Consider the following 42,311-nt stretch of genomic DNA (forward strand, 5'->3'; position numbering starts at 1 on the left):
GGATCGATGCTGGTGGAAAAGAGACTCGCCGCCTGTGTCAATATATTTGAGAAGATGACCTCCATCTATCGTTGGGAAGGAAAGGTTCATAAAGAAGAGGAAACAGTCATCATTGCAAAAACAAGGACCGGATTAATCGATGAATTGACAGCGAAGGTCAGGGAACTTCACAGCTACACTGTTCCCTGTATAGTCAGTCTGCCTGTCGCTGGAGGTAATCCTGATTTCTTGAACTGGATTGAAAATGAAACGAAACCTTAATCCTATCTTTCACCAGTTATATAGATAGTCAGTTTATCACCGGGGCGGATGCTGGATGAGGAATTCAGCTGGTTCCATTTCTTGATATCTGCTTCTTTAACCTCATAAAGTTTTGATATCTTCCAGATCGTATCACCCTTTTTAACATTATATCTTAGCACGCGGGGTTTTTTGTTAATGGAGGTCATGCTTGCATATCTGGACTTATTTTTCTCAACGGCCATATCTGATTTTATGGTTGCATCCTCCAATTCCTCATCCTGCTGACTGTTTTTATGAGTTCTGAAATCCTTTGAAGCGAGGATCTTCTTTTCCTTTTGTTTCATGTAAATATCTTCTGGTATTATTAAAACAGTTCCCGGGGAAAGCTTGTCCTTTTTATCTATCCTGTTGAATACCAGAATCTTATCGGTTGTTGTGTCATGTTTTTTTGCAATCGAATAAAGGGTATCACCTTTCTGAACGGCATATGAAGCATATTGAACGGATAGATTTTTATCTGATTTCAATGATGATGCAACTAGTTCTCCGGTGCCTGCAGGCACCTTCAGTTTGTACTCTTTTGCGCGGGGGGGGGTGCATTTTCTTATAAGTTCCGGATTGAGAGAGGTAATAGCGGAAACAGGGCTGCCTGTTATGCCTGATATCTTTTCGAATGTAATGTATGAGTTGACTGTGACTGTATCATAGCATGCAGGTTCTGCGTCAATGGCCTGGGGGATATTGTATTTATCGCGGTTTCTGCCGATCTGTACTGCCGCGAGTATTTTAGGGACAAATGCAATTGTTTCGTATTTATATATCATGTCCGGTGAGATGTCCCAGAATGTTTTTACATCACTGTTTTTTTTCATTAGCCGGTCTATTGCCATTTCGCCGGCATTGTATGCGGCGCAGGCAAGCAGCCAGTCGCCGAACATTTTATAAAGCTCTTTGAGATATTTTGCTGCAGCCCTTGTTGATTTATCCAGGTCTCTCCTTTCATCGACCCAACGATCGATCTTAAGTCCGTAAAGCCTTGCCGTACCGGGTAGAAACTGCCAGTAACCGCAGGCTCCCGAAGGTGATAAGGCATTGGGATTACCGCCGCTTTCTACAAAAGCCAGGTATACAAGATCCTTTGGGATGCCCTGCTCCTCAAGGATAGCCTCCATCCTCGGACGCACCTTTTCAAACCGGTTGAGTTCGCCGATATAATAAGCCCTGTCTTTACCGAGAGCCTTATCAATATATTTTTTTGTTTCGATGTTATCCATACCAGGCAATCTGCAGGCTGAAACTTTTGTATCGGCGTTTTGTTTTTCTTCAGCGCCGTCACCAGTTGGTCCCTTATTTTGATTATCTATATATTTTTTATTTTCTGTTAATACCTGATTGGTTTCGGGTTCGATTTGGTTTGTTTCAGGCGGTATCTGTTTATTTTCTTCTATGATTGGCTTATTACCTTGAGGCTGGTTATGGTCCCCATGCCCGGTTATATCGGGAGGCGGGTATGTCTGCGGCATGTGTGAACATGATAAAAAGACAAATGCATAAAGCAGAAGCCATATTAAATTTCCCTTCAACTTCAGCATTTTAAAAGGTTACCTCCCTGATGAACAGTTTTACATAGGTTTTCATCATTTACAAAAAATAAATGAATCTTTCAAGCTTAATATTTCGTCTATATTTTGCTTAGAAAAGGCAAATATTGACGATAAAACAAAGAAAATATAGATTAATAACTGGAGGGTAAGGAAAAACATGAATCTGCCAGTAATCAGAAATAACAGTTCATCAGAACTTATAAGAAGATTTGAAATGTTCCCTGTTATCTCCAGAGAAGAGGAGTATTCTCTGGCTAAACGGCTGAGGGATTATAATGATGTTGAGGCGGCACAAAGTCTCATAACTTCGAATCTCAGAAACGTTGTAAGAATAGCAATGGATTATGAAGGATATGGACTGCCTATTGAAGATATTATCCAGGAAGGCACCATCGGTTTGATGATTGCCGTCAAGAAGTATGACCCTGATAAGGGTTACAGGCTTATGACCTATGCGGTGTGGTGGATAAAGGCCATGATACACGATTACATCCTTAAATTTTTCTCGCATGTGAGAATCGGTACGACAAAACTTCAAAAAAAGCTTTTCTATGGACTTAATAAGCTTACCAGAGAAGAACACCTCGAGGGTCAGAATATTGACAGTAGATCTCAGGCAATATCTGCAAAGCTTTCTGTCGATCAGAAGCAGATTGAGGATATAATTTCCAGACTGTCATCAAGGGATCAGTCTCTTGACAGTCCAATAGCTACAGACAGTGATACAAGCTTTCTGGATTTTCTGGCGGACACAAGGTCAAATCCTGAAGATAAGTTTATTGAAAAAGAGACAAGTGAAAATGTTAAAAAACATATAGAGACAGCACTTTCAATGCTGTCGGAAAGAGAAAAGGATATAGCCGTACACAGGCTGATGGTTGACAGGCCTGTTACTCTGGATGAATTGGGGAATAAATATAATATATCCAGGGAGCGTGTGCGGCAGATAGAAAATGCAGTAAGAATAAAGCTTAAAGATGCACTTAAAGGTAATATCGAATATATGACAATATGAAGGGGGAGAGAAATGCCTGTTTTTAAAAGACAATCTTTGAGGGACATTCTCTATCTCCAGGACAGAATGAATAAAATATTTGAAGACAGTATTAAACCTGCCACCCCCCAGACAAGCCCCCAGGAACTGGTCCCTCCCGTTGATATATATGAAAATGATAAGAGCGTGACAATAAAGGCGGAACTCCCCGGCCTGAACAGGGATGAGATCATCGTTGATATCAGCGGCAACACTTTATCTATCGGTGGCCGCAAGAACAAGGCCCACGATGACAGAATTGACAACTACCACGTGATTGAGAGACAGTACGGTTCATTCAAGAGGACTTTCAAACTGCCGGAAGGGGTAGATATGGATAAGATATCTGCCAATTTCGAATATGGCGTACTAGAAATCAACCTGCCGAAGGAAAAGGGTATCGCTGTCCGTAGAGTTCCTATTTCCAAGGATTGAATCTGAAGGTATAGATTTTCATTCCATCAGGATTCCCTGGGTTGATGCAATTTTCCGGTTGAAATCTTGTATCAAGTGATGGTTCATCTGATGCCATGTAATAAAATTTGCCATTGTCTTGAAGTATTTCCGCAGCAATCTTTACAAGAGAATCTTTCGGTGAAAATGCCCTGGATATAACTGCCGGAAATTTACCGACATGGCTTACAAGCGGATCTGCCTCAACAATTGCTGCATTTTTTAATCCCATGCAGGAGATGGAATGTCTCAAAAAGGTGCATTTTTTTTCTGAACGCTCAATTAAAATGACTTCCGAGCCAGGGTGCATAACCGCAAACGGAATTCCCGGGATGCCGGAACCGGTACCCAGATCTGCCAGAATGTCTTCGTTTACAGGTTCAATAAGCTTCAGGCAGTTGTCGATTTCCTTCTCAATGTTTTTCAAAACCTGCGGTCCAACGAGGTGAAGTGATTTGTTGAAACGTATGATCTCTCTTATCCAGATATTCAAAATGTCGTTCATCACTTGCCGATACAAAACCTGGAGAATATGTCATCCAGTACGTCCTGGTCCATCTCTTCACCCAGGATTGATTTTAAAGCCTTGATTGCCTCTTTGAGATCAGTTATCGCTGCATCCGGTGTAACAGTTAAGAGCCCATTTTTGAAAGCCTTTAATGCATCAAGTGCTTTTTTGACCAGTGCTCCATGTCTCTCAATGAAAAGACAGGGAATCCCTTGTGGAAACTGATTCCGCATTGTCGTCAGAAGTCTGTCGATTCCGATATTGTATTTTGCGGATACACATACCGATAAGATATCATCAGCCATCTCAATAGGTTTGCTGCAAAGATCCGATTTATTGAATACTGCTATTATATTATTCCGACTTGATAGCCATTGCCTGTCTTTTTCGGTAATACCTTTTACGGAGTCTATCACATACAGGACCATATCAGCGTTTTCCATTGCCTGTTTAGTCATTTCAATTCCTGCCGCTTCAGGCCCTTTTCCGGGTTCCCTTAATCCTGCAGTGTCAAGAAAGATAAAATCGAGGCCATTGAACTCAAGGTGCTCTTTGATAACATCCCTGGTAGTTCCTTCCTCCTCGTGAACTATTGCTCGGTCATAACCGAGTATTGCATTAAAAAGTGATGATTTGCCTGCATTCGGCAGTCCTGCTATTGCAGTCCGAATGCCTGAATATGCATACCCGCTCTCATCATAGCTGGATTTATATCCTTGAAGCATCAGTATTTTCTGTTCTATCCTCTGAAGAAAGCGGCTGGTATCAAGCTCTGATTCATCGAGTATGAAATCGGCTTCAAACTCTGAGTACAGCTGCTCAAGGTCATTCTTTATCGATTTTATGCCATCGGAGAGTTTGCCGCTCATCAGGCTTTTCGACATTTCAATTGCACAATAACTTTTTGCACCTATCAGGGCACTGATCGCTTCGGCCTGGGCAATATCCATCTTTCCGTTAAGATATGCCCTTGAGGTGAACTCTCCCCTGTCTGCCTCAACTGCAAGGCCTGTTGCAATTATGGTATCGATAACAGATTTAACCAGAAGAGGGTTCCCATGACAGCTTATTTCGGCCGTATCCTCTCCTGTATAAGATGACGGCCCGGGATGAAATACAGCCATAACAGTATCAACAAGTTTTGCATCGGGGTCTTTTATTCCGGCCTTTTTCTGAAAATGGGGTGGCCATTCATATATTCCGGTTATTAAACGCAATATTCGAAGTGTTTCCGGACCGGTGATTCTGATAATGCTTATGGCACCTGTACCTCTTGGTGTCGATTCTGCAAAAACGGTTAGGGGCTTTATCGTGGCTGTTTCCTCGTTTTGGGCTGGATAACCACCTTCTTGAAAACCCCTTCACCGATGCTTCTGGTGTTGAGGTCAGGTTCGCTCTTCAAGGTAAGGTGGATTATTCTGCGGTCATAGGGATTCATCATCTCAAGAGATACGGATTTGCCGGTTTTTCTCGCCTTTTGCCCCATCTTTATCGCCATTGATTTGAGTCGATCGATATGACGTTCCCTGTATTTTTCGGTGTCGATCGTTATGTGTATCATATCCTGACGGTCTTTATTCGCGATGCGGTTGATAATGAACTGCAATGCGTCAAGTGTCTGTCCATGCTTGCCTATCAGAAGCCCGCTGCCGTCGCCAGTGATCTCAAGCACGCCGTCGCTTCTGAGCTGAACCTCGGAATTTTCAATCTGCATTTTTGCAAGAATTTCCGTTAGAACGGTTTTCATTTCAATCAGAACCTGTTCAGGGACTTCTTTTGATGGTGACAGCAGCTCTTCACTTGATTGGGATTCAGGCATTTCAGGGGCGGCATCATCTATATCCACTGGTGAATCATTATCACGGGCAGTAGCCAGCCGCGCCTTTATTTTTGCATTTTTTCCGCCCATTCCCAAAAAGCCCTTTGAAGCCTCAACCAGAATCTGTATATCGAGATCTTCAAAGCTCACACGAAAAGCCCTCATGGCCTGGACGATTGCTTCATCAACTGATCTGCCTTCAAATTCCTTGTATTCCATTGTGGCAGTTTCCTCCTTTATTCAGTTACACGATTAATATAAACCTGCTGAATTATCGACAGGATATTGCTTATCAGCCAGTAAATGACAAGTCCCGAAGGGAATGTCAGGAACATGAATGTAAATATCAGCGGCATGAACATCATTATTTTCTGCTGCATGGCGTCCCCTGGTGTCGGGGTCATTTTCTGCTGAATGAACCAGCTTGCACCCATAAGAAGAGGAGTTATCAGATACGGGTCGGGCGCAGACAGGTCGGGAAGCCAGGTGCCAACAATATGAAAAGGTGTCTGCCTCAGTTCGATTGCAGACTGAAAAACTCTGTACAGTGCAAACAGTATCGGGATCTGAAGTAGAAGGGGAAGACAGCCTCCCATCGGATTGATTTTATGGTCTTTATACAGCTTCATCAGCTCCTGGTTCTGGCGCTGCCTGTCATCCTTGTATTTTTCCTGGATTTCCTTCATCAGGGGCTGAATTTTCTGAAGTCCTTTCATTGATTTGAAACTCTTCAGAGAAAGCGGATAAAGGATAAGCTTGATTATGAAAGTCAGGATAATGATTGTCCATCCATAGCTGCCGACATATCTGTTTATCCAGTTCATGCTGATAAGCATAGGTTTTGCAACAATGTCAAAGAATCCGAAACTGAGTGCAGTATTAAGTCCGTATTTTGAATATAATTTCAATGAATTATACTCCTTGGGACCAATGTACATGCCCAGATCCTGTTCTATGGTTTTTCCAGGCTGAACCTCATACTGCTGTGAATACGAACTGGCAATGTATGTATTGTCCAGTCTTGAAATGTTAACAGATGCTTCAGGTGCAGTTATGGGGACTATTACATTCAGGAAATAAGTATCCTCATAGCCGAACCATTTTATGTTGCCGGTAAACGGTCTGAACTGGCCTGGTTCTTTTATTTTGGATAGCTTGAATTCTTCGAGGTGTTTCCCGTTTAAGAGCGCGGGCCCGTTAAATGTTGTTTTCGATAACTGGCCATCCACAGGATATGAAACCTTTTGTACTACATTGATGCCCAATGACCTGGCCTTATCCGATGAGTTGATGATTGTGTTTTTATAACCGATAAAATATGTCCCGGGGTCTATGGTGAAGGTTTTCCTAAGGGTTATTCCATCTGAGATCCGGGTATCGAATGAAAGTGCGAATGCATCTTTGTCAATTGATATTGTACCGGTTTTACTTGCATTGAATATAAGGTTTTCATCACTTGCACCACCTGTTAAGAAAACGCCGGGCATAGGGGTATTTATTGCCTGAACAAGTTCGGACGATTTGACTTTGGAGGCCTCTTTATCGAACATTCTTTTAACAAGTTCGGTTATGCTTGGGTTCGGTTTCTGTGCAAATTCATTATACTTTTTAAGTTTCATGGAAATTAGTCTTGCGCCTTTTGTGCTCCATTTCGCTTCAAATAAGGGGGTATTCGTGACAATAAACTCCTCCTGTGCAGTATCCGGTGCAACAGGGGAAGCCTGTGCGACAGTTTCTGATTCAGGAATTAAGGGTGACGGATTTTCTTTGACGGGCAGTTCTTTTGTTGTTTGCGGTTTTACATTCTTAAGCCTTTGCGGTTTCAGCACGAAATAATCCCAGGCAAAAAGTATTGCAATCGATAACACTATGGCAATTACTGTCTTCTTGTCCATATCTTCAAGTCTCCATAATTAATGTCAGGCAGGATCATACCCGCCAGGGTGTAAAGGATGGCATTTCAATATCCTCAGGCCTGCTTTAAGCATGCCCCTGACTGCACCGTATTTGTTGATGGCATCGATGGCATATTGTGAGCATGTCGGATGAAACCTGCAGCTGGATGGGAAAAGAGGAGATATTGCCAGTCTGTAAAACTTGATAAGAGTAAGAAAGAATTTCTTCAGCATCATTTCTTCAGGACTTTTTCAATTTCCAGAGAAATCCCAGCCAGATTGTCAATTCGACCGGACCTTGCAATGAGAACATAATCTTTTCCCGGTGCAAACCAAGGCTTGTTCAGTCGGAAAGCTTCACGCAGCAATCGTTTGATTCTGTTTCTCCTTACTGCGTTACCTGTTTTTTTGCTTACCGTCAGACCTATGCGTGCAAGGTTCAATGAATTCGGTGCAACAAGAATAATGAGATTTTTCGTAATCAGCCGTTCAGTTTTATGTTCGTCTACCTTCTTGAACTCATGTCTTTTGGTAAGCCTTAATTCCTTGGGAAATCTCTCGTCTGACATCAAACGGCCAAACGCTTGCGTCCCTTGGCCCTCCTTCTGTTGATAACCAGTTTTCCGCCACTAGTGCGCATACGAACGAGAAATCCGTGAGTGCGTTTCCGCCTCGTGTTGTGTGGCTGATAAGTCCGCTTCATTGCTCACCTCGATTCTAAAATTAGGGGGATACTATTTGCATATACGATTCTTTCTTGTCAAGAAATAAAACTGGACGCCAAAACGATAGTTGTTAAGTTAGTATTTGTACTAGTATTAACTTGACAATGTTGCTGACATCACGTAAGTCTTGCGCCCATCTGATATGCGATACAAATATACCGGAAAAATGAACCTTAAAGGAAGCCCTGGTTTACCTTGAAGTGTTTGCCGAAAGAATCGTGTTTCAGAAATAATGAAAATCGGTACCATCTCAATTGCCTGGGCTGGTCACTGGAAGAAGAGGTATTTAATATGGCAAAAGGAACAGTGAAGTGGTTTAACGAGAAAAAAGGATTTGGTTTCATTACGGAAGAAAGCGGAACTGATGTGTTTGTGCATTTTTCAGCAATTAAAAGTGACGGGTTCAAAACACTCGAAGAAGGCGAAAGAGTAACTTTTGATGTATCAAACGGCCCCAAAGGTCCGCAGGCGTCAAACGTTTTAAAAGCCTAATAATAACAGCCTCATAAAATTCGGAATCAAGGGCGGCCAAAGCCGCCCTGTTTTGTCAATTTCAAGTTTTTTCCAGAAGTATTATACCTTCGCAGATGAACTCAACTGAAAATAAGTCTTAAAAATTAATTCAAATGCAACTTTTACGTGTTTTTACTATAATGAAGTCTCATTTTATTGTTAAGGAGATTGATTATGAAGAAGATGTTAGCATTTGTATTGCTGATTGTTGTTTTCATGAGTACAGCTGCTTATGCTCAGGTTACGGCAATCGAAATCAGGGGTGCGGGAAATGACAAGTTTACAGGTGCGGTGACTGGATATGAATATTCCTACGGGGTGAGCGATGTAATCGTAAGAATATTTGCCAATGAAACCGGTTCAAGCCGTAAAATTCAAGCCACTATTACTTTCCAATCCACTGAAAATTATACTCCCAATGTTGATATTCTTCATAACGCATTGGAAAATCCAAACAAGAATTTCATGGTTGAGCTCAACAGCCCCAATAACACTGTTTTCAATAATACGAAAATCATGTCCGTGGTAGTGGTCGGTAAGCTTCGGCCGGCAGGTACAATTACAATTAAACCTCAATAAGAAGCTGTAAATTTATTTCTAATGAAATCCGGGACTGCTTATAAGATTTATCTTATAGGAAATGCCCATCTGGACCCTGTCTGGCTCTGGAAAAAGCCGCAGGGTCTCGCCGAGGTGAAAGCGACATTTCTGTCCGTCCTCATGCGTATGAAGGAGTTCCCTGATTTCACCTTTACCTGCAGCAGCGCCCTATACTACAAATGGGTGGAAGAGAACGCCCCTGAGATTTTCGAAGAGATCAGACAAAGGGTCAGAGAAGGAAGGTGGAATATAGTCGGCGGCTGGTGGATACAGCCCGACTGCAATCTTCCATGCGGTGAGTCGTTCGTGCGGCACGGGCTTTATTCCCAGCGGTATTTCCTTGACAGGTTCGGTTTTGTTGCAAAGACCGGCTATAACGTGGATTCGTTCGGTCACAGCGGCATGCTGCCACAGATTTTATTAAAAAGCGGCATGCAGAACTATGTCTTCATGAGGCCTTCCCATGATGAAAAAGACCTGCCGGGGCCGCTCTTCTGGTGGGAGAGTCCGGACGGCAGCCGTGTGCTCACCTTCAGAATCCCGTTCTGCTACAACCAGGAATGGGGAGACCCCAATGATGCCGCTCCCACGGAAAAACAGAAGCTGATTGCCACAAGGTCGCTGACCTCTCAGCTAGGTTACGAACTCATGGGCTTTTTCGGCGTGGGAAATCACGGAGGAGGACCTACCATATCAAACCTCAAGATGATCGAGGCCCTTAAAGAGGAATGGGGAGAAGAATCCCTGATAATGAGTTCGCCCGATGCCTATTTTGTCGACATGAAGCTCAAGAAGATGGACATTCCTGTTGTCAGAGACGACCTTCAGCACCATGCAAGCGGCGCCTACTGCGCCCACTCAGCCGTGAAAAAGTTAAACAGGCTTGCTGAGAACAGGCTCATGGCGTCCGAAAAGCTCTCGGCCGCCGCCATGCTGCTTACCGGTGCGGCCTTTCCGAACTCCCGCTTCGAAAGGGCCTGGCAGCAGGTGCTGTTCAACCAGTTCCACGACATAATCACCGGCTGCTGCATAAAAGAGGCGTATGACGATGTCTTCAGCGCCTACGGCGAGGCATTGAACATCGCATCAGAGGAGATGAATTTCGCAGTGCAGAAGATATCCTGGTCAATAGATACCTCATGCGGCGAAGACATCCCTTTGAGCAAAGATACGGACTGGATACTATGGGAGCATGAAAACAGGGGAATCCCGCTTGTGGTTTTCAACACCCTCTCCTGGGAGATCGAGGCCCCCATTCAGGTGCATAGGCAGGTGAAGGCCGTCACCGATGATGCCGGTCGCGCCCTGATGATCCAGCATGTGCGCGCGCCTCAGATGAACCTCGACGATAAATTGGATACACTGTTCATAGGAAAGATACCGGCTATGGGCTACCGCGTTTTCACGATATACAGAAACCTTGAAATCCCGACAGCAGCAATCCCGGGGGCATTGAATGTTTCGGAGACCCATATTGAAAACGCATTCATAAGGCTCGATTTCGACCCGGTTTCCGGCAACATCGACAGGCTTTATGACAAGCGAACGGGTTCTGACATTCTTTCAGGCCCCGGTGCTGCACCTGTCGTGATCGATGAACATGATTCCGATACATGGGCGCATTTTATTTTCAGGTTCGATAAGGTGATGGGCCGCTTCGGCGACACAGAGATGAAAGTCCTGGAGACGGGCCCTCTGAGGGCGATATTGAGGGTGACCAACCGCTTTGAAAGGTCCGTCTTGCAGCAGGACTTCATACTTTATCACGACAGACCGGATATCAATGTCAGGGTCAGACTCGACTGGCAGGAAAGGCACAAAATGCTAAAGATCGAATTCCCGGTGAACATAAAGGGCGTCCATGCAACCTACGAGATACCGTACGGATTCATCGAGAGGCCTGCCGAAGGCCTGGAAGTGCCCGCCCTGCAGTGGGCCGATCTTTCCGGAACTCATTGTAAAAGCAGCATCGCCTGCGGACTGACTATCATTACCGATGCGAAATACAGCTTCAGCGCAAGCGTAAACACCCTGAGCATGAGTGCGGTAAGAAGCCCCATATACGCCGATCATTACGGTTATGCGGAAAGAGACGCTTTCTGTGAGTTCATGGACCAGGGCGTCCAGGAGTTCAATTATGCCATTATCCCGCATGAAGGCGCGTGGCAGCAGTCAGGCGCTACGAAAAAGGCCTGTGAACTCAATACCTCGCCTACCCAGATCATGGAGACATATCATAAAGGTCCACTCGGAAAGATGATGCAGGGCATCAACATATCAGCCGGAAACGTTATCGCTACAGTATTCAAGAGGGCTGAGGACGGCGGCGGATATATCCTGCGCTGTTACGAGACCGAAGGCACACCTGTGTCGGCGACCATCACGCTCGGTATATGCAACAGGGATTTTACCGCCGTGTTCGGGCCGTGCGAGATTAAAACATTCTTCATTCCTGACACACCAGAAGCGCCTGTATCAGAAACAAGCATGATAGAACTTGAGCTCTGAAGGCATCAGAGTATGCAAATTGAAATCTGGTCCAAAATATTCAGAAAAAGGGTTAAATGGAAATTTACTTCAATTCCTTTGTCAAATAATGGAAGTACAAAATTCCTGTAAATTATAATAATTTCTCCGACCGGGGATCATATCCTGTCAGCCGGTATCTAATGGCCGGCATAAAAATTTTCCCGGGATAAAACCTTCAACCCCTGTTGCATTATGCGCGGAATGGGGTAAAGCATATTATAATTTTTTGAAAAGTTTTTGCCGGAAGGAGATACGATGTCCGCCGAATCGTCTTTCAGAAAGAATGAGTTTTTTGCCATTATATTGCTTGCCGTAATCAACCTCTTGATTTTTGCTGACCAGAACCTTATGGCTCCGAACCTTACTCAAATCGCCAGGGACTTCGGCTTCAATGCGGTCGAGCGTGACGTGAAACTGGGCGGCCAGATATCGCTCGTGTTCTGGGTCCTGGGCGCCTTGGTAACGCTAGTGATCGGCTATTTCACGGACAGGGTATCCCGCAAGATGCTTTTCATCGCCGTTGTCCTGATAGGTTCCATACCATGCATACTGACTGGTTTCGCCCGCAGCTACGAGCAGCTCTTCTGGCTGAGGGCGTTTACAGGCATAGGCATTGGCGGTGCGATACCGATAACGTTTTCGCTGATCGGCGACTACTTTTCACACAAAAACAGGGCGACTGCGGCGGCATGGATTACGCTCGTACAGGGAATGGGTGTTGCCGTTGGCCAGCTCATAGCCGGATTCATCGGTTCCAAATACGGCTGGCGTCTGCCTTTTATTCTCGTGGCTGCCCCTAACATGATACTCGTTTTCATATTCTGGATTTTCGTCAAGGAACCGCCGAGGGGCATAGCCGAAGAGAGCCTTAAAGAGCTTATTGAAAAGGGCGCCGTATATACCGGAAAAATCAACCGCTCGCTTTACAAGAACATATTCAAGATAAAGACCAACCTGCTGGTGCTCATCCAGGGCATTCCCGGGTGCATACCCTGGGGGGTGTTCTTCATCTATTTGAACGATTTCTATGCACAGGATAAAGGTTTTTCGGTCGAGATGGCAACTCTCATCGTTATGGCAGGAGGGGCGGCCGTGCTCGCGGGCTCTTTCGTGGGCGGCCTTATCGGCAACAAGATCTACAACAAGAATCCCAGATACCTCCCGGTTTTCATAGGCTTTTCATGCATAGCAGGCGTCATACCTATGGCATTCCTGATAAACTACCCTTCACAGGCGGGCGTACATGATCCGAGCGTGATCGTGCCGCTCCTGCTCGCCGTAATAACAGGTTTCACCGTAATCCTTCCCGCACCGAACATGAAGGCCATCACCCTTAATGTAAATTCACCAGAAACAAGGGGGTCCATACTTTCGCTTTCGAACCTTACAGACTCGCTAGGCCAGGGATTCGGGCCTGCGGTAATCAGTCTTTTTATTGTTGCATTCGGAAGGACTATGGCATTCAATATCGCCAACTCGTTCTGGGTACTCTGCGGACTGCTTCAGCTGCTGATGGTTGTCACGTTTCCGAAAGACGAGCAGGCTCTAAAGATTATGATGGATAAAAAAGCACTGGAAATGAGGCATTGATTACAGCAAAGGAGCAGGCAGCGTGAAAATGTTCTTTCATGGAAAAAACATGACCGCCCTGAGATTCATCTTCATCCTGGCGGCGGTCAATTTTACATTTTATGGTATGGCATGGGGAACAGGGGTCATAACCTTTTCTCCGCCTCCGGATGAGGTTTATGCATCAGAGAACAAGGCTGTTGTTTCCAGAAATACCCCTGTTGCCATTGATACAGATATAAGAAATGCAACAATATATTATACTACAGACGGCACAATACCGACAGCAGCAGGCATCAAGTACACTTCCCCGATAGTCATAACATCGGATACTACCATAAGGGCAATGGCATTCTATAATGGGAAGGGGGTAAGCCCTCTTTCAACAATCAGCTATATTGTCTATTCATCTCCCTATGACATTTCGTTTATTATTTCAGATCCGTCATTGACAGCGGATTTTGTCGAAAGAGATGGCGCCCTCGAAACAAAACCTGCGAAGAAGGACTGGTATAAGAAAAGAGCTTTTTCAGTTAGAAACATGTACTGGGGACCAAAGGCTAAACAGTTTGCCGATATTAAAGTTCCGCAACATTCAGACAAGGAATGGCTGCGCAGGCGCATCATCGCCGTGGCAGCCAGATACATAAACGCACAGTACCAGTATCATTATCTTATCTGCTGGGACCCTCCCCAGTCGTGGCCCATGAACTCACTGCTTCCTGTCAGGCTTAGGCATCAGAGTCAGGGTACTGACAGTTCGAATTTCGTCTCATGGGTATATAATTACGGACTCGGCATAGAATTCACCGGCTATATCAAGAAACAGGCCAAGATGTCCTCGGTAATGATGCCTGACGGTTCCACCGCTAAAGTCAGGACAATAAAAGGCAGACTGTTCAAACCCGATTTTGATAAACTAACGGGAAGGCTTAAAATGGGAGATATGGTTTTTGTTAATACAGATAAGGATAAAGATACTGCAGACCATGTCGCCATCTGGATAGGCAAAGATCCGAAAACCGGAGAATGGCTTGTCATAGACAGTTATGATACAGTTTCCGATATGACGGATTCGGCCGGAAATCATATCCCGACAGGTGTGCAGATACGGGCATTCAGAAAGGACTCATTTTATTACAAGGGGTTCGTTTCTGCCTTGAGAATAATACCCGATTAAAACCAACATATTTTTTGGAGGCAATAATGGCTATATTTGATACATGGAGTGCAAAGGCCAGGGCGGAACATTGTAAACAGGCGGCTTCACTCAATTTCGATGCAATCATTATCGGCGGCGGTATCACCGGGGCTGGAGTTGCCAGGGAACTGGCATTGAGGGGAATGTCTTTCTGCATTCTTGACAAGAATGACTTCGCTTTTGGGACTTCATCCCGCTCATCCAAGCTGGCGCACGGGGGTATACGTTATCTGGGCAACAGGGAGTTCAAGCTGGTGCGCGAATCCACCACCGAAAGAAACTGGCTGAGAAATCATTTCCCGAATATGGTAAGGCCGCTTGGCTTTTATTTCAATTCGTTCGCAAAGGGCAAGGATAAGCCGGTGCATATTATCTACACAATGATTTTATACAGCGTCTTATCGGGATTCAGATCAAAGTTTAAAAATTACAGATTGCCGAAGATATATAATTCATGGCTGATGAAAAGGGCGGAACCCAATTTCACCCGGAACGAGGAGACTCTCGGCAAATTTCTCATATCCGGTTTTTATTATGACACGAATATTGATGATGCCAGGCTTACAATAGAAACGATTAAAGAGAGCCTTAATTACTCGAAAGGAAGATCCTGTGCCCTGAACTATTCTGAGGTTACCGGATTTTTAAAGGATGGCTCCGGAAAGGTCTGCGGCGTCAAGGTGCGTGATACGCTTGACGGACATGAGTATGAGGTGAAAGGCAAAATTGTTATCGCCTGCGGCGGCATCTGGACGGATGAAATTCTTAAGAATGAGGATTCCGGAACTTCCAGGATATATCCCACAAAAGGCGTACACGTTGTTGTCCCCAATGAAAGGATAGGCAACAGGAACGGCCTGGGGCTGCGCTCATTCGACGACAACCGGTTTTTCTTCGTATTGAGGAGAGGAAAGGTCTCGGTTATCGGCACAACGGATACCGACTATTTCAAGGAGTCGAAAAACCTTGATGAACCATGGTGCACGAAAGAGGACTGTGATTACCTTTTCAGGACTGTCAACAGGATGTTCCCGAAGGCAAACCTCACTTACAAGGATATAATAGGGACATATGCGGGCATAAGGCCACTGATCAAACAGGAAGGCGCGGCCAGCGAATCGGCTGTCTCAAGGGAACACGAGATATTTTTCTTGAAGAACGGGGTTGTTGCGATAGCGGGCGGCAAATTGACTACATTCAGACTGATGGCCGAAGAGCTTATCTTCAAACTCATCGAAAAAGGGTATATGAGCGCCTTTTCAGTCCCTGAACATTCAATCCCCGGTTTTTCAATGCAGCCCTTCGTTGTAGGCATGAAGAGGACCGATTTCAATAAAACGATAAAAAATAAAGCCCTTGCTGGAGTTTCATGGCCCGATCAGCTTGAATATCTGTATACGCAGTATGGCAGGCAGGCGATAGACATACTCGAGAAGATCAAATCAGACCCGGAGTCAGGGAAGTCCCTCCTTAAAGATTATCCGATATGCCGGGCCGAGATTGAATTCATCCTTGAATATGAGAACTGCCCGAGGCTCATTGACATCCTCTGCCGCAGAACGGAATCTCAATGGACGATATGGCATTACCTCCAGGCCGAGCTTGCAGAAAAGGTGGCGGAAATAGCGGCGGGATATTACGGCTGGGATGATGCCAGGAAGGAGACCGAAATCAGGCATTATAATGAATATATAAAAAAGACGATCTGGTTTTAGGTGTAAAACTCTGGTTCATTCGAAACGTTTATAATACCGTATATCTGCCAGTGCCAGCATTTCGCGGTCACCGCTGCTGTCCCCGTAGGCGTGGATGCATTCAAAGCTTTCAAGTGCGTATTTTTCCCGGATGCGTCTGGCCTTCTCCTCCTTGAAGCAGTTGCGCGTGGAAAGACCGATCTGGGCGCTTTCAAGGTCCAGTCCGGTGGCTATCAAGTCGAGCCCCAGGCCGGTGCACCAGTCTGACAAAAGGATTTCGAGCGAACCGGTGACTACCGCCACGGTGTGACCCTGAGACTTGTGCCATTTTATTCTATTAAGCGCTTCAGGCCGTATGATAGTTGGTACGACTTCACTTGCATAATGCCGGGCCTCTTCGACGAATGCTTCCTTTTCCCAGTCCCCGAAAAAATGTCTGATGACCGCCTGTTTGGCGTCATGATGCTGGATGCGTTTAAAGCTGTAGGCAATGGATATGGGAACCAGCCGGATGATGCCACCGAGTGCACGGCCCTTGCCACAAGCACGGAAGATGAAGTCCCATGTTGTGTCCCTGGTGGATATGGTGCCGTCGAAATCGAATAATGCCAGGTGCATGTTCGTCCCTCTCACACTTTCTATCTGCATTCATCGACATGAAAGCCATTTGCGTGCTGCACGTAGCCTCATGTCATTGTGCCGCCTCTTCTATAACTTTAATCAGTTCGGCGGGTCTGGCGTACTGGACCATATGGCCGGTGTTATCAAGCAGGATGAGTTTCGAACCGGAAACGGCCTTGTTAAGGAGGATGGCATCAGAAACCGGGACTTCCTGGTCGCTCTTGCCATGGACGATGAAGAGAGGCTTCCTTATGCTGCTGTAAAGGGGCGCCATCTTGACTACATCGGGTCCCATAGATACAACCTCCATTGACATGGTCTTTATGACTTTGGGCTGCAGGAATATCATGCACCTTATTTTGACATAATTGGCGGGCATGACATTTTCATTTGGATGGAAGGCCTTTTTTGCACCGTCCTCGACCATGCTGCATCCCGTGAACAATTTTGCAAGCCAGGCGCAGACCGGGCCGATCACAGGGGTCTTGAGTATCTTGAATATTGTCTCCGGCTCCTCGTTTGTGGTGACGGCGCTCACCGCGACAAACGCCTTTACATTTGAGGGATTTCGTTCAGCCATTGCGACAACCGTGCTGCCTCCGTAGGAATGGCCGACAACGACTGGGTTGTTGAGTTTGAGCTTCTCGATCAAGGCAAATGCCATGTCTGCATTCTGATTGAGATCATACTTCAATTTATTGGCGCTGCTGAAACCCTGGCCAGGCCTGTCATATACCGTTACGCGGAAATTTTTCGAGAGTTCCGGAATTACGGTTTCCCAGTCTTCGATGGAGCCGGGCAGGCCGTGGATAAGCAGGAGATCCGGCCCTGCCCCCGTCTGATAAACCCTTAACTGCTGTCCACCAACATTGACGAAGCCGCCCTTGAATCCGGCGGGTATCGTGTTTCCGGCAAAAGAGGGCAGTGCGGAAAGAAAAGCAACGCACAGGATAAAAAGAAGCCCGGATATTTTTCTCATAACCAACCTCCTTGCATGGAAATCTTTTAAAGATTATCCTAATCAGAAATAACAGATGTTTAAAGACTGTGCATGAAAAAAATGGGGATATTATGTGCGGAAGATTCGTCTTTACCGATCCTTCAAAAATAAAAAGGCTCATGCCCGATGCGGACATTGACCAGATAAGGATCGAATTCGCACCGAACTATAATATCGCACCATCCCAGAATATCCCTGCAATTCTCAACGACGGCTCGAATAAGGTGCGGCTTATAAGATGGGGCCTTGTCCCGTCATGGGCAAAGGACATCTCCATCGGATACAGGATGATCAACGCCCGCGCCGAGACGCTCACCGAAAAGCCATCATTCAAAAAGCTTATAAATGAGAGGCGCTGCCTCATATTTGCCGAAGGTTTTTATGAATGGAAAAAGAATGGAAAAGCAAAAGAGCCATATTTCATCCACATGAAGGATTCCCTTGCGTTCACCTTTGCAGGCCTCTGGGACATATGGGAAAGAGAAGGGAATGCCATCGTCTCCGGGACCATAATCACAACTGCGGCAAATTCACTTGTTGCAGACATACACGAGAGAATGCCTGTGATAATGCCTCCCGATTCCTATGATTTATGGCTTGGTCACGACAGAGTGGATGTCATGAATTTTCTTAAACCTTATCCAGCAGAAGAAATGGACGCCTATCCGGTTTCACCTCTCGTCAATTCGCCTCTGAACAACTCCGCTGATTGTATAAGAATTTCAGCTGAGTGATGCCTTGACATCATTTTATATGATGCTATGATGCCTTTATGAGAACTACAATAGTGATAGATGAGGATGTGCTTGACAGGGCAAGAGCTGTTGCAACAAGCAGGAAAAAACCCTTCAGGTCAATAATCAACGAGGCCATGAGAGAAGGGCTCAATTTAATCGAATCGAAGCAGAAGCAGAAACCTTATCGCATGAAACCCCGCAACATGGGTCAGAAATCCGGCATATCGATAGACAATGTCCAGGAATTGTTAAGCCGGATCGAAGGCGAAGACTTCAAGTGATTTTTGTTGACGCCAACATCCTGCTTTATGCCGAGAACTCGGGCAGTCCGCTTAACAGAAAAGCCCTTAAATGGTGGAGTTCTGCACTCTCAGGAAAAGAGCCGGTATGTCTGTGCTGGGAAGTTATCAATGCATTCATAAGAATCGGCACTAATCCAAGGGTTTTCAATAACCCCTTGTCAACCAGTGAAGCACTTGACAGGGTTTTGAGCTGGATAAACCAGCCATGCACCAGGATAATCCATCCGACGTCAAGGCATTGGGATATCTTCACAGACATGCTCATATCAGGGCAGGCGAGCGCAAATCTCGTATCTGACGCCCACCTTGCCGCACTTGCAATCGAACACAACTGCACGCTGTATTCAACGGATAAGGATTTCAAAAGATTTCCTAAAATTAAATATAAGAATCCATTGGAATAAACAGACGAACAAGTTGAAAAGATATCTTACAGAACTATTCAATCAAGCATAACCGCCGAATAATACAAGTTAGATGTCTTAATAAGCATCCACCACGAAGAGCACGTGGGTCACGAAGAAAAGCCTATAAGGATTTATAGAAGACCGCTTATACCTCTCAACATTTATTACCTTTGTGCTTCGTGTCCTTCGTGGTGAATATGATTTCTTGTAAAGATGTTCATACCTGTTGATTCCAGATGAACTATAAGGAATAGCACGATATATATGGTTGAGCGATGTTTGATTCAGGCAAATCGGAACTTATAGAACCTTGATCTCCAGGATTCTGCCCACATTAAATGTTCTGCGTTCCCTGCGTGTCTGGCAGAATGCATCGAGCCCGGTGAAGGAATGCCCTTTATATTCCATCTGCCTGACATCAAGGGGTTTCACTACCCTGCGGGACTTTTCATCCTTGGCCTTCAAATAGAGGATTTCAATCTGGTTGCTTCCGGAGATTGCGTTTTTAATTATGCGAAGCTTGTCATCATGGCTGAGCTTCTTTTCAGCAAGGGAGTACTGGTGCTGCGTCAGGAATTTAACAACCTCCCAGTCAAGAAGGATATGCTCCTTTTTTACAGGCTTCTTAAGCACTATGCCCTCGAGGCTCACGCACCTTGAAAGCGCGACATAGAGCTGGCCGTGTGCAAAAGTGCCGCGGCCCAGGTCTATTATCACCCTGCTGAAAGTCTTTCCCTGGCTTTTGTGGATGGTAACTGCGAACGCAGGTCTGAGCGGATACTGGGTAAAGGTTCCTACAACCTCGGAAGCGAGCTGGGAACCATCGATGAAAAACCTGTAAATGCTCCATGTATAAGGACTTATAAAGACATCTTCTCCCATATCAAGCCTGGCCTTGATAAGGATATTCCCGTCGTCATCCTTTGCCGTCCCGGTCATAACGCCTATCGTGCCGTTCACCCAGCGGCCTTGCTGGTCGTTGTTCAGCATCATGATCTGCGAGCCCTTTTTCAGCCTCAGCTCCTTTGTTGTGGGCATGTATTCATTACCGAAGTCGCCGTCTATTATGGCCCTGAATTTATGAATCTTTCCCGGAAGCTTGGCCATCTCGGTTTCGTTGATTTTATCCGCCATGTTGTTCGTGCTTGTAAGCTGGATGTAAAATTCATCTTTGGGCGCCTCGAAATCAGGCTTTAGCCTTTTATTTATTGCTGCCAGGTCTTCGTCAGTAACAGAACGGTTCCTTATGGCGTTAAGAAGCCTTATGAATTCATCGTCGTGCTGGCGGTAGACCTTTTCCAGCTCAATGAATTCCATGTCCATGGATTTAAAAGACCGGGCACAGAAAAAATAGGGGCTCTGATAGTGCAGTTTGAATATCTCTTTTTCAGTGGAAGAAACTACGGGGGGCAGCTGATAGAGGTCACCTATGAAAACCATCTGCACGCCGCCGAAAGGTTTTTTCTCATCCGGGCCGTTCAGTTTCATGAACTTTTCGATGCAGTCGAGCAGGTCAGCCCTGACCATGGATATCTCGTCGATTATAATGGTGTCGATTTTCTTGTAGATATTCCTTGAACTGACATTCTTAATTTTTTTTACCGATTTCTCAGTTACGTCGGGCCCGAAGCCGAAGAATGAATGTATGGTCTGGCCGCCTACATTTATTGCTGCAATACCGGTGGGTGCAAGCACGACATGCCTTTTGGCAGTAGTCCTCTGGAAATAATTGAGAAGGGTCGATTTGCCGGTGCCTGCCCTGCCTGTTATGAAAAGGCTTTGTTTCCTGTTCTCCATTAGCTCAATCGCCGCCCTGAACTGGGGATTGAAATCAAGACCTTTTTGTTCTGACTTTTCCGGTGTGGCTTCTTCCTCTTTTGCCATTATTGATGTTTGCCAAATGCGCTCGATATTGTCCAGTTTGTTTTCAGGTGCTATAAGGCGGTGCATATATTGCCAGGAGGTGATACATGCCCAGCCTTTTTAATGAACCCGTAAATGAAATAATCAGACGACGCTGCTCATGGAGGAGCTACACCGGTGATCCTGTAAAAGAAGACATCCTCGCGCAGCTTGATTCATTCATAAAGGGCCTTTCTTCCCCGCCGTCAGGTTCAAAGACCAGGTTTGAAATAATCACATCACCTGACAAAAAGGAAGGCATTAAAGGTACATACGGGGTTGTCAGGGGTGCCGTAACATTCATTGCAGGTGCGGTGAACGACAACCCAAGGGCTATGGAGGACTTCGGCTATCAGTTTGAAAAGATAATCCTTTTCGCGACATCTCTTAACCTTGGCACCTGCTGGCTGGGAGGCTCCTTCAAAAGGACTGTATTTGCCGAGAAAATAGCCCTTGAAGAGGGCGAGATCATACCAGCCGTATCGCCGGTAGGCTATACTGCAGGCAGACGCACTATTATAGATAATGCCTTCAGATTTATGGCAGGTTCAAAGAAACGTAAAACATTCAGCGAACTCTTTTTCATGAAATCTTTCGATGCTCCCTTGACGGAGGCCGCTGCCGGGAAATATGCAATTCCGCTCGAAATGGTCAGGCTCGGGCCTTCGGCCTCAAACAAGCAGCCCTGGCGGATGATAATAGACGGTGATGAGGTTCACCTCGTCCTCCAGAGGACTGAGAATTATGCAAAGATGCTGCCTATAGACATACAGAAGATCGATATGGGCATCGCGATGTGCCACTTTGAGTTAAGCGCGAAGGAATCAGGAATCGATGGACGATGGATAGAGGCGAATCCCGGCATCATGCTCCCCGAACTTTCCGAATACAGCGCAACCTGGGTAGCGGAGGGCTAGGTGGAGATAATCTACGGATTTAATCCAATAGAAGAGGCGCTCAGGGCGCAGAAAAGAAAATTCTTTGAAATACTTGTTGCACGCGAAGGCCATGATAAAATCTCATCGCTTGCCAGAGGCGTTTCTTTAAGCACTGTCACCCGTCATGAGCTTGACCGCATTACAGGTGTAAAGAACCACCAGGGAATAGCAGCCAGGGTATCCCCGTTCCGTTATGCAACCATTGAAGATGCGTCCGGACTCAATTTCGTTGTCCTTCTCGATTCGGTCGAAGACCCTCAGAACCTGGGCTCCATAATACGAACAGTTTATGCACTTGCAGGTGGGGCCGTCATAATTCCTGAAGACAGGGCCGCATCGGTCACACCGGCCGTGGTCAAGGCCTCGGCAGGTGCAGCTGAAAAGGCTGTCGTGGCAAAGGTCGTCAATCTCCGTAACGCAATAAAAGGGCTCAAGAAAAACGGCTTCTGGCTGATAGGCCTTGATGCCCATGCAAAAGAGCCCTTATCCGGAATTCCCGATTTTAAGAAGGTTGCAGTCGTGCTGGGAGGAGAAGATTCTGGCATCAGACCCGTCATAGCAGGAGAACTCGACTTTCTTGCTCATATCCCGATGAAAGGCCTGTTCAATTCCCTTAATGTCTCTCAGTCAACGGCTATAGCGGTTTACGAACTTGCGGTGAGGAGAGGCTAGGTCTTCTGAAGGTCCATTGAAACGACTTTCGTTACGCCGGGCACATCGAAAGTCACGCCGTAGATGATATCCGCCATCTCCATGGTGTTCTTGTTGTGCGTAACGATCAGGAACTGGGAGTCTTTTGAGAATGTACGTATAAGTCGGTTGATGCGCTCAATGTTCGCATCGTCAAGGGGAGCATCCACTTCATCCAGTATACAGAAAGGCGACGGCCTCACCTTGAAGAGGGCGAAGATGAACGATATGGCCGTAAGCGCTTTTTCTCCTTCAGACAGGAGGCTCATGACCTTGAGCTTCTTGAAGGGGGGGCAGGCGTAGATATCGACACCTGCATCCATGCCGCCTTCCTGAAGGACGATGTCGGCCTGGCCGCCTCCGAACATTGTGGTGAATATCTCCTGGAAATTCGCCCTGACCTTGGCGAATGTCGATGCAAATTCCTTCTGGCTTTCCCTCTCGATGCTGCTGATGAGTTCTCTCAAACGTTCGCTTGCAAGCATGAGGTCCTGATACTGTGCATGAAAATCGTCATATCTGGCCTGCGTCTCGTCATATGACTCTATTGAAGCGAAATTAATCTGCCCCAACACCTCAACCCTGCCCTGGAGTTTTGCAACCTCTTCCCTTGATGCCTCCATATCAAAATCTTCCGGTATAAGGGGCAGCGTCTCATCGCTGAATCTTCCCGTATAGCGTTCCATCATCATCCTTCCGGCGATTTCCTGCTCCTTTGCTTCGAGGACGAGCATGTTTCTCTTTTCTTCCAGCGAGGAAAGACCGGACTTGAGAGCCTGTTCGCGTTCGCTGATCTCTCCTGTCTCCTGGCAGAATTTCGTATATTCGGGCATGACATCTTCGAGTTCGAGCTCTTTTGTCCTGATGTCGGCCAGTGTGTTTATCACAACCTCCTCGGCATTTTCGAGCATGGATGTTATCTCTTTTTCCTTTATGGCGATTTCGGCAGCCCTCTGTCTGTCGGCTTCCATCTCCATCTGCCTTTTCCGGGACTGGAGAGTAAGCCCTTTTATCCTCTCGAGGGCTGAGGCCATATCCACCCGTAGCCTGCCGAGCTTATCCATTACTGTATTTTTTTCTTCCTGAACCCTGCCGAGTATGCTCCCGGCTTCAAGCTTTTTTTCTTCGAGCCGCTTGAGTTTTTCCTTTAGTTCGGCAAGCAGATTCTCCGCACTCTCTTTTTCCTCCCGGGCCGCTCTGATTTCGTCTTTTACGCCTGAAGTCATATCATCCCACGATTTTATGTCTTTAATAAAATCAAGGGTGCGGTTTTCATTAGTTTCTATTTTGTCAGACAGAGACTGCTTTGACATGATCTCGGACTGACGCTCTTTTTCGATATCGGACAGCTTCCCGCTCAGATTGATTATCTCCGCATTCAAAGCGGACAGCTGATCCCCTGAAGCGTATATGGTCTCCTTGTCTTTTTCCATTTCAATCTCAAGGTCGGCTTTAAGCTTGTTCTGTATCTCAATTTCGGCCCGGGCCTTTAACATTTCGGCATATTTGTCCTTTTCGGTATTGACCCTGATAACGCCGCTGGATTCAAGCACTATGCCGTCAGTGGTCAGGTAATCATGAGATCTGTGCCCCTTTTTCCAGAGCATGACTGCACTTTTGATATCCCTTACAATGTATAATCTGCGGGTAACCGCCTCGGCAATGACTTCAAAACCCTTACGGGGATTAATGAATTTTCTGAGGCTCCCGAGGACGGATTCATCCGCCGGCATTTCTCCGGCTTCTTCATTACCGATATAAGGTTTTGAGGGGATGAATCCGGGTGAAGATGTTGTACTGTTCCCCGAAACCAGAAATTCATCATGGTCTTCAATAATCATGTAATCAAGCATTTCTCCAAGGGCGCTTGCTGCATCCTCGAAACCCGCCTCGACCTTTATGGTATCGGCAACTCTCATCAGCTTTTTTCCGCCTGAATTGTCCGTTGCCTGTGGCGTAATTCCGGCAATTCGGCCAAGCATTTCTATCCTTGCATCCATTCCTGCATGAAGCTTTTCTTTTTCGGAAAGGGCCTTTCTTTTTTCTTCAATCTCATCCGAGATCAAATCTCTTTTTTTTGTTACTTTCAGTATTTCCTCATTGGCGGTCCTGATTTTATCTTCAAGTGCGTTAATCTTTACATCGTGCTTTAAGAGCATTTCTTTCTGCTCACTGATTACGGCTTTGAGTTCGATCAGATCCTCCCGCCTTTTGGATATTCCGGATGTCATGTCATTAAGACGCTGATCAAGATAGCTTATTCTCTGATCAACCAACCTTGAAACTCCCAGTTTCTCAAAAAGCTCAGAACGGCTTTTGTCATATTCCGAAGAAACAGCCGTCAGTTCGTCGGATAATTTTTCCTCCTTTTCCGTCAGTTGCTTGAGAGTGGATTCGATGGCCGCTTCTTCCAGTTGGAGCCTTGATTTTTCGTTTTCGGCAGTCTTTAATTCAATGGCCGATGCATCTGATTCAGCCATGGCGGTCTCTATTTTCGAGGAAAGTTGCAGAAGGGTTGACTGGATATCCTTCATACGCTCGGTCGATGCATCCCTTTCCGCTATGGAAAGCGCATGCCTCGCCTTCGCATCGCTGAGCGATTGATTAATTTCATCAATTCTTAGCTTCATCTTATTAAGCTTGTCTGAGTGTTTATTGAACAAGGCAGCTTCTTTTTCAGCAGCGGATCTTGAAGATTTGATCTCTTCATCGACCGAGTCCAGCTGGGCGCTGAGTTCCTGATGCTTATTAAGCACTTCTCTGATTTCACATGCCCAAAGAAGCCTTGTCAGCTCATTCATCCTGTCTTTCAGGGCCTGATATCTTCTGGCCTTTGTTGCCTGCGCCTTAAGGCTGTCCCTCTGTTTTGCAATCTCTGTAATGATATCCTTTATGCGCTCAAGATTGCCTGATGTCGTCTCAAGACGCCTTATCGCCTCGGCCCTTTTAACCCGGAACTTTCCGATTTCGGCGACCTCCTCGATCACATGTCTGATATCTTCAGGTTTGGCCAGTATCATGTCCTTGACCCTTCCCTGTTCGATTATTGCATAGCCCTGCCGGCCAAGGCCCGAATCGAGGAATAAGTCGGTGATGTCCTTCAGCCTGCACTTGAGGTTGTTAATCTCATAGATGCTTTCGCCGGACCTGAACAGTCTGCGTGAGATTGATATTGCATCGAAGCCGTCCATGGATGCGGGGAAAATTCCGCCGTCTTTTACGAACTCCAGTGTGACGCTGGCCATTGAAGAAGGGGGCACATCCCTTGTTCCCGAGAATATAACATCACCCATTGCTCCGGCGCGGAGAGCCCTGGCGGACTGTTCGCCAAGCGCCCACCTGATTGCATCAATAACATTGCTTTTCCCGCACCCGTTCGGTCCGGCTATACACGTAACCGCACCTGGAAACGTGAGCACCGTCTTTTTGCATAAGGACTTGAATCCTTTGATTTCGACCCTGGAAAGACGCACGAAATATCTTCTACCAGAGCATGGGTTTGAGGGCAAATCCAAATGTCTGTCAAATATATTACTATTATTTTCATTTATATTTGATTAAATGATTCCGATAATGTTAAATTATATCGAAATGAAACGGAGGGGCTATGATTGAAAAGCGTGCCAGCAGCAGGATTGACGTGAATTTAAGAGCCGTATTCCGCGAAGGCAAAAATGAAGCCTTCCGCACACAAATCACAAATATCAGTTCAGGCGGGCTGTTCATGAAGACACCTCAGTATCTGAAGATAGGGACGGATGTCACAGTCGATATAGACGCCGAGAACATCGGCCAAATAATATGGGTGTCCGGACATGTGGTCAGAATAGCAAAAACAGGCGTTGCAGTTGAAATTACCGATACGAATAAAACCAACTTCGAGATGTTTCTGGAAACGGAAAAACGTATGGCAGCTAGATTCAAATATTCAAAAAATATCAATTCAAAGAACAGGTTTCGCCTGACATGAAGGTCTGATTATCTTGAGCCCGCCAGATAATTAACTGCATTATCGAAAAGCAGCATGCCATCGGCCCTTTCTTTTATAATGCCGCGGGTCCAGTGCGGATGATTTGTATAGTGGGTGAATGCCTCTGGGTGAGGCATAAGTCCGAAAACGCGGCCGGATGCATCGCATATGCCGGCAATCCCGTTTACGCTCCCGTTGGGATTATGAGGGTACTCCATGGTTACATTACCTGATAAATCGGCATAGTAGAGACTGTCCAGATTTCCAGATGTGATTTCGTTCAGTGTGTCATCATTGTCTGTTATGAATTTGCCTTCCCCGTGGCGGACGGGAAGATCGAGAGTATCAAGACCTTTTGTGAATATGCACGGGCTTTTTTCATTGACCGCCATTTTCACCCACCTGTCTTCGAACCTTGCCGAATCATTGAAAGACAGAGACACCCTGCGCTTTCCGAACGGGTTGCCCGGGAGCAGCCCTGTCTTGACCAGTGCCTGGAAACCGTTGCACACGCCAAGAACTATACCGCCTCTTTCAATCAGGGTCATAATCTCATCGTACATGGTGCGGGATGTCCCTTTGATCAAGGCATGCCTTAATCTGACACTCTCGACCATTGCGCTTCCAAGGTCGTCTCCATCAAGGAATCCTCCAGGAAGGTTAAGGAAATCATAATCGGGAATGCGCACTCTTGCACTCAGAACATCGCTCAAATGCGCGATCTCGGCTTTGGCTCCGGCGAGTCTGCAGGCATGCGCCATTTCCATTTCGCAGTTTGTTCCTGATCCTGTAATTACGAGTGCTTTGATTGTTTTTGCCATGGCCCGCTAAAAATTGAGCGGCTCTTTCCATGCCGCCTTGAGTACGTCTATATCGCTGTCAACGATAATACCGCCTGAACCTTTGATTTTAAGCCTTTTGTCCGATGTTACACGGCCGATCCGTGATATATCGTCACCAAAGGCAGCCTCGACTGACTCGGAATTTTCAGGGCTGACCGTTATAATTATCCTGCTTGCAGTCTCGGAATAAAGAATCTGTGTATCAGTCAGGATTCCTTCAGTTTTAATACCGGAGATATCCGCCTCTATTCCAAGACCGCCGGCAAAGGCCTTTTCTGCAAGTGCAACGGCCAGTCCTCCGTCGGAGCAGTCGTGGGCGGAGACGATCAAGCCTTTTGTCATTGTCTCATGAAGCTTTTTGTATCTGCAAAGGGCGCTTGGCGCATCAACTCTGGGAACGGATGATCCGACGACACCAAATGAGGCCAGATACTCGCCTGCACCCAGTTCATTCTTTGTCTTTCCGAGCAGATAGATGATATCTCCCGGGTTTTTGACATCCATGGTCACAGCCTTGGTTACATCCTCGATCCTTCCTATGGCAGAAATCAGAAGAGTGGGAGGGATGGATATCTTAAGGGTTTCGTTTATATAATCGTTTTTCATGCTGTCCTTGCCCGAAACAAGAGGACAGGAAAAGGCTATCGTATAATCATAAAGCGCCCTGTTAGCCCTTACAAGCTGCGCGAGTTTGTATGTACCGTCCGGGTTTCTCGGACCCTGAACCGGGTCGCACCAGCAGAAATTGTCAAGCGCGGCCCAGTGATCGGGATCGCCGCCGGCGCAGACATAATTTCTGAGCGCTTCATCAAGGGCGTTTGCCGCCATATGATAGGTGTCAATATCCGAATATCTCGGACAAATCCCGTTCGATACCACTACGCCGTCCAAAACATCAAGAAGGGGTCTTATTACACCCGCATCGGAGGGGCCGTCGCAGGCCGCTCCGGTAAGAGGTTTAACGACCGAACCGCCCTGAACCTCGTGGTCATACTGCCTCACGACATATTCCTTGGAGCATATGTTAAGCCTGCCGAGCATTTCCCTGAGTTTTGCGTCGTGGTCCGACGGTTCTGGGATCGTGTCTTCCTGAATCTCCCGATCATCCCATATTGCCTTCAGGTCGAGCCTGGGAAGACCGTCATGCATGAAGTCCATATCGAGAAATGCCACAGTCCTGCCTTTGTATGTGCAATGGAAATAGCCCGAATCAGTAAACTCGCCGATTACTGTGGATTCCACGCCCATTTCCTCGGAAAGTGACAGAAACTCATCTACCTTCTCAGGCGGGACGGCAAGACTCATACGCTCCTGCGCTTCTGAAAGCAGTATCTCCCAGGGATTGAGGCCGGCATATTTGAGAAGAGGTTTGTCAAGTTCGATGAGACATCCGCCCGACATGCCTGACATCTCGCCGATTGACGAAGACAGTCCGCCAGCCCCGTTGTCGGTGATCGCCCTGTAGAGCCCCATATCCCGGGCACGGAGCAGAAAATCGGTCAGCTTCTTCTGCGTGATTGGATCGCCTATCTGTACTGCAGATGTTGGAGAGGCCTCATGGAGTTCTTCAGACGAAAACGTCGCACCGTGAATACCGTCTTTTCCGATCCGGCCTCCTGACATAATAATCTTGTCGCCCGGCAGTATCTCCTTTTCATGCGATGGTCTGCCTGTTACCGTTTTCGGCATTATGCCGGCAGTACCGCAATATACTAGAGGCTTGCCCAGGTAGCGGTTGTCGAATACCAGCGAACCGTTCACTGTGGGTATCCCGCTTTTGTTCCCCCCGTGTTCAACACCTTCACGCACGCCTTCAAAAATGCGCATCGGGTGGAGTATCTTGGGAGGGAGCTCCTTTGAATAGAAAGGCTCTGCAAAGCAGAAAACGTCAGTATTGAAAATAAGCTTCGCCCCAAGACCGGTCCCGAACGGGTCCCGGTTCACACCGACTATACCCGTAAGCGCTCCGCCGTATGGATCAAGAGCAGAGGGGGAATTGTGCGTTTCGACCTTATAAACCAGATGATAATCATCGGTAAAACGGATTACGCCCGCATTGTCCGTAAATATGCTTATACAGATATCATCCTTACCTTTTGACCTTCTGATTTCATCGGTTGAACCTTTTATATATGTCTTGAAAAGTGATGATATTCTCTCTTCTCTGCCGTTTTCTATGTACAGGATATCGGCATTGAATATCTTGTGTTTGCAGTGCTCGGACCATGTCTGTGCAAGGGCCTCTATTTCAACATCCGTTATCTTTTCCCCGAGGCCTGATGCGATCCTTTTTTTTATGACTTCCGGGTTCTTCATGTATGACTGGATCGCCTTCATCTCTTTGAGCGTAAGGGCCCAGGTCCTGTCCTGTGACAGCTTTATCAGGTCATTATCCGGTATATCGAGATCGATCTCATCAACTTTCGGGATATGCGTATCGACAACTTTGGGTATATAGGGTGCAATCCCTGATGCTTCAGAAGCATCAAAGACCCTGTAATTCTGAATAAGCGTATTTGCAAGGCACTCCGTTGCTATCTTCTCGGCGGTTCTGCGGTCAATGTCCGCTTTTATCAGAAAGCCTCTGGCGTAGAAAACAGGTATCTTTTTCCCGCTTATCAGTTCCAGCGCATACGCTGCACTGTGGCCGACATTGTCCGTGACGCCGGGTTTAAATCCTATCTCTATGTACCAATCGAAGTCATATTCGAGCGATTCGTCAAAGGCAACCTCCTGTATAACCGGATCACAGAAGGCCTCAATGCACCATTCTTTTTCAGCTTCACCTTCTATATTGTACAGGTCGAGGCATGTGATATGATTGATGGAAATGTCGGGCAGTGCATGGCCAATCTGTTTTTTTACCCTCTCACCACGGGCATCAAAGAGGTGAGGTTTAGGCCCGACCTCAACCCTGTGTGACACGGGTTAGCCTTTCTCTGTCGGGAATACCGTTGCGTGACCCTCAATGGTTTCCTGCAATGACTTGCATTTTACGCACAGGCTTGCAAACGGCATGGCCTTCAAACGGCCGACCGGGATGTCTTCCTCACAATTTTCGCATATGCCGTATTCCCCGTTCTCCAGTTTAAGAAGTGCCTGCTCGATCTGCTTTATCTTCTGTTTTTCCCTTGTATTAAGAAGCAGGTTGAATTCCCTTGACTGTTCAAGGTCGGCATCGTCAAAGATGTCACCGATTACCCTCTGTTCAGAGACATCGCTTGATTTTATGCGTTCTTCGAGGTCTTCAAGGAGTTCCTTTTTCATTGTAAGGAGGAGTTCCTTAATCTCCTGGAGATCTTTTGGTTTTAGCATCTCTTCCTCCGAATTTTCAAATGGAAGTTCGCAAATAAACATAATGGGACAGGCCTGTCAATATTCTTTTTTTCATTGAACCTGATCCCGTCATGTCCACTGACTTTGCAGTATAGGTTAGTAATAGTGATGAGCCTTAAAGAGTCAAGGGATTAAAATTTCGCATTCGACAAAGGTTAAATTTTCTGCAACCGGAACCTTTTCGGCGGGGGAAATTTCAACTCTGGCCAAAATGGCTTTTCTGTCCTTTTCAACCCGGATCATGCAAGGCATTCTGGTGTACGAAAAACCAAGTCAAGAATGTTGAGCTTAATGACGATATAAGTTCCATGAATGGAACAGAAAAAATTCACCCGTTGGAGATAGAGATAAAAAAGGTCGCTGTTCTGGGGGGAAGCATGGCTATCGTAGCCATTCCCGACATGTACAGGGATAAGGTTATTTCTTGCTGCCGGGATATGGACACGCATGTCTCTTACCTGGATTATGAGCTTGTTGCCATGATAGGCGCATCTGCAAATGACGCATCCGCCGCATTCATGTCGGTTCCCAAAGGGATCGCCATATATCCTCTTGATGGAAAAGACCTCTACAACCTTGTTTTTCTTGCAATAGAACGTCTCAATCAGATCGGAAATTCAAAGTGGGCGAAAAGCATGTGGGAAAGCATCAAGGAGACATCAATAGCCGAACATAAGGATGACCCGGAGATCAGGTTTGTATGCTCGACCTTTTACCAGTTCTATTCTTTCATTGCAAAAGAGGCTGGCATATCCGGTAATATAATCGATGAGATGCCTCCATTCAGCGGCGAATGCATAAAAGAGCTTCTGCCTGCCGGAATAGTAGGCAGAATTTCCAGACAGGATATCCCGGATGGCAATGGTCTGGATTCAGTGCTTGAAAGGTGGTCTTATCGTGAGAAATTCGAAACAAAAAAGAAAGCGGGCGCAAAAACCCTGAAAAGATTCAGGAATTTTGAGCAGCTCAATACACTGCCTGCAATCTCACACAAGATAATAGGCATTGCCCGTGATCCCGATGCAAGTGCATCTAAAATGGCATCGATAATAGAGAGCGATCCGGCAATAACTTCAAAGGTTCTGAAAGTTGTCAACTCTGCCTTTTACGGCTTTCACAGAAAGATTGAAAGCGTTGAGCATGCAATCGTGATACTGGGAAACAATGAGGTAATAAACCTATCTATTTCCCTGGCACTGAACAAATTTATTATGAACATTTCATCTGCAAAAGTAAAAAAACTCTGGATACACTGTCTGCTTACAGGGCATATATCCCACTGGCTGGGCGGCTTTTTAGGCTGCAAAGTGGCTGATCTTACATACACTATAGGACTGCTGCACGATATCGGCAAGATTGCCCTCATACAGCAGGAAGGATATTCAGGGGACTTTGAAAGATATTCAGATATCGACGCACTTGCCGAGGAAGAAAGCAGGTACGGCCTCAGCCATGCGGAACTTGGTGCATATATTGCCGACAGGTGGCAGCTTCCCGAGGATATAGTTGACGGCCTGAGGGCTCATCATCTGCCGGCATTTGCAGTAAACAGACCGCTCGCGGTGACCATCCATGTAGCTGATTACATAGCTCACACCGGCCGGCTAGACACTGACATGATCAATCATTACGCATCCGAATTCCTTGGACATCCGAATATACCATTAGGTCTGGACATTATTTCAAGGACGTATGAAGATATGAAGAAAAAAGCAGGAATGATACTTTCATCATAAAACATGAAGCAGGAACTGGAAAATATTCTCAGTGAAAAAATTGTGGCGCTTGAGCACGCCTATGAGCAGAAAATATCCGAACTTTCACTTCTGAAGGAACTCGGTGAAATACTTAAAATAACAAGCATATCCACGTGGGAAGACCTTTTTTCCAAACAGCTGGAAATTGTAAAGCATTATACCGGAATATACAGTATCTCGCTTATGGTCATGGATGAAAACAGGGACGAGCTTTACATAATAGGAGCATCCGAGCTGTCAGGAGCTAAAAAACACAATGCAATAAGGCTGAAAAGGGGGGAAGGGGTCGCAGGCAAAGTTGTCGAAAGCGTTCGCACGATATACCTGACTGATGTCAGCATCGACCCCATCTTTGCAGACAAAGGTACTGGTCAGGCAGGCTCGCTTGCCTGTGTTCCCATAATATCAGAAGGCAAATGCATAGGGGTCATCAATTTCCGGGACAGCAATACGGAGGCTTTCACTGTCAATGATATCCGGTTCTTCGAACTCATAGCAGACCAGATGTCCATTACGGTATCACTTGTAAAATCCTACAAGGAGGTCATAGCCCTTGAGAAAAAGCGAATAAATCTGAGCCGTTATTTCTCCAGGGGGCTTGCCGAACATCTGGTTGCCAATGAAGGACTCAACCAGCTTTCAGGCGAAATCAAGCACGTTACTGTATTGTTTGCTGATATTACCGAATTCACCCCCATGATTGAAAAGTATAATGTCAAGGATGTCGTGCAGATACTCAACAGGTATTTTGAAAGCGTCGTTCCGTGCATATTCGAATTCGGAGGCATGCTCGACAAATTTCTGGGTGACGGATTCATGGCCGTATTCGGTATTCCGTATTCTGACCAGAATGATCCGATAAGGGCCATAGAATGCGCTATGAAGATTCAACTGAAAGTCAAGGGGCTCAATGATGCATTGATAAAAGAGGGTTTTCGCCCCATAGATGTAGGTGTCGGCATCGCCTCCGGCAATGCGCTTGCGGGGAATATAGGAACGAGTGAACATATGAACTATACCGTGATAGGGGAACCCGTTAACATGGCTCAGAGGCTCGAATCGATAGCAGCCAATGGAGAAATTATTGTATCGGAATCCACGTATGATCTTGTCAGTGATTTTCCCGACAACAGCATTGTTTTTGAGACTATGCCGATGGTAAAGATAAAGGGGATTAGCAAAAATGTGTATCCTGCAAGGGTTCTGTATAAGAAAGAATAGCATTCTCATCAAATACAGATGAAAATAATAGAAATATTTCCCTCGATCCAGGGAGAAGGGCCGTGGACAGGCAGGCCGTGCACTTTTATAAGGCTCGCAGGATGCGTCAGGCCGTACTGTTCCTGGTGCGATACCCGATATGCCCTTTCGGGCGGGGAGGAAATGCCTGTCAAGGAAGTTCTGTCACGGATCAAAGAGCTTGAACGCTCCAGTGTCGTGATAACAGGGGGCGAGCCTTTCATACAGAAAGATGAAGTGGTTCTCCTGCATGAGGCCCTTGTTGAAAGTGGCTTCTCTGTTCAGTATGAGACCAGCGGAAAGGCGGGGATTCCTGATCTGAAATCGGCCTTTATCGTTCTCAGTCCGAAAAGACCGGGAAGAAAATGGCTTATAGACAAAACGGATATTAAGAAGGCAGACTGTTTCAAGTTCGTATATGATTCTGCAAAAACTGGCCGGTCAATAAGAAGGTTCATCAGGGATAACGGTATCGATGTGTCACGTGTGTACATAATGCCTGAGGGACAGACAAAGGAAGACCAGATTGCCATGATGCCGGAAGTATTCGAGTTCTGCATCAGCAACGGGTTCATGATGACACCCAGGCTACATGTACTGTGCTGGGGGGATAAAAGGGGAATATGAACATGCAGGTTAAGACAAACGAGGCGGTACTGCTTCTCTCGGGAGGGATGGATTCGGGCGTGCTCCTTGCGGTTTCCAGCGTCGAATATTCTAAAATACATGCCATCGGATTCGATTACGGATCAAGACATAATGCCCGGGAACTGGCTTTGGCAAAGGTACTTGCCGGCAAGTATGAAGCATCATTTACTTTAATTTCGCTTCCATTTGTGAATGAACTGTTCTCATCCAGCATCCTGCTCTCCGGCGGAGATGTCCCTGAAGGTTCATATGATGATACGAACATGCGCTCAACCGTTGTGCCTTTCAGAAACGGGATAATGCTGTCCGTTGCCATAGGCATGGCTGAAAACCTGGGGATAAAAGATGTTCTTATAGCCGCTCATGCAGGTGATCACCCAGTTTATCCAGACTGCAGGGAATCGTTCGTAACAGCCATGAGCAAGGCTGCAAAGGAAGGGACCTACACCGGTGTCAGGGTGATTGCACCTTTTGTGTCGATTTCAAAAGATAAAATAGCAGAAATTGGCAGGAAGGCAGATTTTGATTTCAGCCTTACATGGTCATGCTATAAAGGGGGCGATCTGCACTGCGGAAAGTGTGCGACATGCAATGAGCGGAAAAAAGCCCTGGGATTCGACAGAGGACTTGACCCGACAAGGTACATGGAATGAAGGAAATATTGCTGGGCAAAAAGATCGAAGGTAAACGCAGACGGGATGCTGGAATCTTGTACCCCGTAAAAAGGCCGGAACCCCGTGTCATGATGCATGGTTTTGACATATGGAGGGCTTATGAAATTTCCTGGCTGAACCCGAAAGGTTGTTCTGTCGCAGGTATAATGGAGCTGACATACCCTATAAAGAGCGCTAATATTGTCGAGTCGAAATCATTAAAACTGTATCTTAACGGTATGGCATTCGAGAGGTTTGATTCAAAGGATGAATTCATAACGACAATAAAAAATGACCTTCAGCCGGTCCTTGTTTCCCCCTGGATTGAGGTCAGGATTTATGAAGGTGATGATCTAGAGGCAATATTACCGTCAAAAATTGACGGCATCTGCATAGACGGCCTGGATACCGGGATATCCATTTACAAGCCCGATCCCGGGCTTTTGAAAACTTCTAATGAATGGGCCAGCCAAAGGCTTGTAAGCAATCTTCTTCACACCAACTGCCCGATTACATCCCAGCCGGACTGGGCAACCGTTGTCGTAGATTACACGGGGCCGGAAATATCTCATCATTCTCTTCTTGCCTATATCTGTTCGTTTCGTGACCATGAGGACTTTGCAGAGGCCTGCTGCGAAAAGATATTCGCCGATATAAGCGTTGCTTGCGCGCCTGAAAGGCTTGTAGTGCAGTGCCTTTACACTAGGCGCGGCGGCATAGACATCAATCCTTTAAGGTCTTCCAACGATATCAGATCGGAAGATGTCAAACCCGTAAGGCATATACGTCAATAGCGGCTATTCAAGCAACATTTTCACTACAACCCCGAGCATGATCATAATGAGGATGGCTCTGATATATGCAGGTTTAAGCCTGTGAGAGGTTTTTGCCCCGAAGAAGGCCCCTGCAATTCCCGCAGGGGCGGCAAGCAGAAGGATATCCCAGGCTACAAAACCCCTGCTGGCGTATACTGCTGTGGCAATGGTCGAGTTGACTGCAATAAAGAGCGCCGATGTGGTAAGAGACCTTCTCAGGTCGAGGTTGAACGCCTGTATGAGAATCGGCATAAGGAGTATCCCGCCGCCTATCCCGAACATGGATGAGAAGCATCCTATCAGAAACCCCAGCATTACAATATAAATGGTCCTTGGTTTAATGGAAAACCTGAGAGCTCGCATGAGTGCAGGCAGAAAGACAATTGCGGCAAAGAGTTTAGTCAAGATCTTTGCGGAGATCATTATTGAGATATGCGGGCCTGCAACAGCTCCTGCCAGACTTCCTGCAAGGAACAAGGCCATTATATCGACATAAGGGGCCCCTTTTCGCATATGGGTAACAAAAGAGCTCAAGCCGGCGGCAACGGCAAAACCGCTTGATGTGGCTATTGCCTTATGGATGTCAATATTGCCGTATACGGTCATGATCAGGGGGACAAATATGAACCCCCCGCCTATACCGACAAGACCGGCCAGAAAACCGGAAAGAAGTCCCACTATTACTGCCGACGCCATATCGGTAATATATCAGCATGAAAGGGCTTCCGCACGTATTCTTTTAATGGTTTTTCAAACGGACAAAAATTTGATATAGGTTTCTCATGAGAGTTAATGACTGGATGATCAAGAACGTGGTCACGATAGGCTCTGATTCGAGCGTGCTCCAGGCCCTGTCCCTTATGAAGAAAAAGTCAGTAAGACACCTTCCGGTTGTCGATGCAGGCAAATTTGTCGGCCTTATCACTTCGACTGATGCGAAACAGGCAATTCTTACCGGAATGCTTGAGACATTGCGCGTCGGTGATATTATGATGAAGAACCCGGTCACAGTCACACGGGAAACGACGCTCGAAGAAGCATCACGCATTATTTACGAACAGAAGGTCAGTTCTCTCCCCGTCGTCGAAAAAGGCAAGATTTTAGGTATCCTTACGATAATTGACATTCTCAAGGCCTTCATTGATCTTATGGGTGTTCTCAAGAGCGGGTCCAGAATAGATGTCATTCTCAAACAGGTAAACGGGTCTTTTGACGAGGTTGTTTCCATAATCGAGGCTAAAGGCGGTTATATAATAAGTGTCGGCATGTCCTTGAATGAAGACGACACGATCCATCACTTCAGGGTCTCGGGCGGCAATATAAAAGATATTGCCGAAGAGCTCCATCTGCTTGGCTACCGCGGTGTCAAGGTAACGGGGTAAGCGCTTTTTCTGCATCCGCAATTGTCACCCCTGATACCTCAAGCAGTTTTTTTCTGGTCTTTGTTCCCTTAATTATCTGAATTGACGACCTTGAAACGTCAAGCATCTTAGCAACAAAGCTGATTAGGGAATCATTGGCCCTGCCGTCCACGGGGGGTGAGCAGAGTTTAATATTAAGGGTATCTTCTTTGATGCCGGTAACGGAATTTTTTGAGGCGCCGGGCTGAACCCTGACCGATATAAGTATTTTCTGGCCCCTTGCCTTAAGCCATTCAGCCATATGGTTTTTCTTAAAGTCCTATTCTCATACGGGTTCCCAGCGCAATAAGGTATCCCGCCAGTGCATAATCAAGGAAATATATGACTGCAATAACAACAATCGGAGAAAAATCTATACCGCCGGCCCTGAGAAACGGGAGCTTCATCCTTACAAAGTAAAACAAAGGCTCTGTTGCCGAGCGAAGGAATCTGACGATCGGATTATAGGGATCCGGGTTCACCCATGATAACAGGGCGCCTATAATAACTATCCACATATAGACACTGAGAAGAATATGCAGAGTGTATCCCAGTCCTGTAAGAATATACCCGAGCAGCATGTGTTCCTCCGTTTTTTTAAGACTGATTCGAGATCATTGCCTTTTTTTTGTAAATGCAATTCAAGTGGTTTAATTTAATGTGCCGGTTGAACAAATCCCGGAACAAAACCATTTTATGCTAAGCGCACATACTTTCCCAAAGGGGATTATCAGTAGTATCGCTTACTACAACTGCAGTTTCCCCCTTTTGTGAATCTATACGCACCACAGTTCCGTTCACGGTCAATTGCGACTCTGCAAACTGGGCCGATATTGAGAGACCGAGAATATCGTTTACCCTTGCAGGCTTGATAAGTCTGAATATGCTGACTGATTCAAGACACATGCCTGTCAAGCTTATATCCCTGGTATAGCCTCTTCCGAACAGATTCGAACCTATTTTCACGAGTGCAAGATGCCTGACCTGTTTTCTTTGATGCTTCCTTTTTTCTGTATTGTCCGCTTCAGTTGATTCCATGCATCCCCCATTGTTTGTTGGGCCGTATGAAGCTGTTTGATATATTTATATTATAGCTGAAAACGGTATCAAAACAAGGGCGGAGTTCTATCCGGACATTTATCAGGATTCCTTTCCTTCAGCACTTTTCATCAATGGTCTTGCACCGCAGGGTCTTTTGGAATAGCCTTTTTTAAAACATATCAGGGGCATTGTTTATGCAAATCATCAGGCTGAAAAAGGGGTGCGAAAAAAGGCTTGCAAGAGGCCACAAGTGGGTGTTCAGCAACGAACTCGCCGAACCTCTTAAAACATTCTCACCCGGATGGGCCTGTATTTATTCTTATAAAAATGCCTTTCTAGGGACCGGATACATAAATCCCCACTCCCTTATCGCAATCAGGATGTTTTCAGGAAAGGAGGAAGCCCCTGACAGGGATTTTTTTTCGAGGCGTATAGCTGAAGCTTCAGAAAGGAAGAAAAAGCTGTATCCCGGCAGCAACACCTGCAGGATCATATTCGGTGAATCGGACGGACTTCCAGGCCTTATCATCGACAGGTACGGTGAGGTCTATGTCTGTCAGGCAAATACACGGTGCATGTCCGAGAATCAGGATACAATAAAGGATTGTATCATTGAACTGTTCAGCCCTGTAGCTGTAGTATTCAGAAACGATTCAAGGACGCGTCTTCTTGAAGGGTTGTCTCAGGAAAAGCACATTGCTTACGGGAATCTTCCGGAAAGAGTATCCGTCAGTATGAACGGTCTTGATTTTGATGTCGATGTCTTAAACGGCCAGAAAACAGGCCTTTTCCTTGACCAGAGGGACAACCGGGAGGCGTTGCGCAAATATGTCAGCGGCGGATCGGTTCTTGATTTTTTCTGTTATGACGGCGCCTGGGCGCTTGTAGCGAAATCGGCAGGGGCAAAAAGCGTAACCGGTATCGACAGTTCTCCCTTCGCTCTTGAGCGCGCAAAAAATAATGCATCCGTCAATAACCTCGAATGTGAATTTATAGCGGCAGAAGCCCTTGATGTCCTTAAATCACTAAACCGCAATTCTCAGGACATGATAATCCTCGACCCTCCGGCATTTGCAAAATCAAAAAAAGACCTGCCTGATGCTATGAGGGGATATATTGACATTAACCGCCGTGCGCTTCTTGCCCTTAAGCCTGGCGGAATCCTTGCGAGCTGCTCCTGCTCGTATAACATGAGTGTCGAAGATTTTCACGATGCTATCATAAAAGCTTCATTATCAGCCGGAAAGGAATTAAGACTTCTCGAATCAAGAGGTCAGGCCCTCGACCATCCGGTATTGCTGGCAATGCCCGAAACCGCATATCTCAAATGTCTGATACTTCAAGCAGTATGATGCTTAAAAAGCAAAAATTTGTTGATTTTGAAATCCTGACCGGATAATCAGCGCCCATGAACGTTAATATCATATCTTTCGTGGCAAGAAGTTCAGGGTCAGGCAAAACCCATATAATCGAACTCCTTATAACCGAACTTAAAAAACGAGGTCTTAAAGTGGCTGCGGTAAAGCATACAAGCCATATCCCGGAATTCGACATAAAAGGAAAGGACACATACAGATACCGGGAAAGTGGAGCGTCAAGAATCATGATATTTTCACCTCACGGAATGATGATGTATGAAGATTCGGAGCAGACCGTTCAGGAAATTGCCGAAAAGGCGGGAAAGGGCATGGATATAGTACTCCTGGAAGGTTATAAAAGCGGGCCCTTTCCGAAAATCGAGGTTTACAATCCCTCTGTTTACGAGCTTCCGCTTTGCAGGGAATTCGAGGGTAATTTTATCGGCATGGTGAGCGATGCCGATCCTGGCGTAGACATTCCCAGATTCGGATTCAACGATGTGGCAAAGCTTGCAGACTTTATCCTTTCATACCCTCCGATAAAGATTAAAGATGCTGGCAACGCCTGTTGAGATGTGTTAGAGGCAACCCATGTTTATTGTCAAAATCAAGGAAAACAAGGAGCAGCCGATACTTGCAGGCCATCCGTGGATTTTTGCAGGTGCGGTTGACAAGGTCGATTCGCACTCTGACAAATACATATGCCGGGTTCTGGATTCGACAGGCCGTTTTGTATGCCAGGGATTCTACAACCCATATTCCCAGATTGCAGTCAGGGTCATTACGCTGGGAAGGGAAAATATCGACAAAAAGCTGTTTGCAGCGAGGATTGAGAAGGCGATCTCATTCCGCAGACGGATAATTCCAGTGACGACAAACTGTTACAGGATCATAAATTCTGAAGGTGACAGACTGCCCGGCCTTGTTGCAGACAGGTACGGTGATGTCATTGTCGTCCAGTTCTTATGTATGGCCATGGATAAATTCAGGGATGACATCATTGACATATTCAAATCACATTATCCCGGCTATACGATTCACGAGAGGTCCGACGCCAAATCCAGGAAGGCCGAAGGTCTTGATATGCAGTCCGGCCCCATTTCGGGTACACTGCCGGAAGAGGACCTTGAAGTCCTGGAGGAAGGCAGCAGAATTTTCATTGATGTAAAGACAGGCGACAGGACAGGGTTCTATCTTGAATACAGGCCCATCAGAGCGCTTCTCAGATCAATTTCAAAAGGCAAGTCCGTGCTGGATCTTTTTTCATATACCGGCGGGTTTTCGCTCTCGGCGAGCCTTGCAGGGGCTTCAACAGTCACTTCCGTGGACAATTCCATATCGGCCCAGTCCATTTTGAAAAGAAACATGGAGGCGAATTCCATAAGTTCGTTTGTGTGGCATCATCAGAGGGAAGATGTCTCGGCATTTCTTTCAAGGGAATCTTCTCAGTACGATATCGTTATCTGCGACCCGCCACCGTTTTCCAGACTCGAAGACTACAACAGCATCTTTTCCCAGGCCATGAAAAGGGTGAAGCCCGGAGGCATGATGTTCGCCCTTACATCATACAGCCCCAGGTTTGGAATATACGAACTTATGAAAGCGATATCCAGGGCTGAGGGTTCGTGCGGACTGTCTGCAAGGATTACAGGAAAATTAAGCCAGGGACCCGACTATCCGTATCTGCCGTCTCATCCGGAAGGCGAGCATGTGCACGGTCTGATCGTCAATATCGAATAGGATTGTTATCCGAGTTTCGCATCAAGCAACCGGCCGCCTAATACATGTACATGCAGATGGGGCACAATCTGCGTACCGTCAGGGCCGGAATTTATGGCTAGACGATAGCCGCTATCGGCGATGCCTTTTATCCTGACGATTTCCCTGGCGGCTTTGACAATTGCAAACCACAGGTCTTTATCGATCTCTGAATTGAGGTTTTCAATATGGGTTTTCGGGACAATGAGTACGTGAACCTTTGCCATAGGCTGTATATCTTCGAATGCAAGCACCAGCTCGTCTTCATAAACCTTTGTGCACGGAATTTCGCCTTTAATTATCCTGCAAAAGATACAGCTCATTTGTCATTGCCTCCTGAATATGTAATCTCTTTCAACGCGGCTAGTATATCACTCTCCATTCCAGCCTGCCAGTCTGGCGAACATCCACCAAGCGGCATAGGCCTTCTGGTTTGCGTTTAGCGGCTGGGAATGGGCCGAACCGCAGTAGTACCATTCGATTCCCTCGGTATGAGATTTCTGCCAGTCCA

General features: G+C 46.3%; 44 protein-coding genes (1 of these 44 running past the window's edge). 24 read left to right on the top strand and 20 right to left on the bottom strand.

The window, feature by feature from the left end:
- Nucleotides 1-261 carry the 3' portion of a divalent-cation tolerance protein CutA gene (gene cutA / locus VIS94_14280; protein ID HEY9162241.1) on the top strand. 57 nt of this gene lie to the left of the window's left edge, so 261 of the gene's 318 nt are visible here — the last part of the coding sequence; the start codon falls outside the window, past its left edge; its stop codon occupies nt 259-261.
- Between the two features lie 2 nt (nt 262-263).
- Here cutA and VIS94_14285 read toward each other — a convergent pair whose 3' ends face one another.
- Nucleotides 264-1,835 (bottom strand): LysM peptidoglycan-binding domain-containing protein, encoded by a 1,572-nt coding sequence (locus VIS94_14285; protein ID HEY9162242.1) that lies wholly within the window; start codon nt 1,833-1,835, stop codon nt 264-266.
- Between the two features lie 169 nt (nt 1,836-2,004).
- On the opposite strand from VIS94_14285, the gene VIS94_14290 reads away from it, so the two are divergent.
- Together VIS94_14290 and VIS94_14295 are read left to right on the top strand one after the other, a co-directional pair.
- Entirely contained in the window at nt 2,005-2,862 is an 858-nt protein-coding gene (locus tag VIS94_14290; GenBank protein ID HEY9162243.1) for an RNA polymerase factor sigma-32, read from the top strand.
- A gap of 12 nt (nt 2,863-2,874) precedes the next feature.
- On the top strand, nt 2,875-3,315 hold the full coding sequence (locus VIS94_14295; GenBank protein ID HEY9162244.1) for an Hsp20/alpha crystallin family protein: 441 nt from the start codon (nt 2,875-2,877) through the stop codon (nt 3,313-3,315).
- Here VIS94_14295 and VIS94_14300 read toward each other — a convergent pair.
- The 7 genes from VIS94_14300 to rpmH are packed head-to-tail and all read right to left on the bottom strand — an operon-like array spanning nt 3,299 to nt 8,258.
- The gene (locus VIS94_14300; GenBank protein ID HEY9162245.1) at nt 3,299-3,838 is read right to left on the bottom strand and encodes an RsmG family class I SAM-dependent methyltransferase; all 540 of its coding nucleotides are present in this window, start codon (nt 3,836-3,838) and stop codon (nt 3,299-3,301) included. The two genes, VIS94_14295 and VIS94_14300, sit on opposite strands and share 17 nt — an antisense overlap.
- Nucleotides 3,838-5,151, bottom strand: a complete 1,314-nt coding sequence (gene mnmE, locus VIS94_14305) for a tRNA uridine-5-carboxymethylaminomethyl(34) synthesis GTPase MnmE (GenBank protein ID HEY9162246.1) — start codon at nt 5,149-5,151, stop codon at nt 3,838-3,840. Before mnmE ends, VIS94_14300 begins: the two co-directional genes overlap by 1 nt.
- Nucleotides 5,148-5,879, bottom strand: a complete 732-nt coding sequence (jag, locus tag VIS94_14310) for an RNA-binding cell elongation regulator Jag/EloR (protein HEY9162247.1) — start codon at nt 5,877-5,879, stop codon at nt 5,148-5,150. Before jag ends, mnmE begins: the two co-directional genes overlap by 4 nt.
- A 17-nt stretch (nt 5,880-5,896) precedes the next feature.
- Complete coding sequence (gene yidC, locus VIS94_14315; GenBank protein ID HEY9162248.1) at nt 5,897-7,555, bottom strand: membrane protein insertase YidC; 1,659 nt, start codon at nt 7,553-7,555, stop codon at nt 5,897-5,899.
- Nucleotides 7,556-7,579: 24 nt separating this feature from the next.
- On the bottom strand, nt 7,580-7,789 hold the full coding sequence (gene yidD, locus VIS94_14320; protein ID HEY9162249.1) for a membrane protein insertion efficiency factor YidD: 210 nt from the start codon (nt 7,787-7,789) through the stop codon (nt 7,580-7,582).
- A complete protein-coding gene (rnpA, locus tag VIS94_14325; GenBank protein ID HEY9162250.1) occupies nt 7,789-8,124 on the bottom strand; it encodes a ribonuclease P protein component in 336 nt (111 codons plus the stop codon). Before rnpA ends, yidD begins: the two co-directional genes overlap by 1 nt.
- Nucleotides 8,124-8,258, bottom strand: coding sequence for a 50S ribosomal protein L34 (rpmH, locus tag VIS94_14330; GenBank protein ID HEY9162251.1), 135 nt, complete (start codon nt 8,256-8,258; stop codon nt 8,124-8,126). The genes rnpA and rpmH overlap by 1 nt, the downstream gene beginning before the upstream one ends.
- 313 nt (nt 8,259-8,571) lie before the next feature.
- Here rpmH and VIS94_14335 point away from each other — a divergent pair, with 313 nt between their 5' ends.
- The 6 genes from VIS94_14335 to VIS94_14360 all read left to right on the top strand — a co-directional run bounded on the left by VIS94_14335 (nt 8,572) and on the right by VIS94_14360 (nt 16,407).
- The gene (locus tag VIS94_14335; GenBank protein HEY9162252.1) at nt 8,572-8,772 is read left to right on the top strand and encodes a cold-shock protein; all 201 of its coding nucleotides are present in this window, start codon (nt 8,572-8,574) and stop codon (nt 8,770-8,772) included.
- A gap of 195 nt (nt 8,773-8,967) precedes the next feature.
- Nucleotides 8,968-9,372 carry a hypothetical protein gene (locus VIS94_14340; GenBank protein HEY9162253.1) on the top strand — a complete coding sequence of 135 codons (405 nt, stop codon included), beginning with the start codon at nt 8,968-8,970 and terminating at the stop codon, nt 9,370-9,372.
- 21 nt (nt 9,373-9,393) lie between these two features.
- A complete protein-coding gene (locus VIS94_14345) occupies nt 9,394-11,901 on the top strand; it encodes a glycoside hydrolase family 38 C-terminal domain-containing protein (GenBank protein HEY9162254.1) in 2,508 nt (835 codons plus the stop codon).
- Nucleotides 11,902-12,177: 276 nt separating this feature from the next.
- On the top strand, nt 12,178-13,512 hold the full coding sequence (locus VIS94_14350; protein ID HEY9162255.1) for an MFS transporter: 1,335 nt from the start codon (nt 12,178-12,180) through the stop codon (nt 13,510-13,512).
- 28 nt (nt 13,513-13,540) lie between these two features.
- Nucleotides 13,541-14,671 carry an FN3 associated domain-containing protein gene (locus tag VIS94_14355; protein HEY9162256.1) on the top strand — a complete coding sequence of 377 codons (1,131 nt, stop codon included), beginning with the start codon at nt 13,541-13,543 and terminating at the stop codon, nt 14,669-14,671.
- Nucleotides 14,672-14,697: 26 nt separating this feature from the next.
- Complete coding sequence (locus VIS94_14360; protein ID HEY9162257.1) at nt 14,698-16,407, top strand: glycerol-3-phosphate dehydrogenase/oxidase; 1,710 nt, start codon at nt 14,698-14,700, stop codon at nt 16,405-16,407.
- A 15-nt stretch (nt 16,408-16,422) separates the two neighbouring features.
- Here VIS94_14360 and VIS94_14365 read toward each other — a convergent pair whose 3' ends face one another.
- Complete coding sequence (locus tag VIS94_14365; protein ID HEY9162258.1) at nt 16,423-17,004, bottom strand: HAD-IB family hydrolase; 582 nt, start codon at nt 17,002-17,004, stop codon at nt 16,423-16,425.
- A gap of 73 nt (nt 17,005-17,077) precedes the next feature.
- The gene (locus VIS94_14370; protein ID HEY9162259.1) at nt 17,078-17,986 is read right to left on the bottom strand and encodes an alpha/beta hydrolase; all 909 of its coding nucleotides are present in this window, start codon (nt 17,984-17,986) and stop codon (nt 17,078-17,080) included.
- Nucleotides 17,987-18,078: 92 nt separating this feature from the next.
- Here VIS94_14370 and VIS94_14375 point away from each other — a divergent pair, with 92 nt between their 5' ends.
- From VIS94_14375 to VIS94_14385, 3 genes are read left to right on the top strand one after another with little or no spacing between them, the layout of a single operon-like run.
- Nucleotides 18,079-18,741 (top strand): SOS response-associated peptidase, encoded by a 663-nt coding sequence (locus tag VIS94_14375; protein HEY9162260.1) that lies wholly within the window; start codon nt 18,079-18,081, stop codon nt 18,739-18,741.
- Between the two features lie 38 nt (nt 18,742-18,779).
- A complete protein-coding gene (locus tag VIS94_14380) occupies nt 18,780-19,025 on the top strand; it encodes a type II toxin-antitoxin system VapB family antitoxin (GenBank protein HEY9162261.1) in 246 nt (81 codons plus the stop codon).
- A complete protein-coding gene (locus VIS94_14385) occupies nt 19,022-19,450 on the top strand; it encodes a type II toxin-antitoxin system VapC family toxin (protein HEY9162262.1) in 429 nt (142 codons plus the stop codon). Before VIS94_14380 ends, VIS94_14385 begins: the two co-directional genes overlap by 4 nt.
- 303 nt (nt 19,451-19,753) lie before the next feature.
- Here VIS94_14385 and VIS94_14390 read toward each other — a convergent pair whose 3' ends face one another.
- Nucleotides 19,754-21,337, bottom strand: a complete 1,584-nt coding sequence (locus tag VIS94_14390) for an AAA family ATPase (GenBank protein ID HEY9162263.1) — start codon at nt 21,335-21,337, stop codon at nt 19,754-19,756.
- Between the two features lie 86 nt (nt 21,338-21,423).
- Here VIS94_14390 and VIS94_14395 point away from each other — a divergent pair, with 86 nt between their 5' ends.
- Both VIS94_14395 and rlmB read left to right on the top strand, forming a co-directional pair.
- A complete protein-coding gene (locus tag VIS94_14395; GenBank protein ID HEY9162264.1) occupies nt 21,424-22,272 on the top strand; it encodes a nitroreductase family protein in 849 nt (282 codons plus the stop codon).
- Complete coding sequence (rlmB, locus tag VIS94_14400) at nt 22,273-22,965, top strand: 23S rRNA (guanosine(2251)-2'-O)-methyltransferase RlmB (protein HEY9162265.1); 693 nt, start codon at nt 22,273-22,275, stop codon at nt 22,963-22,965.
- Here rlmB and smc read toward each other — a convergent pair.
- Nucleotides 22,962-26,456, bottom strand: a complete 3,495-nt coding sequence (gene smc, locus VIS94_14405) for a chromosome segregation protein SMC (GenBank protein ID HEY9162266.1) — start codon at nt 26,454-26,456, stop codon at nt 22,962-22,964. The two genes, rlmB and smc, sit on opposite strands and share 4 nt — an antisense overlap.
- A gap of 134 nt (nt 26,457-26,590) precedes the next feature.
- Here smc and VIS94_14410 point away from each other — a divergent pair, with 134 nt between their 5' ends.
- Nucleotides 26,591-26,953: a PilZ domain-containing protein gene (locus VIS94_14410; protein ID HEY9162267.1), complete on the top strand. Its 363-nt coding sequence runs from the start codon at nt 26,591-26,593 to the stop codon at nt 26,951-26,953.
- A gap of 8 nt (nt 26,954-26,961) precedes the next feature.
- On the opposite strand, the gene VIS94_14415 is transcribed toward VIS94_14410, so the two are convergent.
- The 3 genes from VIS94_14415 to VIS94_14425 are packed head-to-tail and all read right to left on the bottom strand — an operon-like array spanning nt 26,962 to nt 31,110.
- Nucleotides 26,962-27,774, bottom strand: a complete 813-nt coding sequence (locus VIS94_14415; GenBank protein HEY9162268.1) for a phosphoribosylformylglycinamidine synthase subunit PurQ — start codon at nt 27,772-27,774, stop codon at nt 26,962-26,964.
- Nucleotides 27,775-27,780: 6 nt separating this feature from the next.
- Nucleotides 27,781-30,720 (bottom strand): AIR synthase-related protein, encoded by a 2,940-nt coding sequence (locus VIS94_14420; GenBank protein ID HEY9162269.1) that lies wholly within the window; start codon nt 30,718-30,720, stop codon nt 27,781-27,783.
- A 3-nt stretch (nt 30,721-30,723) separates the two neighbouring features.
- On the bottom strand, nt 30,724-31,110 hold the full coding sequence (locus VIS94_14425) for a TraR/DksA family transcriptional regulator (protein ID HEY9162270.1): 387 nt from the start codon (nt 31,108-31,110) through the stop codon (nt 30,724-30,726).
- 329 nt (nt 31,111-31,439) lie between these two features.
- Here VIS94_14425 and VIS94_14430 point away from each other — a divergent pair, with 329 nt between their 5' ends.
- From VIS94_14430 to VIS94_14450, 5 genes are read left to right on the top strand one after another with little or no spacing between them, the layout of a single operon-like run.
- Nucleotides 31,440-32,867, top strand: coding sequence for an HDOD domain-containing protein (locus tag VIS94_14430; GenBank protein HEY9162271.1), 1,428 nt, complete (start codon nt 31,440-31,442; stop codon nt 32,865-32,867).
- 3 nt (nt 32,868-32,870) lie between these two features.
- Nucleotides 32,871-34,109 (top strand): adenylate/guanylate cyclase domain-containing protein, encoded by a 1,239-nt coding sequence (locus VIS94_14435; protein HEY9162272.1) that lies wholly within the window; start codon nt 32,871-32,873, stop codon nt 34,107-34,109.
- Nucleotides 34,110-34,127: 18 nt separating this feature from the next.
- Complete coding sequence (locus VIS94_14440; GenBank protein HEY9162273.1) at nt 34,128-34,754, top strand: 7-carboxy-7-deazaguanine synthase QueE; 627 nt, start codon at nt 34,128-34,130, stop codon at nt 34,752-34,754.
- 2 nt (nt 34,755-34,756) lie between these two features.
- Nucleotides 34,757-35,428, top strand: a complete 672-nt coding sequence (gene queC / locus VIS94_14445; protein HEY9162274.1) for a 7-cyano-7-deazaguanine synthase QueC — start codon at nt 34,757-34,759, stop codon at nt 35,426-35,428.
- Nucleotides 35,425-36,222, top strand: a complete 798-nt coding sequence (locus VIS94_14450; GenBank protein ID HEY9162275.1) for an NADPH-dependent 7-cyano-7-deazaguanine reductase QueF — start codon at nt 35,425-35,427, stop codon at nt 36,220-36,222. The genes queC and VIS94_14450 overlap by 4 nt, the downstream gene beginning before the upstream one ends.
- Before the next feature lie 3 nt (nt 36,223-36,225).
- Here VIS94_14450 and VIS94_14455 read toward each other — a convergent pair whose 3' ends face one another.
- Complete coding sequence (locus VIS94_14455; GenBank protein ID HEY9162276.1) at nt 36,226-36,939, bottom strand: sulfite exporter TauE/SafE family protein; 714 nt, start codon at nt 36,937-36,939, stop codon at nt 36,226-36,228.
- Nucleotides 36,940-37,025: 86 nt separating this feature from the next.
- On the opposite strand from VIS94_14455, the gene VIS94_14460 reads away from it, so the two are divergent.
- Nucleotides 37,026-37,625, top strand: a complete 600-nt coding sequence (locus tag VIS94_14460) for a CBS domain-containing protein (protein ID HEY9162277.1) — start codon at nt 37,026-37,028, stop codon at nt 37,623-37,625.
- On the opposite strand, the gene VIS94_14465 is transcribed toward VIS94_14460, so the two are convergent.
- From VIS94_14465 to VIS94_14475, 3 genes are all read right to left on the bottom strand, one after another.
- Nucleotides 37,609-37,905, bottom strand: a complete 297-nt coding sequence (locus tag VIS94_14465; protein ID HEY9162278.1) for a DUF167 domain-containing protein — start codon at nt 37,903-37,905, stop codon at nt 37,609-37,611. The genes VIS94_14460 and VIS94_14465 overlap by 17 nt on opposite strands.
- Before the next feature lie 10 nt (nt 37,906-37,915).
- Nucleotides 37,916-38,224: a YggT family protein gene (locus VIS94_14470; protein HEY9162279.1), complete on the bottom strand. Its 309-nt coding sequence runs from the start codon at nt 38,222-38,224 to the stop codon at nt 37,916-37,918.
- 118 nt (nt 38,225-38,342) lie between these two features.
- Nucleotides 38,343-38,681, bottom strand: a complete 339-nt coding sequence (locus tag VIS94_14475; GenBank protein ID HEY9162280.1) for a PilZ domain-containing protein — start codon at nt 38,679-38,681, stop codon at nt 38,343-38,345.
- Between the two features lie 197 nt (nt 38,682-38,878).
- Here VIS94_14475 and VIS94_14480 point away from each other — a divergent pair, with 197 nt between their 5' ends.
- Genes VIS94_14480 through VIS94_14490 form a run of 3 tightly spaced genes read left to right on the top strand, consistent with a single transcriptional unit; the run spans nt 38,879 to nt 41,782 of the window.
- The gene (locus tag VIS94_14480; protein ID HEY9162281.1) at nt 38,879-40,036 is read left to right on the top strand and encodes a class I SAM-dependent rRNA methyltransferase; all 1,158 of its coding nucleotides are present in this window, start codon (nt 38,879-38,881) and stop codon (nt 40,034-40,036) included.
- Between the two features lie 56 nt (nt 40,037-40,092).
- Entirely contained in the window at nt 40,093-40,614 is a 522-nt protein-coding gene (mobB, locus tag VIS94_14485; protein ID HEY9162282.1) for a molybdopterin-guanine dinucleotide biosynthesis protein B, read from the top strand.
- Between the two features lie 19 nt (nt 40,615-40,633).
- Nucleotides 40,634-41,782, top strand: a complete 1,149-nt coding sequence (locus VIS94_14490; protein HEY9162283.1) for a class I SAM-dependent rRNA methyltransferase — start codon at nt 40,634-40,636, stop codon at nt 41,780-41,782.
- A 5-nt stretch (nt 41,783-41,787) separates the two neighbouring features.
- On the opposite strand, the gene VIS94_14495 is transcribed toward VIS94_14490, so the two are convergent.
- Nucleotides 41,788-42,123 (bottom strand): histidine triad nucleotide-binding protein, encoded by a 336-nt coding sequence (locus VIS94_14495; protein HEY9162284.1) that lies wholly within the window; start codon nt 42,121-42,123, stop codon nt 41,788-41,790.
- Between the last annotated feature and the right edge of the window lie 188 nt (nt 42,124-42,311).

This window comes from Desulfomonilia bacterium (assembly GCA_036567785.1).
Lineage (GTDB): Bacteria > Desulfobacterota > Desulfomonilia > UBA1062 > UBA1062 > DATCTV01.

Bases quoted from the DNA above. Each gene is read 5' to 3' on its own strand.
- VIS94_14460 (HEY9162277.1), top strand. From the start codon at position 37,026: ATGAGAGTTAATGACTGGATGATCAAGAACGTGGTCACGATAGGCTCT.
- VIS94_14375 (HEY9162260.1), top strand. From the start codon at position 18,079: ATGTGCGGAAGATTCGTCTTTACCGATCCTTCAAAAATAAAAAGGCTC.
- VIS94_14380 (HEY9162261.1), top strand. From the start codon at position 18,780: ATGAGAACTACAATAGTGATAGATGAGGATGTGCTTGACAGGGCAAGA.
- queC (HEY9162274.1), top strand. From the start codon at position 34,757: ATGCAGGTTAAGACAAACGAGGCGGTACTGCTTCTCTCGGGAGGGATG.
- VIS94_14440 (HEY9162273.1), top strand. From the start codon at position 34,128: ATGAAAATAATAGAAATATTTCCCTCGATCCAGGGAGAAGGGCCGTGG.
- VIS94_14350 (HEY9162255.1), top strand. From the start codon at position 12,178: ATGTCCGCCGAATCGTCTTTCAGAAAGAATGAGTTTTTTGCCATTATA.
- yidD (HEY9162249.1), bottom strand. From the start codon at position 7,789: ATGCTGAAGAAATTCTTTCTTACTCTTATCAAGTTTTACAGACTGGCA.
- VIS94_14495 (HEY9162284.1), bottom strand. From the start codon at position 42,123: ATGAGCTGTATCTTTTGCAGGATAATTAAAGGCGAAATTCCGTGCACA.
- VIS94_14490 (HEY9162283.1), top strand. From the start codon at position 40,634: ATGTTTATTGTCAAAATCAAGGAAAACAAGGAGCAGCCGATACTTGCA.
- VIS94_14430 (HEY9162271.1), top strand. From the start codon at position 31,440: ATGAATGGAACAGAAAAAATTCACCCGTTGGAGATAGAGATAAAAAAG.
- VIS94_14465 (HEY9162278.1), bottom strand. From the start codon at position 37,905: ATGGCTGAATGGCTTAAGGCAAGGGGCCAGAAAATACTTATATCGGTC.
- VIS94_14480 (HEY9162281.1), top strand. From the start codon at position 38,879: ATGCAAATCATCAGGCTGAAAAAGGGGTGCGAAAAAAGGCTTGCAAGA.
- VIS94_14345 (HEY9162254.1), top strand. From the start codon at position 9,394: ATGAAATCCGGGACTGCTTATAAGATTTATCTTATAGGAAATGCCCAT.
- yidC (HEY9162248.1), bottom strand. From the start codon at position 7,555: ATGGACAAGAAGACAGTAATTGCCATAGTGTTATCGATTGCAATACTT.
- VIS94_14415 (HEY9162268.1), bottom strand. From the start codon at position 27,774: ATGGCAAAAACAATCAAAGCACTCGTAATTACAGGATCAGGAACAAAC.
- VIS94_14355 (HEY9162256.1), top strand. From the start codon at position 13,541: ATGTTCTTTCATGGAAAAAACATGACCGCCCTGAGATTCATCTTCATC.
- VIS94_14475 (HEY9162280.1), bottom strand. From the start codon at position 38,681: ATGGAATCAACTGAAGCGGACAATACAGAAAAAAGGAAGCATCAAAGA.
- VIS94_14290 (HEY9162243.1), top strand. From the start codon at position 2,005: ATGAATCTGCCAGTAATCAGAAATAACAGTTCATCAGAACTTATAAGA.
- VIS94_14435 (HEY9162272.1), top strand. From the start codon at position 32,871: ATGAAGCAGGAACTGGAAAATATTCTCAGTGAAAAAATTGTGGCGCTT.
- VIS94_14365 (HEY9162258.1), bottom strand. From the start codon at position 17,004: ATGCACCTGGCATTATTCGATTTCGACGGCACCATATCCACCAGGGAC.
- mobB (HEY9162282.1), top strand. From the start codon at position 40,093: ATGAACGTTAATATCATATCTTTCGTGGCAAGAAGTTCAGGGTCAGGC.
- VIS94_14455 (HEY9162276.1), bottom strand. From the start codon at position 36,939: ATGGCGTCGGCAGTAATAGTGGGACTTCTTTCCGGTTTTCTGGCCGGT.
- rnpA (HEY9162250.1), bottom strand. From the start codon at position 8,124: ATGTCAGACGAGAGATTTCCCAAGGAATTAAGGCTTACCAAAAGACAT.
- VIS94_14335 (HEY9162252.1), top strand. From the start codon at position 8,572: ATGGCAAAAGGAACAGTGAAGTGGTTTAACGAGAAAAAAGGATTTGGT.
- VIS94_14390 (HEY9162263.1), bottom strand. From the start codon at position 21,337: ATGGCAAAAGAGGAAGAAGCCACACCGGAAAAGTCAGAACAAAAAGGT.
- VIS94_14285 (HEY9162242.1), bottom strand. From the start codon at position 1,835: ATGCTGAAGTTGAAGGGAAATTTAATATGGCTTCTGCTTTATGCATTT.
- VIS94_14450 (HEY9162275.1), top strand. From the start codon at position 35,425: ATGAAGGAAATATTGCTGGGCAAAAAGATCGAAGGTAAACGCAGACGG.
- VIS94_14295 (HEY9162244.1), top strand. From the start codon at position 2,875: ATGCCTGTTTTTAAAAGACAATCTTTGAGGGACATTCTCTATCTCCAG.
- jag (HEY9162247.1), bottom strand. From the start codon at position 5,879: ATGGAATACAAGGAATTTGAAGGCAGATCAGTTGATGAAGCAATCGTC.
- VIS94_14360 (HEY9162257.1), top strand. From the start codon at position 14,698: ATGGCTATATTTGATACATGGAGTGCAAAGGCCAGGGCGGAACATTGT.
- VIS94_14470 (HEY9162279.1), bottom strand. From the start codon at position 38,224: ATGCTGCTCGGGTATATTCTTACAGGACTGGGATACACTCTGCATATT.
- VIS94_14410 (HEY9162267.1), top strand. From the start codon at position 26,591: ATGATTGAAAAGCGTGCCAGCAGCAGGATTGACGTGAATTTAAGAGCC.
- VIS94_14300 (HEY9162245.1), bottom strand. From the start codon at position 3,838: ATGAACGACATTTTGAATATCTGGATAAGAGAGATCATACGTTTCAAC.
- rpmH (HEY9162251.1), bottom strand. From the start codon at position 8,258: ATGAAGCGGACTTATCAGCCACACAACACGAGGCGGAAACGCACTCAC.
- VIS94_14425 (HEY9162270.1), bottom strand. From the start codon at position 31,110: ATGCTAAAACCAAAAGATCTCCAGGAGATTAAGGAACTCCTCCTTACA.
- VIS94_14370 (HEY9162259.1), bottom strand. From the start codon at position 17,986: ATGAGAAAAATATCCGGGCTTCTTTTTATCCTGTGCGTTGCTTTTCTT.
- VIS94_14395 (HEY9162264.1), top strand. From the start codon at position 21,424: ATGCCCAGCCTTTTTAATGAACCCGTAAATGAAATAATCAGACGACGC.
- VIS94_14340 (HEY9162253.1), top strand. From the start codon at position 8,968: ATGAAGAAGATGTTAGCATTTGTATTGCTGATTGTTGTTTTCATGAGT.